The 55,488-nt window shown below is 72.6% G+C and carries 50 protein-coding genes and 2 tRNA genes (1 of these 52 only partly in view); 19 read left to right on the forward strand and 33 right to left on the reverse strand.

The genetic code is table 11. The annotated features are described in order from the left end of the window. Positions 1–123: 123 nt before the first annotated feature. Positions 124–822, reverse strand: a complete 699-nt coding sequence (locus tag ACT3SP_RS05230) for a demethylmenaquinone methyltransferase (RefSeq protein WP_444586200.1) — start codon at positions 820–822, stop codon at positions 124–126. Positions 823–953: 131 nt separating this feature from the next. Between ACT3SP_RS05230 and serC the strand changes: the two genes are divergently transcribed. Then, positions 954–2,117: a phosphoserine transaminase gene (gene serC, locus ACT3SP_RS05235; protein ID WP_444586201.1), complete on the forward strand. Its 1,164-nt coding sequence runs from the start codon at positions 954–956 to the stop codon at positions 2,115–2,117. A 76-nt stretch (positions 2,118–2,193) separates the two neighbouring features. Here the strand turns inward: serC and ACT3SP_RS05240 are convergent, their stop codons facing one another. The 12 genes from ACT3SP_RS05240 to ACT3SP_RS05295 all read right to left on the reverse strand — a co-directional run bounded on the left by ACT3SP_RS05240 (position 2,194) and on the right by ACT3SP_RS05295 (position 16,571). Continuing rightward, positions 2,194–2,739, reverse strand: coding sequence for a MarR family winged helix-turn-helix transcriptional regulator (locus ACT3SP_RS05240; protein ID WP_444586202.1), 546 nt, complete (start codon positions 2,737–2,739; stop codon positions 2,194–2,196). Then, positions 2,736–4,244, reverse strand: coding sequence for an NCS2 family permease (locus tag ACT3SP_RS05245; protein WP_444586203.1), 1,509 nt, complete (start codon positions 4,242–4,244; stop codon positions 2,736–2,738). Before ACT3SP_RS05245 ends, ACT3SP_RS05240 begins: the two co-directional genes overlap by 4 nt. 50 nt (positions 4,245–4,294) lie before the next feature. Continuing rightward, positions 4,295–5,092 (reverse strand): glucosamine-6-phosphate deaminase, encoded by a 798-nt coding sequence (nagB, locus tag ACT3SP_RS05250; protein ID WP_444586204.1) that lies wholly within the window; start codon positions 5,090–5,092, stop codon positions 4,295–4,297. A gap of 333 nt (positions 5,093–5,425) precedes the next feature. Beyond that, positions 5,426–6,799, reverse strand: a complete 1,374-nt coding sequence (locus ACT3SP_RS05255) for an NAD(P)/FAD-dependent oxidoreductase (RefSeq protein WP_444586205.1) — start codon at positions 6,797–6,799, stop codon at positions 5,426–5,428. Positions 6,800–6,887: 88 nt separating this feature from the next. Next, positions 6,888–7,841 carry a Ppx/GppA phosphatase family protein gene (locus ACT3SP_RS05260; RefSeq protein ID WP_444586206.1) on the reverse strand — a complete coding sequence of 318 codons (954 nt, stop codon included), beginning with the start codon at positions 7,839–7,841 and terminating at the stop codon, positions 6,888–6,890. Beyond that, positions 7,838–8,449, reverse strand: coding sequence for a DUF501 domain-containing protein (locus tag ACT3SP_RS05265; protein ID WP_444586207.1), 612 nt, complete (start codon positions 8,447–8,449; stop codon positions 7,838–7,840). Before ACT3SP_RS05265 ends, ACT3SP_RS05260 begins: the two co-directional genes overlap by 4 nt. Continuing rightward, positions 8,446–9,135 carry an FtsB family cell division protein gene (locus tag ACT3SP_RS05270; protein ID WP_444586208.1) on the reverse strand — a complete coding sequence of 230 codons (690 nt, stop codon included), beginning with the start codon at positions 9,133–9,135 and terminating at the stop codon, positions 8,446–8,448. The genes ACT3SP_RS05265 and ACT3SP_RS05270 overlap by 4 nt, the downstream gene beginning before the upstream one ends. 31 nt (positions 9,136–9,166) lie before the next feature. Further along, complete coding sequence (eno, locus tag ACT3SP_RS05275; protein ID WP_444586209.1) at positions 9,167–10,450, reverse strand: phosphopyruvate hydratase; 1,284 nt, start codon at positions 10,448–10,450, stop codon at positions 9,167–9,169. Positions 10,451–10,576: 126 nt separating this feature from the next. Further along, a complete protein-coding gene (locus tag ACT3SP_RS05280) occupies positions 10,577–11,359 on the reverse strand; it encodes a MazG nucleotide pyrophosphohydrolase domain-containing protein (RefSeq protein ID WP_444586210.1) in 783 nt (260 codons plus the stop codon). Positions 11,360–11,368: 9 nt separating this feature from the next. Next, entirely contained in the window at positions 11,369–14,998 is a 3,630-nt protein-coding gene (gene mfd / locus ACT3SP_RS05285) for a transcription-repair coupling factor (protein WP_444586211.1), read from the reverse strand. After that, positions 14,995–15,609, reverse strand: coding sequence for an aminoacyl-tRNA hydrolase (gene pth, locus ACT3SP_RS05290; protein WP_444586212.1), 615 nt, complete (start codon positions 15,607–15,609; stop codon positions 14,995–14,997). The genes mfd and pth overlap by 4 nt, the downstream gene beginning before the upstream one ends. 329 nt (positions 15,610–15,938) lie before the next feature. Continuing rightward, positions 15,939–16,571, reverse strand: coding sequence for a 50S ribosomal protein L25/general stress protein Ctc (locus ACT3SP_RS05295; protein ID WP_444586213.1), 633 nt, complete (start codon positions 16,569–16,571; stop codon positions 15,939–15,941). A 373-nt stretch (positions 16,572–16,944) separates the two neighbouring features. On the opposite strand from ACT3SP_RS05295, the gene ACT3SP_RS05300 reads away from it, so the two are divergent. Next, entirely contained in the window at positions 16,945–17,532 is a 588-nt protein-coding gene (locus tag ACT3SP_RS05300) for a hypothetical protein (protein ID WP_444586214.1), read from the forward strand. 199 nt (positions 17,533–17,731) lie between these two features. Here ACT3SP_RS05300 and ACT3SP_RS05305 read toward each other — a convergent pair whose 3' ends face one another. The 3 genes from ACT3SP_RS05305 to ACT3SP_RS05315 all read right to left on the reverse strand — a co-directional run bounded on the left by ACT3SP_RS05305 (position 17,732) and on the right by ACT3SP_RS05315 (position 20,351). Next, positions 17,732–18,712, reverse strand: a complete 981-nt coding sequence (locus ACT3SP_RS05305; RefSeq protein WP_444586215.1) for a ribose-phosphate diphosphokinase — start codon at positions 18,710–18,712, stop codon at positions 17,732–17,734. Further along, positions 18,709–20,217 carry a bifunctional UDP-N-acetylglucosamine diphosphorylase/glucosamine-1-phosphate N-acetyltransferase GlmU gene (glmU, locus tag ACT3SP_RS05310; RefSeq protein ID WP_444586216.1) on the reverse strand — a complete coding sequence of 503 codons (1,509 nt, stop codon included), beginning with the start codon at positions 20,215–20,217 and terminating at the stop codon, positions 18,709–18,711. Before glmU ends, ACT3SP_RS05305 begins: the two co-directional genes overlap by 4 nt. Positions 20,218–20,279: 62 nt before the next feature. After that, positions 20,280–20,351 (reverse strand) — tRNA-Gln (locus ACT3SP_RS05315). A gap of 205 nt (positions 20,352–20,556) precedes the next feature. Here ACT3SP_RS05315 and ACT3SP_RS05320 point away from each other — a divergent pair. From ACT3SP_RS05320 to ACT3SP_RS05330, 3 genes are all read left to right on the forward strand, one after another. Beyond that, positions 20,557–21,204 carry a TetR/AcrR family transcriptional regulator gene (locus ACT3SP_RS05320; protein ID WP_444586217.1) on the forward strand — a complete coding sequence of 216 codons (648 nt, stop codon included), beginning with the start codon at positions 20,557–20,559 and terminating at the stop codon, positions 21,202–21,204. 150 nt (positions 21,205–21,354) lie between these two features. Then, entirely contained in the window at positions 21,355–21,891 is a 537-nt protein-coding gene (locus ACT3SP_RS05325) for a MarR family winged helix-turn-helix transcriptional regulator (RefSeq protein WP_444586218.1), read from the forward strand. Between the two features lie 220 nt (positions 21,892–22,111). Beyond that, positions 22,112–23,986 carry an ABC-F family ATP-binding cassette domain-containing protein gene (locus tag ACT3SP_RS05330; RefSeq protein ID WP_444586219.1) on the forward strand — a complete coding sequence of 625 codons (1,875 nt, stop codon included), beginning with the start codon at positions 22,112–22,114 and terminating at the stop codon, positions 23,984–23,986. Between the two features lie 137 nt (positions 23,987–24,123). On the opposite strand, the gene ACT3SP_RS05335 is transcribed toward ACT3SP_RS05330, so the two are convergent. The 4 genes from ACT3SP_RS05335 to ACT3SP_RS05350 form a co-directional block, all read right to left on the reverse strand. Further along, the gene (locus tag ACT3SP_RS05335; protein ID WP_444586220.1) at positions 24,124–26,022 is read right to left on the reverse strand and encodes an HNH endonuclease signature motif containing protein; all 1,899 of its coding nucleotides are present in this window, start codon (positions 26,020–26,022) and stop codon (positions 24,124–24,126) included. Between the two features lie 403 nt (positions 26,023–26,425). Further along, on the reverse strand, positions 26,426–27,352 hold the full coding sequence (locus ACT3SP_RS05340; RefSeq protein ID WP_444586221.1) for a 4-(cytidine 5'-diphospho)-2-C-methyl-D-erythritol kinase: 927 nt from the start codon (positions 27,350–27,352) through the stop codon (positions 26,426–26,428). Then, positions 27,349–28,254 (reverse strand): 16S rRNA (adenine(1518)-N(6)/adenine(1519)-N(6))-dimethyltransferase RsmA, encoded by a 906-nt coding sequence (rsmA, locus tag ACT3SP_RS05345; RefSeq protein ID WP_444586222.1) that lies wholly within the window; start codon positions 28,252–28,254, stop codon positions 27,349–27,351. The genes ACT3SP_RS05340 and rsmA overlap by 4 nt, the downstream gene beginning before the upstream one ends. Then, positions 28,230–29,201 carry a TatD family hydrolase gene (locus ACT3SP_RS05350; RefSeq protein WP_444586223.1) on the reverse strand — a complete coding sequence of 324 codons (972 nt, stop codon included), beginning with the start codon at positions 29,199–29,201 and terminating at the stop codon, positions 28,230–28,232. Before ACT3SP_RS05350 ends, rsmA begins: the two co-directional genes overlap by 25 nt. Before the next feature lie 291 nt (positions 29,202–29,492). Between ACT3SP_RS05350 and rpmF the strand changes: the two genes are divergently transcribed. After that, positions 29,493–29,663, forward strand: a complete 171-nt coding sequence (gene rpmF, locus ACT3SP_RS05355; RefSeq protein WP_193118138.1) for a 50S ribosomal protein L32 — start codon at positions 29,493–29,495, stop codon at positions 29,661–29,663. A gap of 152 nt (positions 29,664–29,815) precedes the next feature. Here the strand turns inward: rpmF and rsmI are convergent, their stop codons facing one another. Continuing rightward, positions 29,816–30,655: a 16S rRNA (cytidine(1402)-2'-O)-methyltransferase gene (gene rsmI / locus ACT3SP_RS05360; protein ID WP_444586224.1), complete on the reverse strand. Its 840-nt coding sequence runs from the start codon at positions 30,653–30,655 to the stop codon at positions 29,816–29,818. A gap of 111 nt (positions 30,656–30,766) precedes the next feature. Here rsmI and ACT3SP_RS05365 point away from each other — a divergent pair, with 111 nt between their 5' ends. After that, entirely contained in the window at positions 30,767–32,368 is a 1,602-nt protein-coding gene (locus ACT3SP_RS05365; RefSeq protein WP_444586225.1) for a dolichyl-phosphate-mannose--protein mannosyltransferase, read from the forward strand. A gap of 66 nt (positions 32,369–32,434) precedes the next feature. Further along, on the forward strand, positions 32,435–34,558 hold the full coding sequence (gene malQ / locus ACT3SP_RS05370) for a 4-alpha-glucanotransferase (RefSeq protein ID WP_444586226.1): 2,124 nt from the start codon (positions 32,435–32,437) through the stop codon (positions 34,556–34,558). A 48-nt stretch (positions 34,559–34,606) separates the two neighbouring features. Here the strand turns inward: malQ and ACT3SP_RS05375 are convergent, their stop codons facing one another. The 8 genes from ACT3SP_RS05375 to ACT3SP_RS05410 all read right to left on the reverse strand — a co-directional run bounded on the left by ACT3SP_RS05375 (position 34,607) and on the right by ACT3SP_RS05410 (position 40,128). Continuing rightward, positions 34,607–35,080 carry an S-ribosylhomocysteine lyase gene (locus tag ACT3SP_RS05375; RefSeq protein ID WP_444586227.1) on the reverse strand — a complete coding sequence of 158 codons (474 nt, stop codon included), beginning with the start codon at positions 35,078–35,080 and terminating at the stop codon, positions 34,607–34,609. Between the two features lie 70 nt (positions 35,081–35,150). Beyond that, positions 35,151–35,696, reverse strand: coding sequence for a LysR substrate-binding domain-containing protein (locus tag ACT3SP_RS05380; RefSeq protein ID WP_444586228.1), 546 nt, complete (start codon positions 35,694–35,696; stop codon positions 35,151–35,153). Between the two features lie 9 nt (positions 35,697–35,705). Next, complete coding sequence (locus tag ACT3SP_RS05385; protein ID WP_444586229.1) at positions 35,706–36,578, reverse strand: alpha/beta fold hydrolase; 873 nt, start codon at positions 36,576–36,578, stop codon at positions 35,706–35,708. Beyond that, the gene (locus ACT3SP_RS05390; RefSeq protein WP_444586230.1) at positions 36,575–37,297 is read right to left on the reverse strand and encodes an alpha/beta fold hydrolase; all 723 of its coding nucleotides are present in this window, start codon (positions 37,295–37,297) and stop codon (positions 36,575–36,577) included. Before ACT3SP_RS05390 ends, ACT3SP_RS05385 begins: the two co-directional genes overlap by 4 nt. A 121-nt stretch (positions 37,298–37,418) precedes the next feature. Then, positions 37,419–37,491 (reverse strand) — tRNA-Ala (locus ACT3SP_RS05395). Positions 37,492–37,579: 88 nt separating this feature from the next. Beyond that, positions 37,580–38,488 carry an inositol monophosphatase family protein gene (locus ACT3SP_RS05400; RefSeq protein WP_444586231.1) on the reverse strand — a complete coding sequence of 303 codons (909 nt, stop codon included), beginning with the start codon at positions 38,486–38,488 and terminating at the stop codon, positions 37,580–37,582. A 104-nt stretch (positions 38,489–38,592) separates the two neighbouring features. After that, the gene (locus ACT3SP_RS05405; protein WP_444586232.1) at positions 38,593–39,465 is read right to left on the reverse strand and encodes a hypothetical protein; all 873 of its coding nucleotides are present in this window, start codon (positions 39,463–39,465) and stop codon (positions 38,593–38,595) included. Positions 39,466–39,501: 36 nt separating this feature from the next. Beyond that, positions 39,502–40,128: a GNAT family N-acetyltransferase gene (locus ACT3SP_RS05410; RefSeq protein ID WP_444586233.1), complete on the reverse strand. Its 627-nt coding sequence runs from the start codon at positions 40,126–40,128 to the stop codon at positions 39,502–39,504. Positions 40,129–40,324: 196 nt separating this feature from the next. Between ACT3SP_RS05410 and ACT3SP_RS05415 the strand changes: the two genes are divergently transcribed. The 5 genes from ACT3SP_RS05415 to ACT3SP_RS05435 all read left to right on the forward strand — a co-directional run bounded on the left by ACT3SP_RS05415 (position 40,325) and on the right by ACT3SP_RS05435 (position 43,778). Then, positions 40,325–41,101 (forward strand): 5-formyltetrahydrofolate cyclo-ligase, encoded by a 777-nt coding sequence (locus tag ACT3SP_RS05415; protein WP_444586234.1) that lies wholly within the window; start codon positions 40,325–40,327, stop codon positions 41,099–41,101. A 73-nt stretch (positions 41,102–41,174) separates the two neighbouring features. Beyond that, the gene (locus ACT3SP_RS05420) at positions 41,175–41,522 is read left to right on the forward strand and encodes an FmdB family zinc ribbon protein (protein ID WP_444586235.1); all 348 of its coding nucleotides are present in this window, start codon (positions 41,175–41,177) and stop codon (positions 41,520–41,522) included. A gap of 147 nt (positions 41,523–41,669) precedes the next feature. Beyond that, complete coding sequence (locus ACT3SP_RS05425; RefSeq protein ID WP_444586236.1) at positions 41,670–42,302, forward strand: SAF domain-containing protein; 633 nt, start codon at positions 41,670–41,672, stop codon at positions 42,300–42,302. Between the two features lie 61 nt (positions 42,303–42,363). Next, entirely contained in the window at positions 42,364–42,810 is a 447-nt protein-coding gene (gene mscL / locus ACT3SP_RS05430; protein WP_444586237.1) for a large conductance mechanosensitive channel protein MscL, read from the forward strand. A 98-nt stretch (positions 42,811–42,908) separates the two neighbouring features. Beyond that, the gene (locus ACT3SP_RS05435; RefSeq protein WP_444586448.1) at positions 42,909–43,778 is read left to right on the forward strand and encodes an A/G-specific adenine glycosylase; all 870 of its coding nucleotides are present in this window, start codon (positions 42,909–42,911) and stop codon (positions 43,776–43,778) included. A 4-nt stretch (positions 43,779–43,782) separates the two neighbouring features. Here ACT3SP_RS05435 and ACT3SP_RS05440 read toward each other — a convergent pair whose 3' ends face one another. The 4 genes from ACT3SP_RS05440 to ACT3SP_RS05455 all read right to left on the reverse strand — a co-directional run bounded on the left by ACT3SP_RS05440 (position 43,783) and on the right by ACT3SP_RS05455 (position 49,368). Next, positions 43,783–44,328, reverse strand: coding sequence for an amino-acid N-acetyltransferase (locus ACT3SP_RS05440; protein WP_444586238.1), 546 nt, complete (start codon positions 44,326–44,328; stop codon positions 43,783–43,785). Continuing rightward, positions 44,325–45,143, reverse strand: a complete 819-nt coding sequence (locus tag ACT3SP_RS05445) for a DedA family protein (protein ID WP_444586239.1) — start codon at positions 45,141–45,143, stop codon at positions 44,325–44,327. Before ACT3SP_RS05445 ends, ACT3SP_RS05440 begins: the two co-directional genes overlap by 4 nt. 171 nt (positions 45,144–45,314) lie before the next feature. Then, a complete protein-coding gene (locus tag ACT3SP_RS05450; RefSeq protein WP_444586240.1) occupies positions 45,315–47,897 on the reverse strand; it encodes an ATP-dependent Clp protease ATP-binding subunit in 2,583 nt (860 codons plus the stop codon). Positions 47,898–48,069: 172 nt separating this feature from the next. Beyond that, a complete protein-coding gene (locus ACT3SP_RS05455) occupies positions 48,070–49,368 on the reverse strand; it encodes an alpha-L-fucosidase (RefSeq protein ID WP_444586241.1) in 1,299 nt (432 codons plus the stop codon). Between the two features lie 188 nt (positions 49,369–49,556). Between ACT3SP_RS05455 and ACT3SP_RS05460 the strand changes: the two genes are divergently transcribed. The 6 genes from ACT3SP_RS05460 to ACT3SP_RS05485 form a co-directional block, all read left to right on the forward strand. Continuing rightward, positions 49,557–50,234 (forward strand): DUF624 domain-containing protein, encoded by a 678-nt coding sequence (locus ACT3SP_RS05460; RefSeq protein ID WP_444586242.1) that lies wholly within the window; start codon positions 49,557–49,559, stop codon positions 50,232–50,234. A 161-nt stretch (positions 50,235–50,395) separates the two neighbouring features. Next, a complete protein-coding gene (locus ACT3SP_RS05465) occupies positions 50,396–51,880 on the forward strand; it encodes a malate:quinone oxidoreductase (RefSeq protein ID WP_444586243.1) in 1,485 nt (494 codons plus the stop codon). A 102-nt stretch (positions 51,881–51,982) separates the two neighbouring features. Then, on the forward strand, positions 51,983–52,777 hold the full coding sequence (locus ACT3SP_RS05470) for a (Fe-S)-binding protein (RefSeq protein ID WP_444586244.1): 795 nt from the start codon (positions 51,983–51,985) through the stop codon (positions 52,775–52,777). Then, positions 52,774–54,402, forward strand: coding sequence for a lactate utilization protein B (locus ACT3SP_RS05475; protein ID WP_444586245.1), 1,629 nt, complete (start codon positions 52,774–52,776; stop codon positions 54,400–54,402). Before ACT3SP_RS05470 ends, ACT3SP_RS05475 begins: the two co-directional genes overlap by 4 nt. Continuing rightward, positions 54,399–55,136, forward strand: a complete 738-nt coding sequence (locus ACT3SP_RS05480) for a LutC/YkgG family protein (RefSeq protein WP_444586246.1) — start codon at positions 54,399–54,401, stop codon at positions 55,134–55,136. The genes ACT3SP_RS05475 and ACT3SP_RS05480 overlap by 4 nt, the downstream gene beginning before the upstream one ends. A 73-nt stretch (positions 55,137–55,209) precedes the next feature. After that, on the forward strand, positions 55,210–55,488 hold the beginning of the coding sequence (locus ACT3SP_RS05485; RefSeq protein ID WP_444586247.1) for an aldose 1-epimerase family protein. Its footprint extends 681 nt past the window's final position; 279 of the gene's 960 nt are visible here — the first part of the coding sequence; its start codon is at positions 55,210–55,212; its stop codon lies beyond the right edge, outside the window.

Here is a 55,488-nt window from a genome sequence, read left to right on the forward strand (position 1 = left end):
GCCACCCCATCCCCCGAGGTCAGACCGCGAACGCTTTCCCGCCACCAGCAGCCGCCGAGACGGCCCGATCGGGCGCGCCTCGAGGATCCCGCGTCTGCTGCGCGCGGCCGCGCGGACGCCGTCTCAGGCGGCGGGCACGATGCCGCGGTGCAGGGCGACGATCCCGCCGCTGAGATTGCGGAACTGGGCGTGCTCGAGGCCGGCCTCGAGGAACCATCCCCGCAGGGACTCCTGGTCCGGCCACTCGAGGATCGACTCCGCGAGGTACTCGTAGGCGTCCACGGTGGAGGCGACCCGGCGTGCCACCGCGGGCAGGGCGCGCAGGAGGTACCTCTCGTACACGGTGCGGAAGGGCGTCCAGGTGGGGGTCGAGAACTCGCAGACCACGACGCGCCCGCCGGGCCGGACCACGCGCACCATCTCGTCGAGGGCCTGACGCGGCTCGTGCACGTTGCGCAGGCCGAAGGAGATCACGGCCGCGTCGAAGGAGTCCTCGGCGAAGGGGAGGTGCTGCCCGTCGGCGCCGACGAAGGGCACGGGGGCGCCTCGCCGTCGGCCCTCGCTCATCATGCCGAGCGAGAAGTCGGCGGCGACCACCTGCGCGCCCGCCCGTGCGATCGCGGTGGTGGAGGTCCCTGTCCCTGCGGCGAGATCGAGGACCTGCGCGCCGTCCGTGATCCCGAGGGCCTCGACCATGAGGTCGCGCCACATGTTCACCTGGCCCATCGCGGCGACGTCGTTCATCAGGTCGTAGCGCTGGGCGATGCCGTCGAACATCGTCGCGACGTCGAAGGGCTGCTTCTCGAGATCGGCACGGCTCATGCCCTGATCCTGCCATGAGTGTCCCCTGCGTCGCGGACCGTCCTCGGCCCGCTCGCGCCTCCCTGGAACAATGGGCCGGGGCATCACGCGCCGTCGGTGCCCTCGGCCCACCCATCACGAGGAGTCTTCGTATGACTGCAGCCAGCTCCACCCGTTCCGATGCCCTCCGCGCCCTGTCGATCCCTCGGGATCTGCTGCCGGCGGACGGTCGCTTCGGCTCCGGCCCCTCTCGCATCCGCGGGGAGCAGATGGAGTCCCTGCAGTCCGTGGCTGCCACGGTGCTGGGGACCTCCCACCGTCAGGCGCCCGTGAAGGATCTCGTCGGTCGGGTGCGCGCGGGACTGACCGAGCTGTTCTCCCTGCCCGAGGGGTACGAGGTCGTCCTCGGCAACGGCGGATCGACGGCCTTCTGGGACGTCGCGGTGTTCGGGCTGATCGCGGAGCGCTCGCAGCACCTGGTGCTGGGCGAGTTCTCGCAGAAGTTCGCCGCGGAGTCCGCCGGCGCTCCTCACCTCGGCGAGCCCGAGGTGCTGCGCTCGGAGCCCGGCAGCTTCCCGCAGGCGGTGGCCTCCGCCGACGTCGACGTCTTCGCGTGGCCGCACAACGAGACCTCGACCGGCGTGATGGTGCCGGTGCAGCGTCCCGCGGGCGCGACCGCCGACCAGCTGGTGCTGGTCGACGCGACCTCGGTCGCGGGCGCGGCGGCGGTGGACATCTCGCAGACGGACGCCTACTACTTCGCGCCGCAGAAGGCCTTCGCCTCCGACGGCGGGCTCTGGCTGAGCGTCCTCTCCCCTGCTGCGATCGAGCGCGCGGAGCGCCTCGCCGCCGACGGCAGCCGGTGGATCCCCTCGTTCCTCTCCCTGACCAGCGCCCTGGACAACTCCCGCAAGAACCAGACGCTGAACACCCCGGCCGTGGCGACCCTGGTGCTGCTCGCGGAGCAGATCGACTGGATCCTGGGCCAGGGCGGTCTGGCCTGGGCCGACCAGCGCACCCGGGCCACCAGCGGGATGCTGCAGGCATGGGCCGCGCGTCGCGAGGAGATCACGCCGTTCGTCGGCGATCCCGCCGCCCGGTCGCAGGTGGTCACCACGCTCGACGTGGACGAGTCGATCGACGCCACGGCGATCACCTCGGTGCTGCGCGCGCACGGCATCGTCGACATCGAGCCCTACCGCAAGCTGGGCCGGAACCAGCTGCGCATCGCGACCTTCCCCGCCGTCGGGGAGGACGACACCGCGGCCCTGGTCTCCGTGCTCGACCACGTGCTGGACAGCACCGCCGGCGTCTGAGCGGCGCTGCGCGGACGGGAACGGCCGGACCTCCCCGCAGGGAGCTCCGGCCGTTCCCGTCATGCCGCTCCGGCGATCACTCGCGCGGAGGGATGAGGATGCCCCGCATCACCCGTGCCGCCTCGCGCAGCGCCTCGCGCTCCGCGGGTGCGGCCGCCTCGATCCTGGAGCGGAGCCAGGCGTCCCGGCGCTCACGGCCGGCGAGGACGACCTGTTCCCCCGCCGCGGTGAGCGTGACCCGCACCTGCCGCCCGTCCCCGGGGTGCGCGGTGCGGTGCACGAGACCCGCCCCCTCCAGTCGTCCGAGCGTCCGCGTCATCACCGGAGGGCTCACGTGCTCGAAATCGGCCAGCGCGCCGGGGGTCGACTCCCCCGCGCGCTGGAGGAAGGCGAGCACCGAGAACTGCGGGACGGAGACGTCCTCGGAGGCGGTCTGCGAGCGCAGGATCCGGGAGGAGACCAGCAGCACCCGCTGCAGCTCCGCGGCCAGTTCGCCGACCTCGACCTCCGTCGGTCCCGCGAGATCAGCCGGCCGTGCGGCGCCGGTGGACGGGTCGGCGGCGGAGGCTTCCGTGCCGTTCCCGTCCTCGGGCGTCGCGCCCTCCCGGGCTCGCGGGCTCACAGGAGCAGACCCTCGAGGGCGCCGCGCAGGAAGTACGCGATGAACAGGAGCGCGATGAGGTACATCAGCCAGTGCACGTCACGGGCCCTGCCGCGCACCACACGGATCAGCACGTACATCACGAAGCCCGCGCCCATGCCGACGGTGATCGAGTAGGCGAAGGGCATCAGGATGATGGTGAGGAAGGCGGGGACCGCGACCTCCACGTCGGTGAAGTCGATGTCGGTGATCTGGGTCATCATCAGGAAGCCGACCATGACCAGGGCCGGGGTGGCGGCCTCGTAGGGGACCATCGCGACCAGCGGCGAGAACAGCGTCGAGGCCAGGAACAGGATCCCGACCACGACGGAGGCGAGGCCGGTGCGCGCGCCCTCGGCCACCCCCGAGGCGGACTCGACGAAGCTGGTGTTGGAGGAGACGCCGCCGACGCCGCCCGCGATCGCGGCGACCGAGTCGACCACGAGGATCCGCTGGGAGTGCGGGATGTCGCCGTCCTCCTCGACCAGGCCGGCGCCGGAGGCGACGCCGACCATCGTGCCCATGGTGTCGAAGAAGTCCGCCAGCAGCAGGGAGAAGACGATGACGCTCGCGCCGATCACGCCCGCGGCGGTCATGCCGCCGAGCGGGTCGACGGTGAACAGCGTCGCGAAGTCGGGCAGCTGGATCGGGAACTCGGTGAGGGCGGGGACGTTCATCGCCCAGCCGCCGGGGTTGCCGGGACCGGCGTCGTCGGCCGGGGCGAAGGCCCCCAGGTGCAGGACGCGCTCCAGGAGCATCGCCAGCAGCGTCGCGGCGACGATGGCGATGAGGATCGCGCCGGGCACCTTGCGGATCCACAGCACGAGCATCAGCAGAAGTCCGGTGACGAACACGAAGGTGGGCCAGCCGGTGAGGGAGCCGTCGTTGCCCAGCTGGACCGGGGTGCCCGCGGCGGTGGTCACGAACTTGGCGTTGAACAGGCCCAGGAAGGCGATGAACAGGCCGATGCCGACGGCGATCGCCGTCTTGAGGAAGGGCGGGACCGCGTTGAAGACGGCCCGGCGGAATCCGGTGAGCACGAGGATGAGGATCACGACGCCCTCGAGCAGGACCATGCCCATCGCCCCGCCCCAGGTCATGCCGGGCAGCGGCACCACCGAGTAGGCCAGGTAGGCGTTCAGGCCCAGCCCGGCGGCGAGGGCGAGGGGGAACTTCGCCCAGGTGCCCATGACGATGCTCAGGAGCCCCGCGATCAGCGCGGTGCCGGCGGCGACGGCCGGCAGGTTCGGCTCGGTCCCGCCGCCCAGGTACATCCCGGTCGAGTCCGGGACGGTGCCGATGATCAGGGGGTTCAGCACCACGATGTAGCACATCGAGAAGAAGGTCACCAGGCCGCCGCGGATCTCACGGCCCACGGTGGAACCGCGTTCGGAGATCTTGAAGAAGCCGTCCAGGCCCGAGCGGGGTGCCCGGGGGGACGCGGCGGCCAGGGAGGACGAGGAGGAGGAGGGATCAGCCTGCTGCATGGGAGCGATCGTATCCGCCCCGTGCGGCGCGGTCGCGCCCCAGGGCGGGGTCAGCCCCGGACTGCGACCGGGCTCTCGCTCTCGAGGCACCGCGCATAGCGGTAGTAGTCCTTCAGCTCGAGCTGCGAGGCGGCGGCTTCGTCGACCACGACGGTGACGGCCGGATGCATCTGCAGCACGGTCGCGGGCCAGCGGGCGCTGATCGCTCCTTCCGCGAGCTGGGCGACCGCAGCGGCCTTGCTGCTCCCTGTCGCGGTGAGCACGATCCGGCGCGCTTCGAGGATGGTGCCGAGGCCCTGGCTGAGGGCGCGCACGGGGACGTCGGCCGCGGTGTCGAAGTAGCGGGCGTTGTCCTCGATGGTGGAGCGGGTCAGCCCCACCACCCGGGTGCGGGAGGCGAGCGAGCTGCCGGGCTCGTTGAAGGCGATGTGGCCGTTGGAGCCGATGCCGAGGATCTGCAGGTCCACTCCCCCGGCCTCGCGGATCCTGGCGTCGTAGGCGGCGGCCTCCGCGACCGGGTCCGCGGCGGTGCCGTCCGGGGAGACGACGTCGTCGTCGGCGATGTCGAGGTGGGAGGTGAGGTTCTCGCGGATGAAGCGGTGGTAGCTCTGCGCGTGCCCGGCGGGAAGGCCCACGTACTCGTCGAGCAGGAAGGCGCGGGCTCCGGCGAAGGACAGCCCCTCCTCGCGGTGGCGGCGGATCAGCTCGGCGTAGGCGGGCACCGGGGACGAGCCCGTGGCCAGGCCCAGGACCGCACCGGAGCCCTCGGCCGCCCGCAGGGTCCTCTCGAAGACGTCGGCGACGACCCTCGCCCCGGCCTCGACGTCCTCGACGATGTGGATCTCCATGGGCCCGCCTCTCCGTCTCGCGGCACTCGGCATGCCGCCTGACCGTTCCTGCTCGTTCTAGTGATGATCCGAGCATACTCGGTCACGGCGAGGGTGGGCACCCGCGGGCGGGTGAGAGCTCCCACTCGTGCGCACGACGGCCGGCACCGGACGACAGCGGAAGCCGACGACGCGAGCCGACGACGCGGGCCGACGGCGGGGGCAGGCGCCACGACTGGGTGCCGCGCAGGGACGCCGCAGCGCGAGACGCGACGACGCCGCCGCGCACAGCGTGCGCGGCGGCGTCGTCGGGGGCCGGAGCGGGAGGAACTCAGCATGTGCCTCCCGGACGGGTCACTTCTTCTTGCCGGTGTTCGCGGCGTACTCGAAGGCCGCTCGCGGGGTCTCGGTCTGGGGGATGCCGATGATGTCACGGCGGGAGATCAGGTTGGTCGCCCAGCCCGCGACCACGGAGGCCTTCCGGCCGAGAGTCGGCATCGCGTACACGTGGTACGCACGCGCCATCGCCCAGGCCGGCAGACCGCGGATGTCGAGCTCCTTGTCGGCCAGCTGGAGTCGGCCGACTCCCTTGTACATGCCCAGGGTCGCCATGACGCCGAGGTTCTTGTGGTAGTAGTCCACCAGCGGCCGACCCTGCACGGAACGGGCGATGTTGTCCGCCACGCGCTTGCCCTGACGCACCGCGTGCTGCGCGTTGGGCGGGCAGAACTTGCCCTCTCCCGAGGCGAGATCCGGCACCGCGGCGCAGTCGCCGGCGGCGAAGACGTCGTCGAGCGGGCCGTCGGCGCCGTTGACGCGCAGGTCCGCGAGGGCCTCGAGCTTGCCCATGAGCGGACCGCGCTCGGTGACGACGGGAAGGTCGGAGACCTCGTCGTCGGAGAGCACCGGGTTCGGCTTGACGCCGGCGTTCCACACCAGCAGGTCGGTCTCGAACTCGTCGCCGTCGCTGGTCTTGATCACGCCGTTCTCGGCGGAGTTCAGGAAGGTCTCGAGCTTGACCTCGATGCCGCGCTCGCGCAGCTGGTTGAGCACGTAGGCGCGCTGGTCCTCGGTGAGCTCGGGGAAGATGAAGGGCGCGCCGTCGACGAGCACGAAGCGGATGTCCGAGGCGTGCAGGTCGGGGTAGTAGCGAAGGGCGTCGCGGACCATGTCCTCGGCCTCGGCGACCGCCTCGCCGCCGGCGAAGCCGCCGCCGATGAAGGTGAAGGTGAGCAGGCGCTTGCGGACGGCCGGGTCCTTGGTGGTCGCGGCCTCGGCGAGATTCGCCAGGATGCGGTCGCGGACCGCGGTGGCCTCCTCGACCTGCTTGAAGCCGATCGCGTTCTCGGCCAGGCCCGGGATGGGCAGCAGACGGGGCACGGCGCCGAGCCCCACGACGAGGTAGTCGTAGCCGATCTCGAGCTTCTCGTCGTCCTCGAGGTCCACCACGACGGTGTTCTCGGCGCTGCGGATCGCGGAGACCGCGCCGGTGACGACCTTGGCGCCCGGGAGGACCTTGCGCAGGGGCGCGAGCACGTCGCGCGGGTGGATGCTGCCGGCGCCGACCTCGGGGAGGAAGGGCGCGTAGGTCATGTAGGGGCGCGGGTCGACGACCGTGATCGCGACCTCGGCGCCGAGGGTCTTGCGCAGCTCGGACGCGGTCGTCAGACCGACGGAACCGCCTCCGAGGATGAGAACGTGGGGCTTGCCGCCGAAAGTATTGGTCATGCCCCCAGACTATGACCGTCGGGGCCCTGAGACAAAAGCGGCCGCGGAGCGGTGAGACGCCCCGCCCCGGCGGCGGGCGCCGCGGCGCTCAGGGCACCCGGTCCAGCAGGTCCAGCGCGATGCCGTCGAGGATGTCGTGCTCGCTCGTGCGCGTGACGTCCAACGAGGCCGCGGCGGCGACGCGCTCGGCGATCCGTGACCAGATCAGCGCCCCGGCGCCGATCACGTCGATGCGCCCGGGATGGATGATCCGGTGGCGCGACCGCTGCTCCCGGGTCGCGGCCAGCAGCTGCGCGCAGACCTCCTGGACCTCGGTGACCGTGAGGGTCGCCCCCTGCGTGAGGTCGGGACGATAGTCCTCGAGGCCGAGAGCGACCGCCGTGACGGTCGTCACGGTCCCGGCGACACCGACGAGCGCCGTGGCCCTCTCCAGGGGCACGGCCGTCCCGGCGCGGTCGAGCAGCGCGTCGATGTCCACGGCGGCCGCGGCGATCTCCTCCGCCGTCGGCGGGTCGGAGGCCAGGTGGCGCTCGGTGAGCCGCACCGAGCCGATGTCCAGGCTGATGCGGTGGGTGGGGGTGTCGGTGCCGAGCACCAGCTCGGTCGAGCCGCCGCCGATGTCGACGACCAGCCGGGGTCCGTCGGGCAGGCCGGCCACGGTGCTCACGGCGCCGCGGAAGGAGAGCTCCGCCTCCTCCTGGCCGCTGATCACCTCGGGCCGGACGCCCAGGATCTTCTCGATGCCGTCGATGAAGAGGTCGCGGTTGGCGGCGTCACGGGTCGCGGAGGTGGCCACGAAGCGCACGTCCTGTGTCGCGACGCCGTGGTGCTCGATGAGCTCCTGGTAGCGCCGGGCGGCATCGAGGGTCCGCTCGACGGCGACGGGGTCGAAGCGGCCGGTGCGGTCCACTCCGAGACCGAGCCGCACCATCTCCAGCTGCCGCTCGAGGTCGACAGGGAGGCCCGAGGCCTCGTCGCGTCGGGCGATCAGGAGCCGGATGGAGTTGGTGCCGCAGTCGATCGCGGCGACGGGCGCGCTCATCGGTCCTCCCCCGCATCGGACTCGGCGCCGTCGGACTCGGCGCCGTCGGACCCGGCGCCGTCGGACTCTGCGCCGTCGGACTTCGCGCCGGTGTCGCAGCGGCAGACGAGCTCGGGCACCGCCCCGTCGATCCGCGCCAGCACCTGGTCGCCGACGGGGTTGATCCCGGGACCCTCGGCGAGGGACTGCCCGGCGAGCGCGTGGAGGCACTTGACGCGGGTGGGCATGCCGCCGGCGCTGACGTGCCGGACCTCCTCCGCGTCGCCGATCTCGGCGCGGCGGGCGAGGTAGCGCTCGTGCGCGCCGCGGTAGCCGGCGGCGAGCTGCGGGTCCTGCTCGAGGTCGGCGGTGAGCTCGGCCATCAGCCCGACGGCCTCGAGGCGCGAGAGCTCGAGCGTCAGCCAGGGCAGCGTGAGGTAGAGCGAGGTGGGGAACGGCGTGCCGTCCTCGAGTCGCGGCGCGGTGCGGACCACGGCGGGCCGCCCGCATCCGCAGCGGCGCGCGATCGAGATCACGCCGCGCATGTCCCGGCCGAGCTGCACGCGCATGACCTCCAGGTCGTGCGGTGAGGCCGGGGACTCGAAGGGCAGGGGGGCGAGGTCGGTCACTGGTCGGGATCCTGATCGGTGGTGTCGTCGGCGGGGTCGTGCTCGGAGACGTCGTCGTCGGTCGACCCCGTCTCGTCGGGGATGTCCTCGGGGGTCAGTCTGCTCGAGCCCTCCACGCTCTCCCAGAGGGTGGAGAACCACTCCCCCTCCTTCGCGGCCTCCTCGGCGCGCTGGGCCTCGGTGAGGGGGACGTCCTCGCCGGAGGTGTCGGTGAGGCGGTACTGGGTCTCCCCCGGCATGGCGAACAGCAGCCGCTCCCGGGCGCGGGCCGCGACATAGGCCGGGTCCTCCCAGCGGGCCACCTGGGTGCGCAGGTCCTCGACCTGCTGCTCCTGCTGGGAGACCTGGGCGCGCAGGTCGGCTAGCTGCTGGCGCTGGGCGACATAGGAGTTGACCGTCGGGACCAGGGCGGCCAGGGCGATCACCACCAGGGCGACCAGGGCGAGGGGGCGGCGCGTGATGGTGATGCCGGGGCCGTCGTCCTCGGGCGTGCGCGGGGTGCCGGAGGCCGGGCGGGAGGCGGCCGCCGGGCCCCGGGAACGGGTGCCCGCGGAGCCCGCCGCCGTCCCCGTCCGGGACGAGGCGGCTCCGCGGCGCGAGGTGGTCCTCGCGCCCGAGCGCCTGCTCCCGGACGCGCCGACCGGGCGCCTCGTCGATCGCGGGGCGCCCGGTCGTCTGCTGCTCATGGCTCGAGGTTACAACCTCTGCCCGGGGGTATCAGGCGGTGAAACGCGGGAACGCCGCGGCCCCGGCGTAGCGGGCCGCCTCGCCCAGCTCCTCCTCGATGCGCAGCAGCTGGTTGTACTTGGCCACGCGCTCGCCGCGGGCGGGGGCGCCCGACTTGATCTGACCGCAGTTGGTCGCCACGGAGAGGTCGGCGATGGTCGTGTCCTCGGTCTCGCCGGACCGGTGGGACATCATCGCCTTGAAGCCGGAGCGGTGCGCGAGGTCGACCGCGTCGAGGGTCTCGGAGAGCGTGCCGATCTGGTTGACCTTGACCAGCAGCGCGTTGCCGGCGCCCTCGGCGATGCCGCGGCCGAGGCGATCGGGGTTGGTGACGAAGAGGTCGTCGCCGACCAGCTGGGTCTTCGCGCCCAGGCGATCGGTGATCGCCTTCCAGCCGTCCCAGTCGTCCTCGTCCAGCGGGTCCTCGATGGAGACCAGCGGGTAGGCGTCCACCAGCTCGGCGTAGTAGTCGACCATCTCGGCAGAGGTGCGCGTGGCGCCCTCGAAGGAGTACCCGCCGTCCGCGAAGAACTCGGAGGCGGCGACGTCCAGCGCCAGCGCGACGTCCTTGCCGGCCTCGAAGCCGGCACGGCCGATGGCCTCGACGATCAGGTCGAGGGCCGCACGATTGGAGTCGAGGTTCGGGGCGAAGCCGCCCTCGTCGCCGAGACCCGTGGCCAGTCCCCGCTCCTTCAGCACGGACTTGAGCGCGTGGTAGACCTCGGCGCCGACGCGCATCGCCTCGGAGAAGGTCTCCGCGCCGATCGGCGCGATCATGAACTCCTGGATGTCGACGTTGGAGTCCGCGTGGGAGCCGCCGTTGAGGATGTTCATCATCGGGACCGGCAGGATGTGGGCGTTCGGGCCGCCGACGTACTGGTGCAGCGGCACGTCCGCGGAGTCCGCCGCGGCACGGGCCACCGCGAGGGAGACGCCGAGGATGGCGTTGGCACCCAGCGAGCCCTTGTTGGAGGTGCCGTCGAGCTCGAGCATCGCGGCATCGATCGACCGCTGCTCCTGGACGTCCATGCCGAGGATCTTCGGCTGGATGTCGGCGATGACGGCGCTGACGGCGTCGATGACGCCCTTGCCGAGGTAGCGGTCCTTGTCGCCGTCACGGCGCTCGACGGCCTCGAACGCACCGGTGGAGGCGCCCGATGGCACCCCGGCGCGGGCGACGGTGCCGTCGTCGAGGAGGACCTCGACCTCGACGGTGGGGTTGCCGCGGGAATCGAGGATCTCGCGTGCGTGGACGGCATCGATGGTCGCTGCCATGGGATGTTCCTTCCTTCGGTGATGAAGTTCCGATCGTCCGGTCGGCGCTGACCGTCCACCGCACAGTCTAGGCGGTGAGGCCCGGCGCGCCGGACCGTCGTCCGGGGCGGACCGCGGCGGCGCGCCTCAGCCCGCGCCGCGTGTGCGGGCGTTCAGCCCGCGCAGCGCCGATTCCGGGTCGACGTCCCGGCCCTCGGCGGCGATCACCAGGTCGAGCAGCGCACGGGCCAGGTCACCGCCCCACTCCTCAGCGTCCTCCGCCTCCGCGGCGGCGTCGGCGGCAGCGAGCAGCTGCTCGAGCCGCCCCTCGGAGCGGGCGCGATGCACGGCCTTCGCCGCGGTCTGCAGGGCCGGCAGCCCTTCGGGGATCCCCTCGAACCAGCCCTTCGACCGGGTGCCGGCCGAGGCTCGCTCGGCGGCCTTCACCGCATGCCACTGCGCGATGATCTGCTCCACGTCCGCCGGGTCCTCGAGCGCTTCCTCGCGGCGCTCGCCGAAGACGTGAGGGTTGCGCCGCTCCATCTTGGCGACGAAGGAGCGGGCGACGTCGTCGACGTCCCACGGCGGGTCCTCCTCCTGCCCCACGCGGGCGTGGAACAGGATCTGGAAGAGCAGGTCGCCGAGCTCGTCGGCGAGGGCGCCCGCGCCGTGCGCGGCGGGGTCGTCGATCACCTCGAGGACCTCATGGGTCTCCTCGAGCAGGTAGCGGGCGAGCGAGGCGTGTGTCTGCCGGTGCGTCCAGGCGTCGCCGTCCGGTGCGCGCAGCGCCTCCATCACCTCGACCGCGCGCAGCAGCGCGCCGCCCCGAGGAGTCGATGCGTGCGCTGCGGGACCCGTGGGTGCTGCGGGGTCCGTGGGCGCTGCGGGATCGGCGGGGTCCGGTGTCGGGGGGTTCGTCGCGTGGTCCACCCGACGAGGCTACTGCGCCGTCCCCTGCACGGTCCTCCCCTGCACGGTGGGCGCGGCGATCTGCTCCGCCGCGGCCGGGACCAGGGTGCGCAGCACCTCGCGGGCCCACTCCAGGAGCTCGTGGTCCCGCAGCTCGGTGCCCCCGAACCGCGAGGTCATCGGCCGCGGCACCAGCACCTGGCGGGTGGTGGGCTTGAGCACCGTGCCCGGGTGGAGGCGCTTCATGCGCAGGGCGACCGAGTCGGGCACCTCGAGATGCGCGAAGCGGATCATCTTGCCCTGGGCCTGCACCTCGTCGATCCCGGCCGCGCGGGCGTCGATCCGGAAGCGGGCCACGTCCAGCAGCACCTCGACCGGGGCCGGCAGCGCGCCGTAGCGGTCGACGAGCTCGGCCCGGACCTGCTCGATCTCGGAGACCTCGCGCACTGCGGAGAGCTTCGAATAGGCCTCCAGGCGCAGGCGCTCGGAGCCGATGTAGTCGTGCGGGACGTGGGCGTCCAGCGGCAGCTCGACCCGGATCTCCTTCTCGGGGGCCGTGCCCTCGCCGCGGAACGCCGCGACGGCCTCCCCCACCATCCGCACGTAGAGGTCGAAGCCGACCCCGGCGATGTGCCCGGACTGCTCGCCGCCCAGCAGGTTGCCGGCGCCGCGGATCTCGAGGTCCTTCATCGCCACCTGCATGCCCGCGCCGAGGTCGGTGTTCGTCGCGAGCGTGGTGAGACGGTCGTGGGCGGTCTCGGTGAGCGGCTTGGTCGCGTTGTAGAGGAAGTAGGCGTAGGCGCGCTCGCTCGAGCGCCCGACGCGGCCGCGCAGCTGGTGCAGCTGGGAGAGGCCGAACCTGTCCGCGTTCTGCACGACGAGCGTGTTGGCGTTGGCGATGTCCAGGCCCGTCTCGACGATGGTGGTGCACACCAGCACGTCGAACTCCCGTTCCCAGAAGTCGATGATGACGCGCTCGAGCTGGTGCTCGTTCATCTTGCCGTGGGCGACCTGGACGCGGGCGTCGGGCACCAGCTCGCGCAGGTGGGCGGCGACCCGGTCGATGTCCTCGACCCGGTTGTGGATGTAGAAGACCTGTCCCTCGCGCAGCAGCTCGCGACGGATGGCGGCGGTGACCTGCTTGTCCTCCTCGGCGCCGACGTAGGTGAGCACGGGATGGCGCTCCTCGGGCGGGGTGGCCAGGATCGACAGCTCGCGGATGCCGGTGACCGCCATCTCGAGGGTCCGCGGGATCGGGGTCGCGGACATGGAGAGCACGTCCACGTTCGTGCGCAGCGCCTTGAGGGTCTCCTTGTGCTCGACGCCGAAGCGCTGCTCCTCGTCGATGATCAGCAGGCCGAGATCCTTGAAGCGCACGGTGCCGGTGAGCAGGCGATGGGTGCCGATCACCACGTCCACGGTGCCGTCCCGCAGCCCTTCGACGGTGGCCTCGGAGTCGGCGGGGTTCTGGAAGCGGGACAGGCCCCGCACGGTGACGGGGAACCCGGTGTAGCGCTCCGAGAAGGTGTCCAGATGCTGCTGGGCGAGCAGGGTGGTGGGGGCGAGCACGGCGACCTGCTTGCCGTCCTGCACGGCCTTGAAGGCGGCGCGCACCGCGATCTCGGTCTTGCCGTAGCCGACGTCGCCGAGGATCAGCCGGTCCATGGGGACGGCCTTCTCCATGTCGGCCTTGACGTCGTCGATCGTGGACAGCTGGTCCGGGGTCTCGACGAACTCGAAGGAGTCCTCGAGCTCGCGCTGCCACGGAGTGTCCGGCCCGAAGGCGTGGCCCGGGGCGGACTGTCGCGCGGAGTACAGGCGCACCAGCTCGTCGGCGATCTCCCGGATGGCCTTGCGCGCCCTGGACTTGGTCTTCGCCCAGTCGGCGCCGCCCATGCGGTTGACGCTGGGCTCCTCGCCGCCGACGTACTTGGTGACCTGGTCGAGCTGGTCGCTGGGGACGTAGAGGCGGTCCCCGGGCTGGCCCTTCTTCGAGGCGGCGTACTCGATGACGAGGTACTCGCGGGTGGTGCGCTTGGCGCCGGCGCCGACGGTGCGGCTGGTCATCTCCACGAAGCGGCCGACCCCGTGGTGGGCGTGGACGACGTGGTCGCCGGGCCGCAGCTGCAGCGGGTCGACCACGTTGCGGCGGCGCGAGGGCATCCGCCGCTCCTCGCCGCGCCGTGCCCCGGACTTGCCGGTGAGGTCGCGCTCGGAGGCCAGGACGAGCTTCAGCTCGGGATCGACGAGGCCCTCGACGAAGGGACCGACGGTGACCACGGCCTCCCCGGGGGCGACGGGCGCCTCGAGCTCGGCGGCGAACACGGCGGGCAGTCCCTCGGCGCGGAGGTTCTCGGCGGCGTGGCGGGCACCGCCCGGGCCGACCATGGTCGAGACCACGGACCAGCCCTCGGCGCGGCGTCGCTCGAGGTCCTTCGCCGCGTCGCCGGGCTTGCCGGAGTAGCCGGGGTGGGTGGTCGCGTCGGTGGTGGTGAGGTCGACCCCGGAATCCAGGCCGAAGGCCGCCAGGGTGAACCAGGCGCGGCCTCCCTCGCGGGCGTGCGCCTTCGCCTCGGACAGCGGCACGAAGCTCGCGGCTCCGACGTCGATCGGCAGCCCGCCCCCGGCGGCCGCGCTGGACCAGGCCGCGGCGAGGAACTCGTCGGTGGTGGCGACCAGCTCGTCGGCGCGGGCGCGGGCCTTCTCCGGGTCCAGGACCAGGAAGCGGGCTCCGCCGGGCAGCACGTCGGCGACCTGCTCCATCCCGTCGACCAGCACGGGGCTGAGGGACTCCATGCCGTCGGCCGCGATGCCGTCGGCGATGCGCAGCAGCAGGTCGCGGGCGCCCGGCAGCTCCTCGGCGACGGCGCGGGCACGCTCGCGCACCGCGGGGGTCAGCAGGATCTCGCGGCAGGCCGGGGCGTCCAGACCCCTCGGTGCCGGATCGAGCGAGCGCTGGTCGGCGATCGAGAAGTAGCGCACGTCGTCGATCTCGTCGCCGAACAGGTCCACGCGCACCGGGTGCGGCTCGGTGGGCGGGAAGACGTCGAGGATGCCTCCGCGCACGGCGAACTCGCCGCGCTTCTCGACCATGTCCACCCGCGCGTAGGCGGCGTCGACCAGATCGCGCTCGAGGTCCTCGAGGGGGTAGGTCGCGCCCACGGCGGCCCGTACGGGACGCAGGTCCCCGAGACCGGTCGCGATCGGCTGCAGCAGGGAGCGCACGGGCATGAGCAGCACGTGCACCGGATCCTCGGTGTCGGGGTGCGCGATGCGGCGCAGGGTCGCCAGGCGCCGGGCGACGGTGTCCGCCCGCGGGGAGAGCCGCTCGTGGGGCAGGGTCTCCCAGGCCGGCAGCTCGGCCACGTGCTCCATGCCCACCAGGGCGGAGAGCGCGGCCCGCAGGTCCTCGGTGGCGCGGGTGGTCGAGGTGACCACGACCAGCGGGTGCTCGGCGTCCGCCTGGCGGGCGAGGTCCGCGACGAGGAAGGGGAACAGGCCGGTGGCGGCGACGATGCTGCCGCCGTCGCCGTTCTCGGCGCCCTCGCGGACCAGCTCGCGGGCCGCGGTGAGGTCGCGTCCGGCGGCGATCTGCTCGAGCAGCGGACGCAGCGGCGGGTGCGAGGTCGTCGGGGCGGGGGCGGTGCTCTGCGCGGTCATCGGATCTCTCGGGAGTGGAATCGCTGCTGGGCGGCGGTCAGGCCCTGGAGGATCAGCGTCTCCACGGCATCGGCCGCATCGGAGACGAGCATGTCCAGGTCCTTGCGCTCGGTCGCGGAGAAGGGGGCGAGCACGTGGTCGGCGGTGTCCCGCCCTCCGCTCGGGCGTCCCACGCCCACGCGCACGCGCAGGTAGTCCTTGGTGCCCAGGGCCTTGGAGATGTCCCGCAGCCCGTTGTGGCCTCCTTCGCCGCCGCCGAGCTTGAGGCGGATGCCGTCGAAGGGGATGTCGACCTCGTCGTGGACCACGACCACCCGCTCCGGGGGGATGTCGTAGTAGGCGGCCAGGGCCTTGACCGGGCCGCCGGAGACGTTCATGTAGGTGGTGGTCTTGGCGAGGATCACGCGCTCGCCGACCCCGGGGGCCCCGAGCCGACCCTCGAGCACGACGGCCTGGGCGCGGCGCGCGGCGGCGAAGCGCCCGCCCCCGGCATCGGCGATGTGGTCGAGCACCATCTGTCCGACGTTGTGGCGGGTCGCGGCGTACTTGGGTCCGGGATTGCCGAGCCCCACCACCAGATGGGGCCCCGGGCGACGTCCGCTCGCGGTCATGGATGCTCCTCGCTCCTGCCTCACGGCTCCTCCGGTGCGGTGCACCGGGGCGGCCTGGTCCTGGTCGGCGTTCCTCGCCGTCCCGGCGCCCGCTGCGCGGTCCCGGGCTCTCCGATCCCCGACGCGCCCCGGGGCCGCGCTCCGGGACCGCGGGCCGGGAGCTCCGGCTAGGCGCTCGGTCTCGGGGCTCGGTCCCGCGGAGACGGCGGGCGCTCGACCCCGGATACCGTACCGGGGCGCCGCGCAGTGCGCGACGCCCCGGGACGGCAGATGTGAGCAACGGAGCGGTGCCGACCCGGACGGTGGCCGGCCGGCGACGCCCCGGGAGGTCACTCCTCCTCGTCGGACTCCTCGGAGGACTCGCCCTCGGCGTCCTCGCCCTCCTCGGACACGCCCTCGGCGTCCTCGTCCTCGGGCTCCTCCTCGACGCGCGGGGTCTGCACCGCGACGACGAGGATCTCGGCGTCGGTGACCAGCTCGGCGTCGCCCGGCAGCGAGATGTCGCCGGCGAAGATCTGGTGGCCGTCCTCGGCGCCCTCGACCGACAGCTCGATCTGCTCGGGCACGTTCAGGGCGTCGACCGAGAGGGTCAGCGCCTGCAGGTCGACCACGGCGATGGTCGGGGCGACCGTCTCACCGGTGATGACCACGGGGATGTCGACCTCGACCTTCTCGCCCTTGCGGACGATGATCAGGTCGAGGTGGCTCAGGCTCCGCTTGAGCGGGTGGCGCTGGATCTCCTTGATCAGCGCGAGGTGCGAGGAGCCGTCGGCGAGCTCGAGCTGGATCAGGGCGTTGGGGTTGCGCGCGACCAGGGCGGTCTCGTGGCCGGGCAGCGAGAGGTGCAGCGGCGCCTCGCCGTGTCCGTACAGGACGGCGGGGACTCGGTTCTCGACGCGCAGGCGGCGGGCCGCGCCCTTGCCGAATTCCTCGCGCAGTTCGACGTTCAGCTTCTCAGCCATGGGGGTGCTCCTCGTGGATGCGGTGGCTCGGCGATGAGCGACGCCACGGGGCACAGGGAGATCACGCTCCCGGAGATCCGCACCGCGTCGATCACGGAGGGGCTGGCGCCCTCTCCCTCGCCGAAGTGACCCGGTGACAGTAGCACGCGGACCCCCGCGGGAACGGGTCGGCGTGACCGGCACCGCACGGTCCGCGCGCCGCCGGCCTGCCGCTGCACTCCCCACCGGGACCAACGTCCCTGCAGGTCAGAGGATCAGATCAGTGACCTAGGTCCCCGCGGCGGGCGCCGATCGCTCCGTAATCTGTCCATGTCACAACAACCCGAGCAGGATCCGACACCGTCCCTCCGGGGACCTTCCGAAAGGCACCACCGTGACTGCCTCCTCCGCCACGTCCGCCACGTCCGCCTCCGCGGCGTCCGTCCCCGCCCCCGCCCCCGGCAGCGCCTCCGACGCCCTCGGCACCCCGACGACGGGCTGGGGCCACACCGTCCTCGGCATCGTCCGCCTGATGGTCGGCTTCACCTTCCTGTGGGCCTTCCTCGACAAGACCTTCGGACTCGGCTTCTCCACCCCCACGGAGAATTCCTGGCTGAACGGCGGCTCCCCCACCAGCGGCTTCCTGGGCGGCTCGATCGAGGGCGGCAATCCCTTCGCCGGCGCCTGGGAGTTCTTCCTCTCGATCAACCCGCTGACCGACCTGCTGTTCATGCTCGGCCTGCTGGGGGTGGGCGTCGCCCTCATGCTCGGCATCGGCACCCGGATCGCGACCGCCTCCGCAGCGGCGATGTACACCCTGATGTACCTGGCGGCCTTCCCGATGTCCTCCAACCCGCTCTACGACACCCACCTGCTCCTCGCCGTGGCCGTGATCGCCATGGCCGGCCTCTCCGCCGGTGACCACGTCGGGCTCGGCACCTGGTGGACCCGGGTGGTCAGGGGCAACCGCTTCCTGATCTGAGACCTCCTCCGCGACGAGGACCTCCCCGGAGTCCCCGATCGCGCCGGGACCCCGCCGTCCCCATCCCCCCCTCCACGCTCCGCGCACTGCGGCCCCGCCTCCTCGAGGAGGCGGGGCCGCAGTGCTGCGTCGGGAGCCGTCGCGGGCGGCGACGTCACCGTGCGGGACCGCGCGAGCGGCGATCCGGGGTGCGGTCGGCTCAGACCTCGCCGTCGAAGAGGCTGGTGACCGATCCGTCGTCGAAGACCGCGCGGATCGCCCGTGCCAGCAGCGGGGCGATCGAGAGCTGGGTGAGGCGGTCGAACTGCTTCTCGGGAGGCACCGGCAGGGTGTTGGTGCACACGACCTCGCGCACCGAGCTGGCCTTCAGCCGCTCGGTCGCGGGGTCGGAGAGGATCGGATGCGTGGTCGCGATGACCACCGAGTCCGCACCATTGGCGGTGAGGGCGTCGGAGGCCTGCACGATGGTGCCGGCGGTGTCGATCATGTCGTCCACGAGGATGCAGGTCTTGCCCTCGACGTCGCCGATCACACGCTTCGCCACGGCCTGATTGGGCCGGGTGGTGTCGCGCGTCTTGTGGATGAACGCGAGGTTCACGCCGCCGAGCTTCTTGGCCCACTGCTCCGCCACGCGGATGCGGCCGGCGTCCGGCGAGACCACGGCGATGTCCTCCTCGCCGTACTTCCTCTGCACGTAGTCGGCGAGGATCGGCAGCGCCATCAGGTGGTCGAGCGGCTGGTTGAAGTAGCCCTGGACCTGCGGGGCGTGCAGGTCGACCGAGATCATGCGATCCACGCCCGCGGTCTCGTAGAGGTCCGCCATGAGGCGGGCCGAGATCGGCTCGCGTCCGCGGTGCTTCTTGTCCTGGCGCGCATAGGGGAAGCTCGGCGAGATCGCGGTGATCCGCTTGGCCGACGCCCGCTTGAGGGCGTCGATCATGATGAGGTGCTCCATCACCCAGGTGTTGATCGGCGCCGGGTGGGACTGCAGCACGAAGACGTCGGTGCCGCGCACGGACTCGCCGTAGCGCACGTAGATCTCCCCGTTGGCGAAGTCCCAGGCGTCCATCGGCAGGACCTCGACGCCGAGCTCGGCGGCGACCTCCTGCGCGAGGACCGGGTGGGCCCGACCGGAAGCGAGGACCAGCCGCTTCTCCCCGGTGGTGACGATTCCGCTCATCGCTGCTCGTGCTCCTTGTGATCGTCGGCGGCAGTTCCTGCAGGCGCTCCGGCAGCGGACCCTTCCTCGGCGCCGAGCGCGGCGCGTGCAGCCGCCTCGGCCGCAGTCCCCGCACGGCGTCGCAGGGTCCATCCTTCCACGTTCCGCTGCGAGACCGCGCTCACTCCCAGCGCACCGGGCGGGACGTCCTTGCGCACCGTCGTGCCGGCGCCGGTCGCGGCCCCGTCGCCGATGCTCACGGGAGCCACGAGCACGTTGTCGGAGCCGACGCGGACGTGCCGGCCGACGGTGGTGCGATGCTTCTGGACCCCGTCGTAGTTCGCGACGATGGTGCCGGCGCCGATGTTGGTGCCCTCCCCGATCTCGGCGTCACCCACGTAGCTCAGGTGCGGGACCTTCGCGCCTGCGCCGATGGCGGCGTTCTTGGTCTCCACGAAACCGCCGATCTTGCCGCCGGATCCGAGGTCGGTCCCGGCCCGCAGGTAGGAGAAGGGCCCGACGCTCGCGCCCGGGCCGACGACGGCGAGCAGCGCGTGGGAGCGGACCACCTCGGCACCCGCGCCGACCTCGGTGTCGCGCAGCGTGGTGTCCGGGCCGATCACCGCCTCCTCGCCGATGTCGGTCGCGCCGTGGAGCTGCACCCCGGGCAGGATCACCGCGTCCTGGGCGATCGAGACGTCGGCGTCGATCCAGGTGGTGGAGGGATCGATGATGGTGACCCCGGCGCGCATGTGGCGCTCGAGGGTGCGACGGTTCATCTCGGCGCCGAGCTGCGCGAGCTGGACGCGGTCGTTGACGCCCTCGACCATCATCACGTCCTCGGTGACCACCGCCCGCACGGAGCGGCCGTCGGCGCGGGCGATCGAGAGGACGTCGGTGAGGTACATCTCGCCCTGGGCGTTGTCGGTGGTGATCCGGCCCAGGGCATCGCGCAGCACCGCGAGGTCGAAGGCGTAGATCCCCGAGTTGATCTCGTCGATCGCGCGCTGCGTGTCGTCGGCGTCCTTGTGCTCGACGATCCCCAGCACCTCGGAGCCGTCCTCGCTGCGCAGGATGCGGCCGTAGCCGGTGGGGTCGGGGACCCGCGCGCTGAGGACGGTGACCGCGGCGCCCGCGCCCTCGTGCGCGGAGACCAGCTCGCGCAGCGTCGCCGGATCGAGCAGCGGCACGTCGCCGTAGGTGACCAGCACGGTGCCCTCGGCGGCGGAGACCTGCTCGAGACCGCACTGGACGGCCCGTCCGGTGCCGGGGATCTCGTCCTGGTCGGCCACCGTGACCTCGGAGGCGTGCTCGGCGAGGTGCTCCGCCACCCGGTCCCGCTCGTGGCGGAGCACCACGACGAGCTCGGCGGGGCCGGTGCCCTCGGCGGCGGTGAGCGCGTGCACGAGGAGGGATCTGCCCCCGATCTCGTGGAGCACCTTCGGCGTCCTGGACTTCATGCGCGTCCCGGCACCGGCGGCCAGGACGATCACGGCGGCGGGGGCGGTGGTCTCTTCGATTCCCACGTCTGCGGCTCCTCGGGATCGACGGGTGGGGTCAGCGGCATCGCCCGCACGGGCGACGGGCGTTCCGCCATCAGGACTCGAACCTGAAACTTCAGAACCAAAATCTGAGGTGTTGCCGATTACACCATGGCGGATCGCGTCCGCCGGGCCTGGTGCCGCGTCGAGCCCTCCGGGCGCCGACAGGGCGGGCGGCGCCGCGGGCGCGGCCCGATCCTATCGCTCGCGCGGGGGTGCGAGGTCCCTGCCCGCGGGCGCACGCCGCGGGCCCGTCGCGCACCGGCCGGGAGACCGTCGGCCGTCCTGCGGACCGCCGCGTCACCGGTGTGGGAGACTCCCGCCATGGCGGAGAAGGGTGCCCCCCGGGGTCGATCGACCCGGATGTCGGGCAAGGAGCGGCGCGAGCAGCTGGTCGCGGTGAGCCGACGCCTGTTCGCCGAGAAGGGCTTCGACATGACGACCGTCGAGGAGATCGCCTCCCGCGCCAAGGTCTCCAAGCCCATCGTGTACGAGCACTTCGGCGGCAAGGAGGGGCTGTACGCCGTGGTCGTGGATCGCGAGGTCTCCACCCTGCTCTCCGACCTCGAGAGCTCGCTCCAGGATCAGCGAGCCCATCCCCGGGTGCTGATGGAGCAGGCCGCGCTCTCCTTCCTGTCCTACATCGACGAGAACGAGGACGGCTTCCGGATCCTGGTGCGGGACTCCCCCGTCAGCCATGCCGTGGGCACCTTCTCCTCACTGCTGACCGACGTCGCGGGCCGCGTCGAGGAGATCCTCGCCGCACAGCTGTCCATGCACGGCTACCCCTCGCGGGACGCCGCGCTGTACGCGCAGATGCTCGTCGGGATGGTGGCGTACACGGGGCAGTGGTGGCTCGAGACCCGCCGCCCCTCCAAGGAGGTCGTGGCCGCCCGGATGATGAACCTCTCGTGGTTCGGGCTCAGCGCGCTGCAGAAGAAGCCCGCGCTGCGAGGGGTCGGCCGCGACTGAGCACGGCGCGACGGCCAGCGACCGGGCGCGACGGCGAGCGCCCCGGCGACGGCGAGCGACCGGGCGCGGGGGCGAGTGCTGGACGCGACGCAGAGCACCGTGCGCGGCGGAGATCGACGGCACCGGCGGGCGGGCCCCTAGACTCGCCCCATGCCCACCACGCCCGAGGACGCCGCCGCATCGCGTCACGACGAGGTCGACCGGATCGTCGAGGGCTGGCAGAGCGCGCGGGGGGACCTCGACGTCGCACCGCTGGCCGTCTTCTCCCGCATCTCGCGTCTGTCGCGCTATCTCGAGGTCGCCCGCCGGAGCGCATTCGCCGACGCCGGCCTCGAGGGCTGGGAGTTCGACATGCTCTCCGCACTGCGCCGCAGCGAGGAGGACGCCCTCTCGCCCGGCGCGCTCATGCACGAGACCCTGGTCACCAGCGGCACGATGACCACCCGCATCGACAAGCTGGTCGCCCGCGGGCTGGTGAGCAAGAACCGCAGTCCGCACGACGGGCGCGCGGTCGAGGTGAGGCTCCGTCCCGACGGCGTGGCTCGCGTGGACGCGGCGATGGAGCGCCTGCTGGCAGCGGAGCGCGAGCTGCTCGAGCCTCTCGCCCCTGCCGGGCGCTCGGATCTCGCGGACGCCCTGCGCACGCTGCTGCTGACCTTCGAGACGGACGACCCGCCCGAGGGATGAGAGCGCCAGGTCCGCCCTGGGGCGGTTCCGCGCCGCCTCCCCGGCGCACCGATGCCGCGGAGCCAGCACAGGAACCGCAGCACCGGCACCCCGGGACCGTCACCTCGGGATCAGCACCCAGGGACCGTCACCGGCGGCGCGCCCGGCACCGGGACCGACAGCGACACCGACCCCCTTCTTTCCAGCCCCGACCTGCACTCCCTGAGGATCACTTCACCGCATGGCACATCTGCTAGGAACCCAGTCCCTCCACGTCGCGCTGCCCGACAGGGTGCTGCTCGACGACGTCACGATCGGCATCGACGCGGGCGACCGCATCGGCGTGGTGGGACGCAACGGCGACGGCAAGTCCACGCTGCTGCGCCTGCTGGCCCGTCGGCAGGAGCCCGACGAGGGCCGCGTCACCGTGCGCGGCGGGGTGCGGATGGGGGTGCTGACCCAGCAGGACGAGGCCACCAGCGGCACCAGCGTGCGGGAACGGGTCCTCGGCAACCTCGCCGAGTACGAGTGGGCCTCGGATCCTCGGATCCGCGACGTCCTGACGGGCCTGCTCGAGGGGATCGATCTCGAGGCGCCGCTCGCGGACCTCTCCGGCGGCCAGCTGCGCCGCGTCCACCTGGCGGAGCTGCTGGTGGGCGACTGGGACGTGCTGCTGCTCGACGAGCCCACGAACCACCTCGACGTCGAGGGCATCGCCTGGCTCGCCGAGCATCTGCGCCGCCGCTGGAGCCCGAGGGACGGCGGGCTCGTGGTCATCACCCACGACCGCTGGTTCCTGGACGCGGTGTGCACCCGGATGTGGGAGGTCCACGACGGGATCGTGGAGCCCTTCGAGGGCGGGTACGCGGCGTACGTGCTGCAGCGGGTCGAGCGGGACCGCCAGGCGGCGGCGATCGAGTCCAAGCGCCAGAACCTGATGCGCAAGGAGCTGGCCTGGCTGCGCCGCGGCGCCCCCGCCCGCACCTCGAAGCCGAAGTTCCGCATCGACGCCGCGAACGAGCTGATCGCCGGGGAGCCCCCGGTGCGCGACACGGTGGAGCTGACGCAGCTTGCCACCTCCCGACTGGGACGCGATGTGCTCGACGTGCTCGACGTCGATGCCGGCTACGGGGACCACACCGTGCTGCGCGACGTCACCGTCCACATCGGGCCGGTGGACCGCATCGGCGTGCTGGGCCCCAACGGCGCCGGCAAGTCGACGCTGCTGGCGCTGATCACCGGGGAGCTCACCCCTCTGTCCGGACGCGTCAAGCGGGGCAAGACGGTCACCGTGCGTCAGGTGTCACAGCGGCTGGAGGGCCTTCAGGAGCATCTGCGCTCCCGGGTCAGCGACGTGGTGGGGCGGTATCGCAGCTCCTATCGCGCCGGGAAGGACGAGGTCTCCCCCGGGCAGCTGCTGGAGCGCCTGGGGTTCACGACCGCGCATCAGAAGGTGCTCGTCGGGGCGCTGTCCGGCGGTCAGCAGCGTCGACTGGACCTGCTGCTGACGCTGCTGGAGGAGCCGAACGTGCTGGTCCTCGACGAGCCGACCAATGACATGGACACCGACATGCTGGCGGCGATGGAGGATCTGCTGGACACCTGGCCCGGGCCGCTGATCGTGGTCTCCCACGACCGGTATCTGCTGGAGCGGGTCACCGACACCCAGTACGCGGTGCTCGACGGCACGGTGCGCCACGTGCCGGGCGGGGTGGATCAGTACCTGAGGCTGCGGGCGGAGGGCCACGGTGCGGGGGCGATGCCGACGGGGGCGGACACCCGGGCGCCGCTCGCGGATCGCACCGACGGCGGCGACGACGAGAGTGGCGGCAGCGGCAGCGGCGGGTCTGCCCGCGCCGGTGGGCCGTCGTCGGCTCCGGCGACGCCGGCGCTCGTCGGCGCGGAGGCGCATGCCGCGCAGAAGGAGGTCGCCGCCATCGAACGCAGGATGCAGAAGCTCGACAAGATGGCCGCCTCGCTGCACGAGAGACTCGCCGACCACGACCAGTCGGACTACGTGGGGCTGCAGGACATCACCGCGCAGCTGCGCGAGGTCGAGACCGAGGTCGAGCAGGCGGAGGAACGCTGGCTGGAGCTGTCCGAGCAGCTCGGATGACCCCGGCCGGCGCGTCATCTCGCGCTCGGGCGCTGGATCCCGCTCTCGCGCTCGGGCGCTGGATCCCGCTCTCGCGCTCCGGCACGGGATCACACTCTCGGGCTCCGGCACGGGATCCGTGCTGCGGTGCCGGGATCTCACGCGGCGGCGTCGGACCCGTCGTCCGTGAGGAGCGCCTCGGGCCCGATTTGGATGAGATCCACGCGCCGGCGGCGCAGACACCGGGCTTCCTGTCGCGAGAGACGGGCGGCCGGGTGGAGGTCGAGGTGGTCGACGTCGCTGGGGAGGATGCGTGCGAAGGCACGGTGCAGCGAGGTGTTCGCGCCGTCCGACGCCTCCTCCTCCCTGCGCAGTCGCGCCAGGTCCCGCCGATGTTCGAGGACGCGCTCGCGCTCACGCTGCTGCGCGCGCAGCCGAGCCCGCCTCTCCTCGCGCTCTCGCAGTTCGTGCGCCTCCTGTGTCGCTGCGCGTTCCCGCTCCTGCTCGTGCTCCCGCCATCGCTGTCGGTACGCCGTGCCGACGGGGTCGAAGTTGATGCCTCTGCGACGGGCCTTCTGGCCGTAGCGAGTGGTCCACTCGACGGTTCTGCGGGTGCCGTCCTCGTCGGTGAGGACCCGGACGGTCTCCCCGGCCTCCTCCTTCTGGTTGTCCGCGGCGCACAGCCCGTTGCCGTTCTCGAGCGAGGTGGCACCTCCCTGCGATGAAGGCACGATGTGATCGTTCTGGCGGATGCTCGCATCGCAGTACGGGGCGCGGCAGGTCTGATGGCCGAACCGGAGGAACCGGGCCAGCGCCGGCGGGAACACCCGGGCGCGGGACTCGACCGCGACGAGCTGGCCGTCCTCGAGGTCGGCGTAGAGCTGACGCAGGGCCAGCTTCACCTCGGGATCCTCGCCCGCGGCCTCCACGGCCTCCCGCATCTCCTCACGGATGTGCATGTAGGGCACCGGTCCGAAGCCCTCGATCGTGGCGGCGTCGGCATGCTCGGGGGCGAGGAGCGAGCGGTCCGTGATGATCACCCCGATCTCGAGCGTGCTCGGATCCACTCCGTCCCCGCGGCCGATGAGCGCGTCGGCGAAGAGGTCCGCCATGATCTGCTGATGACCGCGGCGATCACCCTGGGCACGGGCCTTCTCCGCGGCGAGGGAGAGCCCTTTGCGGATCCGGGCGCCGTCGAGGCCGGTCAGACGAGCGGTGACAGTGCTCATGCCGTGCTCGGCGCGACGGACGGTGACGCCGCGCTCGCGCTTCGCGTTCTGGTGGCGTGCGGCAGCGCCGTGGGGGTCGAGGCCGTGCAGCACCTTCTCCGCCTCTCCTCCCCACTCCTCGGGGCCGCAGTCCGCGAGATAGGGCAGGTGGGTGGTGAGGATCTGGTCGACGTGGCGGCGCTGGGCGGGCGATGCCGGTCCCATCGTGCGACCCACGCGGTGCGCGGAGGCGGCGACGACCTCTCCCCGGGCGAGGGCCGCGAGCATGCCGGGCATCGAGCGCACCAGCCGTCGGCCGGAGGACATCGACTGACCGGCGCAGGACGTCGACTGCTTCAGCGCCCTCGAGGCCTCCGCACGCGCGATCCTCCTCGCTCGCGCCGGAGTCTCCTCACGCTGCAGGCAGTCCTCGGCGACGGCGTCCTCGAGGCGGACCAGGGCGCGGGCCTGGACCGCGGCGGTCGCGCCGGACAGCGCCTGCAGGCGGTTCAGCAGCGCGATGGTCTCGCTCGCGGAGAGGCCGTCGAGCGCGGCCGACCCCTCGGCGCCGAGCTCGGCGAGGGCGGACAGCGCAGCGGTGACGTCGGTGTCACCGATCAGGAGCTCCTCCTCGTCGACGTGGACCGGGAGCGAGGAGCGGCCGCGCGCGGGGCCCGGAGCCGACGGGGCGGTCGACGAGCCCGACGAGCTCTCGGAGCCCGACGAGCCGGGGGAACCCGGTGAGCGCGACGAGCGCGCTGAACCCGACGAGCGCGACGACATGGCCCCCGGCGCGGAGGGATCCGCTTCCGGGGTCTGTGCGCGCTGGTCGCTCGAATCGTGGGACATGGCAATATTTTCGCACACAGATTTGACACCGGAAAGGGGTCCGCCGACCCTACTCGCAAGTAGTTTCGAATTGTGGATAACCGGGATGCGTGGAGGAACGGTCACCGCGGTGGCGTCACGACGCACCGCGACCCCGGACTCACCGCCGACCTCTCAGCACTTCTCGCATGGACTGCATGTTCACCCCGTGACGCCTCGTCCGGCGCGGCCTCCCCGGGCCGCCGGGGAGAGAATTCGGGGGGGCACCGCTGATCGTACGACGAACGCCGAACAATGACGGGAAGTCCTGCGAGGACGGAATGCGCGGAAATGCCATGGGCGCCCGGTCCGGGGCGCGGAATCGGGAGCGGAATCGGGAGCGGAAGCGGAAGCGGAAGCGGGAGCGGAATCGGGAGCGAGCAGTTCACTCCTCGACGAGAACGCTCGCTCCCGGGGCGGACCCTCGCACCACCAGGCAGGAGTCCACGAGCGAGTCCCGCATCAGCCCGGCGGCGATCGAGCGGGCCTGCGCCTCGTCCTCGACGAGCACCGCGACCGTCGGCCCGGAGCCGCTGACCAGAGCCGCCGGGGCGCCGAGCCGCTCGGCGGTCTCGACCACCGGCTCGAGGCCCGGATGCAGCGCGAAGGCCGCGACCTGGAGGTCGTTCTCCAGGGTCTCGGCGAGCAGCTCGATGTTCCCGCCGCTGAGGGCCTGCAGCTGGCGTTCGTCGACCTCGGGCTGCTCGGCCGGCCGCCGACCGGTCGTACGGACGATCTCGTCGAAGGTGCGGAACACCTGCGGCGTCGACAGATGCCCGCCGGGGATCGCGAGCAGCCAGGTCCACTCCCCGTGGGTCAGGACCGTGGTGAGGTCACCGCCGTTGCCGCGCCCCAGCGCGGTGTGCCCGAGCATCGCGAAGGGGACGTCGGCCCCGAGACGCGCCCCGAGCCGACGGAGCCCCTCCCCGCCCAGGCCGAGGCCCCACAGCCTGTCCAGCGCGACGAGCGCGGCGGCGGCATCGGCCGATCCGCCGCCCATGCCGCCCGCGATGGGCACCTGCTTGTCGATGTGGAGGGCGGCGCCCTCGGTCAGCGAGAACTCCTCGCGCATCAGCTCCGCCGCGCGCAGCGCGAGATTGCTGCCGTCCAGCGGCAGCTCCCCCGGGACGGAGGAGGTCATCTCGAGGCTGAGCGTGTCCGCGCGAGAGGCGGTGACCGTCTCGTAGAGGTCCACCGCCTGGAACACGGTCGCCAGTGCGTGGTACCCGTGGGCGTCGACGGCTCCGACACCCAGGGACAGGTTGATCTTGCCGGGCGCCCGCACGACCACCCGGCTCGGGGCCGGAGTCATCGGGCGACCTCCGTCTCGGCCCGGGCGATCGCCCGGAACTGCTCGATCTCGAGCGTCTCCCCGCGCGCCGACGGGTCGATGCCGGCGGCCCGGAGGATCTGCTCCGCGCGCGGCGCGGAGCCGGCCCACACGGCGAGCGCGGCGCGCAGCGTCTTGCGGCGCTGGGCGAAGGCTGCGTCGACGACGGCGAAGACCTTCTCGCGTTCCGCGGTCGTGCCGAGGGGCTGTTCGTGACGGATCAGCTCGACGAGCGCGGAGTCGACGTTGGGGACCGGCCAGAAGATCTGCCGGGAGATCCGACCGGCGTGCACCGCGCGCCCGTACCAGGCCGTCTTCACGCTGGGACCGCCGTAAGTGCGGGAACCGGGCCCGGCCGTGAGCCGATCCACGACCTCGGACTGCACCATCACCAGAGCCGTGCGCAGCGAGTCGAAGCGCTCGAGCGCGGTGAGCAGGATGGGAGTGGCGACGTTGTACGGGAGGTTCGCGACCAGCGCCGTCGGGGCCCCCGCCCGCGGCAGCGTCGGCAGCTCGGTGACCTGCAGCGCGTCGGCATGCTCGAGGCGGAACCGCTCCTCCTCGACGCCGCGGGCGCGCAGGGTCGCCGGCAGCAGCTCGGCGAGCCCGCGATCCAGCTCGATCGCGACCACGTCCGCCCCGGCCTCGAGCAGGCCCAGGGTGAGCGAGCCGAGGCCCGGCCCGACCTCGAGCACGGCCTGGCCCGCCCCCGCCCCGGCGCGCCCGACGATGGTGCGGACGGTGTTGGGATCCATGACGAAGTTCTGACCGCGCTGCTTGGAGGGCCGGATCCCTGCCGCCTCCGCGAGCTCGCGGACGTCCCGGGCGGTCAGCAGCATGCCCGCCTCCGCGGCGGCGTTCACGCGGCCCCGCCCACGGGCCATCCGTACACGTCCTGCGTGGTGGTCCGGATCGTGCGGCAGGCCTGCTCGAGCGTGGTGCCCGTGACCTCGGCGATGGTCGCCATGGTCAGAGGGATCAGGTACGAGGAGTTGGGTCGGCCGCGGTAGGGCACCGGGGTGAGGAACGGCGCGTCGGTCTCGACCATCACCTGCCCGAGGCCCACCTCGCCGAGCGCCTCGCGCAGGGGCTGGGCGTTCTTGAAGGTCACGGTGCCGGCGAAGGAGAGGAACCAGCCGCGGTCCGCACAGGCGCGGGCGAACTCCGCATCGCCCGAGAAGCAGTGCAGGACCGTGCGCTCGGGGGCGCCGTCGGCGTCGAGCACCTCGAGCACGTCGCGGTGGGCGTCGCGGTCGTGGATCTGCAGCGGGAGGTCCAGCTCCTTGGCGAGCGCGATGTGGGCGCGGAAGGAGTCGAACTGGGCCGCGCGGGCCCGCTCGTCCTTCCGCGAGGTGCGGAACCAGTCCAGCCCCGTCTCCCCCACCACGATCATGCCGGGACCGCGCAGCAGCTCGGACACCTCGGAGATCGCGGCGTCGAGCCCCACCAGCTCGCGCCCTTCGTGGTCGCGTCCGCGGGCGTGCAGGGCCGCCTCGTTGGGGTGCACGGCGACGCCGCCGCGCAGGGAGGCGGGTCGCTCCGCGGAGGCCAGCAGCGCGGCCGTCCAGCGCACGGCCTCGAGGTCGGAGCCGATGGTGATCTGGGCGTCGACGCCGACCGCGGCGGCGCGGGCGACGTGGTCGTGGACGCTCAGCTGCTCGTCGCCGTCGGCGAAGTCGAGGTGGCAGTGGTTGTCGATCACCGGGACGGGCAGCGGCTCGGGCGCCGGTGGCCAGGAGCGGTCGCGCTTCGTCCCGCGCGGGTCGATGTCCCCGCGGTCGCGCACCGGGGGCGGCGAGGCGGCGGACGGGGTCTCGTGCGGTGACGGCATGCGACCATCGTAGGAGGGCCGCGGAGAGAGCCGGGCCACCTTCCGGCTCGTCGGGACCCGGCGACCGGTCCGACGAGGTCCTCACCCGCACCGCGGCGCGATCGCGGTGTGATAGCTCACGGGCCCCGGGCGAGCGTCGCGTCGCCGGATGTGGCAGGATAAGGGGTCGTTGCGCGTCCTTTCGTGCACCCGAGCGCCCCGATCGCGATGATTCCATCGCACCGGGTTCGGGTCGCTGCTCGGGACGGATGCCAACGCTCGTTCATCCTCCGGACCGTCAAGGAGCGTCCCATGGCAGTGCCCAAGTTCAAGATGTCCCGTGCGCGCACGCACTCCCGCCGCTCGCAGTGGAAGGCGAACAACCCCGACCTCGTCCAGGTGACGGTCCGCGGGCGCACCGCCGCCGTGCCGCGCCGTCTGGCCAAGGCCTACCAGCGCGGTCTGCTGCAGATCGAGGACTGATAGAGTCCGCGGGCCCGCGCGCGCCCCGATCTTCCCACAGGACCCCCGGCACACGGTGCCGGGGGTCCTGTGCTGTCCCGGTGCAGCCTCGCCCCGGTGCAGGTCACGGTGCACGTCGCAGCATGTCTTCCTCAGCGCGCCTCCCGTGCCTCTCAGCGCTTCTCCAGCGCGAGGTCGTAGAGCTCGCTCGCGCCGACCCCGGCATGGCCGCGGGCGACCTCCTTCGCCGCGGACTTGAGCCGCTCCCCCGCCTCCACCCGATCGAGGACCTGCCCGACGAGGTCCTCGGCGCGCACGGCGACCGGTTCCGCGCCCGCGACCACGAGCACCACCTCGCCGAGCACCTCGCCCTCCTGCGCCCAGACGGCGAGCTCCGCGAGAGTGCCGCGCACGATCTCCTCATGGGTCTTGGTGAGCTCGCGGGCCACGGCGCCGCGGCGGTCGGGCCCGAAGACCTCCGCCATCGAGGCCAGGGTCGCGGCCGTGCGCCGCGGGGACTCGAAGAACACCATCGTGCGCTGCTCCCCGACGAGTGGCTCGAGCGCGGTGGCGCGACGGCCCTCCCGACGCGGGGGGAAGCCCTCGAAGGTGAAGCGGTCCGGCGCGATGCCCGACGCGGCCAGGGCCGTCAGGACGGCCGACGGGCCCGGGATCACGCTCACCCGGTATCCCGCGTCGGTCGCCGCCCGCACCGCCCGGAAGCCGGGATCCGAGACCACCGGCATCCCGGCGTCGGTGACGATGAGGACCCGCTGCCCCGCCCCGAGCGCCTCCAGCAGCGTCCCGGTCCGCTCGGCCTCGTTGTGCTCGTGATAGGAGAGCACCCGGCCCGTGGTCTCGACCTCGAGCTCGCGCAGCAGCCGGGCCAGGCGGCGCGTGTCCTCGGCCGCGATGAGATCCGCCGCGCCCAGCGCGCGCATCAGGCGCACCGAGGCGTCCAGCGGGTCGCCGATCGGGGTGGCGGCGAGGGTGAGGACTCCGGGCTCGAGCATCCGGCCATGCTAGCCACCGGGACGGGGATCAGGAGCAGAGGCCGCGAGCGAGCCGCGAACAGCCCCGAGCGCACCGCGAGCGCACCAGGTGCGATGTCCTAGCATGTGCGGGTGCCCACGGAGGAGGAAGCGACCCACCGAGCCCGCGTCGACGACGAGCCGGGCGCGCTGCGCGACTCCTACCGCAGACGGCTGGGGCTGGTCGATCTCCCCGTCTCCCGGCTGGCCTGGGCCGGCGCCATGGGACTGTTCGGTCTCGCGCTGGTGCTGCGCCTGTGGGGGCTGGGCTCCATCGGGGAGCTGATCTTCGACGAGACCTACTACGTCAAGGACGGCTACACCCTCACCCAGGAGGGCGTGGAGATGTCCTGGCCCGAGGACCCGGACGCCGCCTTCGAGGCGGGGGACGTCGACTCCTACGAGCCCGAGGGCTCCTACGTGGTCCATCCTCCGCTGGGCAAATGGCTGATCGGCGGCGGGATGATGCTGCTGGGGGCGGACACCCCGTGGGGCTGGCGGATCTCCTCCGCGCTGCTCGGTGCGGTGGCCGTGCTGCTGCTGGCGCGGATCGGCCGGCGTCTGTTCCGCTCGACCACGGCCGGTCTCATCGCGGGCCTGCTGCTCGCGATCGACGGGGTGCCCCTCGTGCACTCCCGCACCAGCCTGCTCGACCCCTTCCTGATGTTCTTCGCGCTGGCCGCCTTCGGTGCGCTGCTCGTCGACCGCGACCGGTTCCGCGAGCGCCTCGCCGTGGCATCGGCCGCGCTGCACACGGGCTCCGAGGCCGCCCCGCGGCTCGGGGTCCCCGGCGGTCCGCGTCCCTGGCGCCTGCTCGCCGGGGTGCTGCTGGGCATGGCCTGCTCGGTGAAGTGGTCGGGGCTCTACTTCCTGGCGGTCTTCGGGATCATGACGGTGCTGTGGGACTGGTGGGCGCGGCGCACCGTCGCCCAGCGCGACTGGCTCGTCGGCGGTCTGCTCCGGGACGCGGTCCCGGCGTTCTTCGCGATGGTCGGCACGGCCCTGGTCACCTACGTGGTCTCCTTCGCGGGATGGTTCGCCTCCGGCGTGGGGTACAACCGCCGCCTCGCCGCCGAGAAGGGGGTGGACACCGGCATCGGGGTGATCGACTCCCTGCACTCGCTGTGGCTCTACCACGTGCAGGCCTACAGCTTCCACGTCGGACTCGACTCCGAGCATCCCTACCAGGCGAACCCCGCGGGCTGGCTGCTGCAGCTGCGGCCCACGAACTTCTACTACCGCTCCTACGACTACGGCGAGCAGGGCTGCGAGGTCGCGGCGTGCGGGGCGCACATCCTCTCCGTCGGCAATCCGCTGATCTGGTGGCTGGGGACCTTCGCGCTGCTGGTGACCCTGGTGCTCGCGGTGCTGTACCGGGACGGGCGGGCGTGGGGGGCGCTGGCCGGCATCATCGGCGGCTATCTGCCGTGGCTGATGTACATGGATCGCACGGTCTTCACGTTCTACACCGTCGCCTTCGCGCCCTGGCTGTTCCTGTGCCTGGCCTACGTGATGGCGCTGGTGATCGGTCCCGCCGGGGCGGAGCGGGAGCGCCGCCTGGCCGGGGCGCTCTTCGTCGGCTCCCTGCTGGTGCTGATCGTTCTGGTCTCGGCGTTCTTCTGGCCCGTGTGGACCGGTCAGGTGCTCGACGTCGAGCAGTGGCGGTACCGCATGTGGCTGCCGTCCTGGACCTGAATCCCCCGGCCTCGGATCCGCTCCGCAGCGGTCGGCGGGCACGGCGGGGGCCGCTACGATTGCCGCATGGCCCCAGATTCCTCAGCGCTGCGAGATCTCGCCCGCGACCTCGGTGTCAGCACCCGCTACTGGGGCTGGGACGGCACTGTCAAGGACGTCGCCGACGACACCCTCCACGCGATCCTCGCCGCGCTCGGCAGTCCGGTCGTGGACGCCGCGGACGTCGCGGCGGTGCGCGCCGAGCAGGAGCGCGCCCCGTGGTCGCGCACCCTGCCTCCGGTGACCGTGCTGCGCCAGGACGCCGCCTCCACGGTGCCGGTGCACGTGGACCACGGCACCGCGGTGCGAGCCCATCTGCTGCTCGAGGACGGCGGTCGCCGGGACCTCGAGCAGGCCGAGGACCACACCCCGCCCTACGAGCTCGACGGCACCCTGCGCGGGCGCGCCCGCTTCCAGTTGCCCTCGGGGCTGCCGCTGGGCTGGCACCGCGTGGTCGCCGAGACCGCCGCCGGGACCGCCGAGGCGGATCTGGTGGTCACGCCGACACGGCTGACCGTCCACGAGGAGTACTCCGCGAGGCAGGCCTTCGGCCTGCAGGCGCAGCTGTACTCGGTGCGCTCGCGGCGCTCCTGGGGCATCGGCGACCTCGCGGACCTGCGCGACCTCGCCGCGATCTCCGGTGCGCGTCACGGCGCGGACTTCCTGCTGGTCAATCCGCTGCACGCCTCCTACCCGACGCCGCCGGTGGAACCCTCCCCCTATCTGCCGGTCACCCGCCGCTTCACCAGCGCGCTGTACCTGCGCATCGAGGACGTCCCGGAGCACCGCGGGCTCACCGACATCGCCCGCCAGCGCATCGAGCTGCTGCGCCGCGAGGTCTCGGGATGGAACGGGCGCACCGATCACCTCGAGCGCGACGAGGTGCTCGCCGCCAAGCTCGAAGCCCTCGAGGAGCTGGTCGCGGTGCCCCTCACCGCGGGCCGTCAGGCGCTGCTGGACGCCTATCGGGCGCGCGAGGGCCAGGGACTCGAGGACTTCGCGCTGTGGTGCGCGATCGCGGAGCGGGTGCGGGGAACGGCCGAGGAGGAGTGCCTGCGCGACCTCGACGAGCGTGCGCTCGCCCGAGCACGGGGCGAGCTCGCGGACCGCATCGAGTTCCACGTCCGGGTGCAGTGGTGGCTCGACGAGCAGCTGGGGGCGGCACAGACCGCGGCCCGCGAGTCCGGGATGCGACTGGGGATCATGCACGACCTCGCCGTCGGCGTCGAGCAGATCGGGGCGGACGCCTGGGCCCTGCGCGAGGTGCTGGCCACCGGGGCGGCCGTCGGCGCCCCCGCCGACCAGTACAACCAGCAGGGACAGAACTGGCACCAGCCGCCCTGGCATCCCCAGCGCCTGCGGGAGGATTCGTACCGGCCGTGGCGCGACATGCTGCGCACGCTCATGCGCCATGCCGGCGCGCTGCGCATCGACCACGTTCTGGGCCTGTTCCGTCTCTGGTGGATCCCGGAGGGGCACGAGGCGGCCGACGGCGCGTACGTCGCCTACGACCACGAGGCGATGATCGGGATCCTGGCCCTGGAGGCGCATCGCTCGGGCACCCTCGTGGTCGGTGAGGACCTCGGCACCTTCGAGCCGTGGGTGCGCGAGCACCTGGTCGACCGCGGGATCCTGGGGACCTCGATCCTGTGGTTCGAGGACGACGAGGAGGGCAGGCCGCTGCGGGCGGAGGACTACCGCACCCTGTGCATGGCCTCGGTGAACACGCACGATCTGCCGCCGACGGCGGGCTATCTGCAGGGCGACCACGTCACGCTGCGCCACGAGCTCGGACTCCTGGAGCGCGGGATCGAGGAGGAGCACGCGGCGGACGCCGCCGGACGCGAGCAGGTGCTCGACGTGCTGCGCGCCGAGGGGCTGCTGGCACCGGGCGCGGACATCGAGCAGACGGTGATCGCGCTGCACCGGCACCTCGCGCGCACCCCGTCGATGCTGCTGGGCGTCTCGCTCGTGGACTGCGTGGGCGAGAGGAGGATCCAGAACCAGCCGGGCACCGACGAGGAGTACCCGAACTGGCGGGTACCCCTCGCGGACGAGGCCGGCGCGCCCGTCTCGATCGACGACATCGCGACCGACGAGCGCACCGCCCGCCTGCTGGCCGCGGTGCGCGAGGGGCTCGGCCGGGCCTGAGCGGAGCCCTCGCGCAGCGGGTCCGCGGCCACCGCGCCGGCGGCCCGGTCAGACGGCGGTGACCTGTCCCCACTCCTCGCGCGCCGCGAGGAACTCGCGGGCGGCCGACTGGGCGCCCTCGAGGGTGTGATGGGCTCCCCAGCCGCACTGGACCTCGTTGGCGGCGGGCACCTCGTCGGCCGCGAGCAGGTCCCGCAGCGTCGCCTCGAGGACCGGGGCGAAGCCCTCGGGGGTGTGGTCGCCGACCAGCAGCACGTAGAAGCCGGTGCGGCAGCCCATCGGCGAGACGTCCAGGACGTCTCCCGAGTGGTTGCGCATGTGCTCGGCCATCATGTGCTCGAGCGAGTGCACGGTCTCGGACTCCAGGTGGGCGATGTTGGGCTGGGTGAAGCGGACGTCGAGCTTGGTGAGGACGTCTCCGCCGGGCAGCTCCTTGCGGTCGGCGATCCGCAGGTAGGGCGCGGCGACGGAGCGGTGGTCGAGGTTGAAGCTCTCGACGTTCATGCGGGGCTGCTCGGTCATGGGGTCTCCTTCATCAGTGGTCGATGGCGGTCGATGGGGGGCGAGAGGGGGCGTGCGGGCCACGGGGTCGTCAGCGGCTGGAGCGGGCGGTGCGGCCGCGCACGACGCCGACGAACTCCTGGCGCAGCGGATCGTCCGCCGTACGGGGCCAGGCGAGGGCGATGCGGGTGGGAGCGGCGTCGCGCAGCGGCCGGGAGACGGCGTCCTTGCGGTGGTGGAGCCGGGCCAGGGACAGGGGCACCCGGGTGAAGCCGACACCGGTCGCGGCGACGGCGATCCGCTCGGCGGCGTCGTCCGCATGGGCGGAGGGGATCTCGGTCTCCTCCGCGAGATCCTCCTCCCCGACCTCGTCGAGCAGGCTCAGCACGTTCTCGGTGCCGACCATGATCGCGGCCCGCTCCTCCCACAGGGGCACGACGTGCAGATCGTCCGCGGGCAGCGGGAGGCGCACGAAGCACATGTCGACCTCGCCCTCCGTGAGCGCTTCGCGCTGCCGGGAGAGCGGGACGGGGGTCAGGGCGAGCCAGGCCGCGCGGCGGCCGGACTTCCAGCGGCGCAGGAAGCGATCGGGCTCGACGCCGGGCACGAAGCCGACGCGCAGGGTGGGGCGGTCCATCCCCCCAGCCTACGACCCCTCGGCGACCTCGACGGTTCCCTGCTCGACCTCGCGCTGGGCCCGGGCGAGGATCCGCAGCAGATCGGCGTTGAAGCGGTGCGAGGCGTTGAGGTTCACCATGTGGGTGCCGTAGGGCAGCAGCTCGAGACGGCCGCGCGGTGCGGCGCGGGCGAAGACGCGCTCGTCCCAGCGCATCTGGTCGCGGCGGCCGTGGAGGAAGGTGACCGGGACCGGGAGGCCCCGCAGGTCCGCGGCGAGGTCGAGGGAGGCGAGCGCGGCGAAGGCGGGGGCGACCACCTCGATGTCGGCCCGGCCGCCGCGGTGATACGCGCGGGCGCCGTCGACCCCGAGCAGCGCGGTGAACAGGGGCGCGCCTCCGCTGGCCATCCCGGGCACCAGGTCCGCGGAGACGACCAGGCGGGCGTAGAGGCGGGCCAGCAGCGGGGTGGGCTGCAGAGCGGCGCCGCAGGCGGTCAGCGAGCCGAGCGCTCCGCCGGCCGGGCCCTGCACGCCGCCGTGCGACGCCGTGGCCTCCCCGCCCTGCCGCACCGCTGCCCCGTCACCGCGCTGCACAGCGGCCCTGCCGACGAGCTGCGCGGCCGCATGGATCGCGAGCATCCCGCCGAGCGAGCTGCCCACGAGGTGCACGGGCAGCCCGGTCGCGTCCGCGGCCCCGCGCACCTGCTCCTCGATCGCGGCGATCGCGGCCTCGAGGGCGAAGGGCTCTCCGCGACGTCGTCCGTGCCCGGGGAGGTCCGGGGTGCGCACGGCGTGCCCGGCGGCGCGCAGGGCCGGCAGCTGCAGGTCCCACTGGCTGTGGGAGGTGCGGGTGCCGTGGACGAGCACCACCGGCCAGGGCTCGGCCAGGAGCGCGCCCGTCATGCGGACGCCCGGGCAGGTGCCACGGCCCGGGCCCGATCCCGCAGCAGCTTCGCGAAGCGCCGGGGGCGCGAGAGGTTCGCGATGTGACCGGCGTCCGCGAGGATCACCAGCTCGCCGTGCCGGGCCGCCTCGAGGAACTGCGCCTCGTGCCGTCGGAAGGGGTCGTGCTCGCCGTTGACGAGGGTGAGCGGCACGTCGATCCCGGACACGTCCGCGAGCAGATCGAGCCCGCCGATGAGGCGCACCACGGCACGGACCACCCCGTGGGCGCGGCCGCCGCCGTAGTAGCGCTTCGCGGCCTTGCGGGAGTGACGGCGGGCGAAGGCGCGGGCCACCCGGGCGTCCGAGTCGCCCGGCAGCCAGTCCTTCATCGTGATCCACAGGCCGTACAGCCGCGCTGTCGCCGGGCCCGGCACGATCGTGCAGTCCGCGGCGACCACCCCGGCCAGACGACCGGGATGCGTGCCCGCCCAGTGCAGGGTCAGGTACCCGCCGAGCGAGAGCCCGACCAGCAGGGGCGGCTCCTCGCAGGAGGAGACCGCCTCGTCGATCGTGGCCAGCGCGCCCTCCAGGGTGAAGCTCTCGCCGCGACGGCGGCCGTGGCCGGGCAGGTCCGGGGCGATCACCTCGAAGCCCCACTCGCGCAGGCGCCGCCGCTGCCCCTTCCACATGGTGCGGGAGGAGCGGATGGCGTGGATCAGCACGATACTGCTCGTCATCGGCTTCCTCCCCTGGCTCCCGAGCGGTTCCCGCAGCGAGCGTACCGGGTCGGGCGCACCGGGAGCCGGCCCGGGCATGCAGGAACCCCCTGATCGGTGTTCCGACCAGGGGGTCCGTGGGTGGAGCTAGGGGGATTCGAACCCCCGACCTTCTCATTGCGAACGAGACGCGCTACCAACTGCGCCATAGCCCCATGCCGCTGAGCGACCTCGACAGATTAGCACCGACGCCGCGGTGCTGTCGCATCGACGACAGCGTCTTGACGAAGGTCACAGCCGAGATCACTGCTGGGAGTCACGGAGCTCCTGGAGCTCCTCGTGCAGCTCGTCGAGAACGGCGAGGCGCTCCTGACCGGTGCAGGCGACGTAGGCGGGCTGCAGGTGGTCGGGGCGCTGCTCCCCCGCCTCCCCGGGCCAGGTGCGCACGCTGCCGCCGGCACGGCGCAGGATGTGGAAGCCGGCCGCGATGTCCCAGGAGTTGATCGTCCCCAGGGAGGTCGCGTCCGCCCAGCCGGCGGCGACGTAGGCGAGCTCGAGCGCGGCCGAGCCGAGGTGGCGCACGCAGGAGACGCCGTCCTCGAGACGGCGCTGGGCGCCGGCGGCGAAGTCCGGGAACCGGGTGCCCAGGCGCTGCCCGGGGAAGCCCGAGAGCACGAGGGCGTCCGCGGCGTCATGGGTCGCGCGCGGCCGCAGCACCCGGCCGTTGAGGGTCGCCTCGCCGTCCGCAGCGGCGAACACCTGACCGAGGATCGGGGCGTCGATCACGCCGGCGACCAGCTCGTCGTCGACGGCCACGCCGATGGAGATGCAGAACAGCGGCAGCCCGGCCGCGAAGTTGCTGGTGCCGTCGATGGGGTCGACGTAGAAGCTGACCTGCCCTCCGGCGGCGGCCCCCGCGGCGTCGCCCGCGCTCGCGGCCGGGACCTCGGCGGGACGCTCACCGCCCTCCTCGCCGACGATCCGGGCGCCCGGCAGCAGCCGGCGCAGCTCGGCGACGATGATCTCCTCGCTCGCCCGGTCGTGTTCGGTGACGATGTCGTGACTGGAGGTCTTGTACTCACGGTCCAGGCCGTCGCGGTCCAGGCCGCGCAGGTACTCGGCGGCCAGATGAGAGGCGGCGAGCGCGATCTCCAGCAGGAGCGAGGGCGAGGGGACGGAGGCGGACGGGGTGCGGGGCGCGGTGGTGTTCATCCCTGCCAGGCTAGTCCGCCCTGGTCGCTTCCGGGGCGGGCGGGGGCCGGTGCCATGAGTGCCGGCCCCGTGGGCGCCGGTCCGGAGCGCGATGGGCCCGTCCCTCAGGCCCGGCGGCGGGCGAGGATCTCGTCGAGCTGCAGGTCCTGCGCCGGGGCGAGGCCCTCGTCGACGGCCTCGATCTCCTCGACGCGCTCGCTCTCGAGCGGCACGGACGTGGCGAGCATGCTCTGGCGGTGCGCCGCGTGGCGGCTGGCGAGGTCGTCGACCTCGCCGCGCAGGGCGTAGGTGGGCCGGGGCACGGGGCGCGGGGTCCACTCGCCGGGCCGGGACACCTGCTCCGCCGCGCGCTGCGAGGCGGTCTCCAGGGCGATGCGCGGCGCCGGCTCCGGGAGGGCGGTGCGAGCGGCCGCCTCCGCCCCTGCCGACGCGCGCTCGGCGTCGGCCTCGCGGCGCAGCGCGGTCTCGGCCCGGGCCCGCTCCTGGCGAGCACGGGTGGCGCGGGCACGGCGATCGAGCTCCGCGCGGCGCAGCCCCACCAGATAGACGCTCAGCCCGACGACGGCGACCGCAGGGATCCACCAGGTCACGGCGCCGAGCGCTGCGAGGACGACCAGGGCGGCGGTGCCGAGCAGCAGGCCGCCGAGCACCACGCCCATCAGCCGGCGGGACCGCGCCCGCTCCTGCACGGGATCGATGCGGGTGCCGGGCGCGGCGTCGAAGCGCGGACGGCGGGTGGGATCGGCGGGGCGCAGGATCAGGCGGTCCTGGGACATGGGCGGGTTCCCCTCGGTGGGCGTGCGGCGGGCGTGGACGGCCGCGGAGAGGTCCCGCGCCTGGGAGGTCATCTCGGTATGGTCCGCGGCTCGGGCGCGACCCATCACCTCACGACGGCTCGCCGTGCGCGGCAGGGCGTACACCAGCCACAGCAGCAGCAGGATGCCGAAGAGGACGGCTCCGAGATTGATCGACTCCACACCGACACCCTAATGACATCGATGTGATTCCCCTGGTCACGTCCTGGGCGTGTCGGGAGGAAACTCTCGGCGGAGGCGTCTCAGCACACCGCGCCCGTCGTCGTCCGTCGCGACCTCCTCCGCGGTGAGCGCGAAGACGAGATGGTCCCGCCAGGCGCCGTCGACGTGGATCGCGGCACGGCGCATGCCCTCGGGGCGCAGATGGAGCTTCTGCACCACGCGCAGGCTCGCGGCGTTCTCCGGTCGCACGGTCACCTCGACCCGATGCATGCCGAGCTCGGCGAAGAGATGGTCGATCAGGAGCGCGGCCGCGCGCGGCACCACGCCGCGTCCCGCCGCCTGCCGGTCGATCCAGTAGCCCAGCACCGCCGAGCGGAGGGCGCCGTACTGGATGGGCCCGGCGGTGATCTGACCGACCAGGCGGCCGCGCACGGTGATGACGAGCGGCAGCGCGGTGCCCAGCCGTGCCTGCTCCTCGTTCCCGCGGCGCAGGCTGCGGAAGTCCGGGACCCCTCGGAACTGCTCGGGATCGCTCGCGTCCCAGGGCCGCAGCCAGCCGGCGTTGCGCTCACGCAGCTGCTCGAAGGCGGCACGGTCCCGCCGACGCAGCGGCCGCAGCGTCAGCTCTCCGTCGTGCAGCGCGAGCGGCCATACGTGAACCATCGCGTCATCGTAGACGGATCCGGCCGCCCTGCCGCGACGACAGGGCCCCGCCCTCCGCCCTCGCCTTCGACCTCCGCCCCCGCCCTCCCCACGCGGCGGCGGGCCCGAGCCGCCTCGGCCGGGAGCCGAGCACCGCACGGGATCCGAGCGCCGCGGCCGGCGATCGCCCGGGCACGGGCTGTGGGAGCCTGGGGGCATGGACCAGGAGACGACGGCGTCGCGCAAGAAGGAGCTGCGGCGACGGCTGCGCACCCGTCGTGCGGAGCTCCACGGCGGCACCGGCGCGGCTCGACGGGAGCGTGAGGCCGCGCAGATCCTCGAGCACGCCGCCCCGCTGGTGCGAGCCGTGGAACAGGCGATCTCCGCATCGGCGGCCCGTGGCGCCGGGCTCGCCCGTCCCCCCGAGGCCTCCCTGTCCCCAGGGGCCGACCGCCCGACCGGGCGCGAGCGGGCCCCTGGGGGCGACGGCTCGCAGCCTGCCGCCGGGACGGCGAGGACCGTCCCGATGCCGCTGGTCGCTGCGTACCACCCGACGCCCACCGAGGCCGATGTGCTGCCCCTGGCCCGCCGCCTCTCCCGGGCCGGCGCCCGCCTGGTCTTCCCCGCCGCCGCAGGGCGCGAGCTCGAGTGGATCACCTGGGACGGGAGCTCCGCCTTCCACGACTCCCCGGGCCGGGGCTTCGGCGAGGAGCCCGACGGCGAGCGCCTGGGCCCGCACGCCCTCGCCGAGGCCGTGCTCGTGCTCGCCCCCGCTCTCGCGGTGGACCGCTCGGGCACCCGCCTCGGGCACGGGGCCGGCTACTACGACAGGGCTCTCACCTCGGTGCCGGCCGGGACGCCCGTGGTGGCCGTGGTCCACCCCGAGGAGCTGCTCGAGGCGGGAGCCCTGCCGCGCGCGGCGCACGATGTGCCGATCCCCACGGTGCTCACGGCCGACGGACTCGTCTCGCTGGTCACGTCCGGGCGCTCCTGAGCCCCGGGCGTCGTAGAATCGGCGTCGGTCGCCCTGGAGCGACCCCCTGCTTCGACCCTCCGGAGGATCTCGCGTGCCCACGTACGTCTATGCCTGCAAGAACTGCGGGCACCGTTTCGAGCAGTACCAGAGCTTCAGCGAGGACTCGCTGGTGAGCTGCCCCGAGTGCGCACAGGACGCACTGCGGAAGGTCTTCGACTCCGTGGGGATCGTCTTCAAGGGCTCGGGCTTCTACTCCACCGACTCGGCGACCTCGGGTGCCTCGACGGCGTCCGCGGGTGCCTCGGCCGAGGGCTCCGCCGCGAGCACCTCCTCGGACGGCGCCTCGCCGACGAGCGCCTCCTCGGACAGCTCGAGCTCGTCGAACGCCTCGAGCTCGTCGGCCGGCTCGAGCGCGCAGCCGGTCCCCGCCGCGTCCTGAGGTCCGGAGGTCCTGAGGCCCGGAGGTCCTGAGGTCCGGCGTTCCTGAGGTCCTGAGCCCGGCGAGGACCGTTCCTCCCCAGGCCCGCTCGTCCACACCCCGCACGTCCCGCGCCCGCGGCGCGAGCGGCACGCCTAGCGTCGGTCCATGCTCACCCGACTCCGCAGCCAGCTGCCCTCCTGGCGCCGTGCCCTGCGCCGGCGCCGCCGCCTCCTCGCCCTCCTCGCCCTCGCCCTCGCGACGGCCGCGATGCTCCCCTCGCTGCTGCCGCCGTCGGTCCGCGGCGTCGAGGTCGTCGTCGTGCGCGAGCCGATCCCTGCCGGGACCGAGCTCGCTCCCGAGCATCTGCGCTCCGTGCGCGTCGCCGCGGAGCTCGTCCCCGACGACGCCGCGGTCGCCCCGGAGGATCTGCTCGGACGCACCACCGCGCTCCCGCTGACCGCCGGCACCCCGCTGCTGCCCGGGATGCTCGAGGGGACCGCCGACATGGCCGTCCCGGACGGCGCCGTGCTGATGGTGGTGCCCGTCCCCGACGTGCTCGCCCCGCAGCTGCGCCCCGGGAGGGACCTCGAGCTTCTCGCCCCGGACCCGATGACGGGCGGTTCCGGCCGTGTCGCCGCCCAGCTCATCGCCCTGGCCGACGATCCGGAGGCCTCCGGCGCGCTCGGCACCGCCGCCCCGGGGACGGTGCCGGCACTGGTCGCCGTGGACCGCTCCCGCGCGGGAGAAGTCGCTCACGCCCTCGGCGCGGCCTCGCTGGTGGTGGCCGTCATCGGCTAAAGTCCGTGCGGAGTCGCTCCCGCGGCTCCTCCCTCATCCCCGACCCGAGAAGGAACACCCCATGAAGGGCTTCAAGGAATTCGTCATGCAGGGCAACGTCATCGACCTGGCGGTGGGTGTCGTCATCGGTGGCGCCTTCACCGCGCTGATCGGTGCGTTCGTCGACAACCTCATCCAGCCGGTGATCAACGTCTTCGGCGGCGACAACGTCGACGGTCTCGCCTTCACCATCACGAACGAGTCGACCAAGGTCGACATCGGCGCAGTCCTCTCCGCGGTCATCGCCTTCCTGATCACCGCAGCCGTGGTCTACTTCGTCTTCGTCCTGCCGATCTCCGCCGCGCGGAAGATGGACCGCAAGCGCCGCGGTCTGCCCGAGGAGGAGGAGATCGCCGTCTCGGAGGACATCGTCCTGCTCACCGAGATCCGCGATGCGCTCACCGCGCACCGCGGCGGCACCGCCGAGTCCGGCGGCACTGCCCCCGGTGGGACCACCCCGCAGGTCTGATCAGCATGAACGGTGCCGAGGCACCGCCTCCTCACGGCGCGGGCCGGGACCGGACGGTCCCGGCCCGCGCCGTCGCTGCCCCCGAGCCCGCGCCGGCGATGGAGGACGCGGGGATCGACGCCGTGATCACGTGGTTCGGGGATCAGGGCCGGGACCTGCCCTGGCGGCACACCGGAGCCACGGCCTGGTCGATCCTGGTCTCCGAGGTGATGCTCCAGCAGACCCCCGTGGTCAGGGTGCTCCCCCGCTGGAAGGACTGGATGGAGCACTGGCCCACCCCGGCCGATCTCGCCGACGCCCCCACCGCCGAGGTGCTGCGCCGCTGGGACCGGCTGGGATATCCGCGCCGTGCACTGCGACTGCAGGAGTGCGCCCGTGCGATCGTGCGGGAGCACGGCGGCCGCGTGCCACGGGGCGAGGTCGCCCTGCGCGCGCTGCCCGGGATCGGCGAGTACACCGCCGCCGCGGTCACGGCGTTCGCGCACCACGAGCGGGCGGTGGTGGTGGACACGAACATCCGCCGGGTGCTCGCGCGCAGCCTGCGCGGCGACGCCCTGCCGGATCGTTCCTACAGCGCCGCCGAGCGGGACCTCGCCGCCCGCAGCCTGCCGGCGCAGCGCCCGCGCTCGGTGGCCTGGAACCAGGCGGTGATGGAGCTCGGCGCCCTGGTGTGCACCGCCCGCTCGCCCCGCTGCGAGGAGTGCCCCTTGGCCGACGGCGGGTGCGCCTGGGTCGCCGCCGGTCGCCCCGCCGCCGCGGAGGGGGCCCGGCGACGCCAGGCGTTCGAGGGCACGGACCGACAGATGCGCGGGCAGATCATGGCCCTGCTGCGAGAGGACGGCGCGGCCTCGGACGCGGCGATGCTCACCCTGGACCCCGAGGACGCGGAGCGGGTGCGACGCTGCGCGACGACACTGGTCGAGGACGGACTGGCCGTGCGCGAGGGGGCGGGGCTGCGCCTTCCCTGAGCGCTCAGTCCCCGCGGCCGAGGCCCTCCGCGCTCCCGAGGGCCTCCGCGCTCCCGAGAGTCTTGATCATGCGCGTGTTCCCGAGGGTGTTGGGCTTGACCCGGGCGAGGTCGAGGAACTCCGCGATCCCCTCGTCGGGAGAGCGCAGCAGCTGGTTGTAGACGTCGGGGTCGACGACGTCGCTCATCACCTCGAAGCCGTGACGGGAGAAGAACTCGACCTCGAAGGTCAGGCAGAAGACCCGCTGCAGGCCCAGCTGCGCGGCGCGCTCGAGAAGGGCGACCAGCATGCGGTGGCCCAGACCCGTGCCGCGCTGGCTGTCGTGGACCGCGAGGGTGCGCACCTCGGCGAGGTCCTCCCACATCACGTGGAGCGCTCCGCAGCCGAGCACCTCCCCCTCCTCGTCGATCGCGACCAGGAACTCCTGGACCGCCTCGTAGTAGGAGACGAGGTCCTTGCCCAGCAGGATCCCGGTGTGCGTCATCGGCTCGACGAGGCGGTTGATGCCGCGCACGTCGGCCGGGAGGGCGGGGCGGATGGTGAGGGTCATGCGGGTCGGTCCTCTCCCTGTGCTGGGCTGATGTCCTGCGGTTCGGCACCGGCGGTGGCCCGTCGGGGCGCGGGGTCGTCGCCGTCCGCCGGGGCCGTGCCGCTCTCGGAGGCCCTGTGCGCCGGGTCGGCGTCGGAGCTCACCGCGGCGCCGTGCTCGGCCGCGGCGAGCCGTGCCGCGCGCCGATCGAGACGACGGTGGCCGGCGGCGATCAGCCGCTCGAGCACGAGGGCCAGGACCACCGCGGCGATCAGGGCGACGGTGATCGCGAGCAGATGATGGTCCTCGAACCACGCTCCGGCGACCGCCCCGATCGCGCAGGAGTAGACCGCCCAGACGAAGGTGGACAGCAGCGAGCGGGGCCAGAAGCGCCGGTGGGGGTAGTGCACAGCCCCGGCCACCAGGTTCACGGCGGTGCGGCCGAAGGGGATGTAGCGGGCGGTCATCAGGAAGACCAGGGCCCGGTTCTGCAGTCCGTGGTCGGCGGCCTCCACGGCCCTGCGGCCCCGGCCCTCGCGCAGGAACCGGAAGCGCTCCCAGCCGATCTTGCTGCCGATCAGGTAGCCGATGTTGTCGCCGGTCCAGGCGCCGAGCCAGGCCGCGAGCCCGAGCAGGATCAGCGAGGGCCGGCCGGAGCTGGACCAGAGGGAGGAGAGGGTGACGATCGTCGACTCGCTGGGCACCGACGGGAAGAAGCCGTCGAGGGCCGCGAACAGGTAGACCACGAGATGGACCCACCAGGCGTCGGCGACGCCCAGGATCCAGTCCTCCACCTGTCCGGTCAGTGACAGCAGCCAGTCGATGAGCTCGCCCATGCGTCCTCTCCGTCGACGGCCTCCGGGCCCTGACCGCTGCGGTCAGGCCCTCGGTACGGGGATCCCGGATCCGGTGCCACCGGTCCCGAGGTGATGCCCGCGCCGGGCCGGACGCCCGTGCGGAGCAGCGGTGCCGGCCGCGTCCCCGCGGGGCGCGGCCGGCACCGGCGGTCAGGAGGCGCTGGCCTCCGCGCTGTCCGTGTCCGGGGCGCCCGCGCCGTCGGCGTGGGTGGCGTCCTCGGCGCGGGCCTGGGTCATCGACTCGACATCGATCACCTCGGAGATCGCCTCGAGCTCACCGCCCTCGCTGCGACGGGCGAAGGTCAGCTCGCCGAGCAGGCCCTCGCCCTCGGCGTCGACGACGATCTCGTCGCCGACCTGGACCTGACCGAACAGGATCCGCTCCGAGAGAGTGTCCTCGATGTCGCGCTGGATGGTGCGGCGCAGCGGGCGGGCACCGAGCACGGGGTCGTAGCCCTTCTCGGCCACCAGGTCCTTCGCCCCGGGAGTGAGGACGAGCGTCATGTCCTTGTCGCGCAGACGGGTCTCGAGCTTGGCGATCTCCAGGTCGACGATCTGGACGATCTCCTGCATCGAGAGCTGCGGGAAGACCACCACGTCGTCGACGCGGTTGAGGAACTCGGGCTTGAAGTGCTGCTTGAGCTCCTCGTGGACCTTCGACTTCATCCGCTCGTAGTCGGTGTTCAGGTCGCCGCCCGCGGTGAAGCCCATGGACACGCCCTTGGCGATGTCCCGGGTGCCAAGGTTGGTGGTCATGATGATGATGGTGTTCTTGAAGTCGACCATCCGGCCCTGCGAGTCGGTGAGACGACCGTCCTCGAGGATCTGCAGCAGCGAGTTGAAGATGTCCACGTGGGCCTTCTCCACCTCGTCGAACAGCACGACGCTGAACGGCTTGCGGCGCACCTTCTCGGTGAGCTGCCCGCCCTCGTCGTAGCCGACGTAGCCGGGGGGCGAGCCGAACAGGCGCGAGGCCGTGTGCTTCTCCCCGAACTCGGACATGTCCAGCTGGATGAGCGACTCCTCGTCGCCGAACAGGAACTCCGCGAGCGCCTTGGCCAGCTCGGTCTTGCCGACGCCGGTGGGGCCGGCGAAGATGAACGAACCGCCCGGACGCTTGGGATCCTTCAGCCCGGCACGGGTGCGACGGATCGCCCGCGAGACGGCCTTGATCGCCTCGTTCTGCCCGATGACGCGCTTGTGCAGCTCGTCCTCCATGTGGATGAGCCGCGAGGACTCCTCCTCGGTGAGCTTGACGATCGGGATGCCGGTCGAGGCGGCCAGCACCTCGGCGATGACCTCCTCGGAGACCGTGGTCACGACGTCCGACTCGCCGTGGCGCCAGGCCTTCTCCTTCTCGTCGCGCTCGGTCTTGAGCGTCTGCTCCTCGTCGCGCAGCGAGGCGGCGAGCTCGAAGTCCTGCCCGTCGATCGCCTCCTCCTTCTTCTTGCGCGCCGACTCGATCTTCGCGTCGAACTCCTTGAGCTCGGGTGGCGCGGTGAGACGACGGATCCGCAGCCGGGCGCCGGCCTCGTCGATCAGGTCGATCGCCTTGTCCGGCAGGAAGCGGTCGTTGACGTAGCGGTCGGCGAGGTTCGCGGCGGCGACCAGGGCGCTGTCGGTGATGGTCACCTTGTGGTGCGCCTCGTAGCGGTCCCGCAGGCCCTTGAGGATCTCCACGGTGTGGGCGACCGAGGGCTCGTCGACCTGGATCGGCTGGAAGCGGCGCTCGAGCGCGGCGTCCTTCTCGATGTGCTTGCGGTACTCCTCGAGCGTGGTCGCGCCGATGGTCTGCAGCTCGCCGCGGGCCAGCATCGGCTTGAGGATGCTCGCGGCGTCGATCGCGCCCTCGGCGGCACCCGCACCCACGAGGGTGTGGATCTCGTCGATGAACAGGATGATGTCGCCGCGGGTGCGGATCTCCTTGAGCACCTTCTTCAGGCGCTCCTCGAAGTCACCGCGGTAGCGGGAGCCGGCCACCAGGGAGCCCAGGTCCAGCGTGTACAGCTGCTTGTCCTTGAGGGTCTCCGGGACGTCGCCGGCGACCACGGACTGGGCCAGACCCTCGACGACGGCGCTCTTGCCGACACCGGGCTCGCCGATCAGCACCGGGTTGTTCTTGGTGCGGCGGCTGAGCACCTGCATCACGCGCTCGGCCTCCATGTCCCGACCGATGACCGGGTCGAGCTTGCCCTCGCGGGCGGCCTGGGTGAGGTTGCGGCCGAACTGGTCCAGCACGAGCGAGCCCGAGGGCTGGCCCTCGGCGGGGCCGCCGGCGTTGGCCGGCTCCTTGCCCTGGTAGCCCGAGAGGCGCTCGATGACCTCCTGGCGCACGGCCGACGGCTCGGCCTTGAGGCGGGAGAGCACCTTGACGGCCGTCCCCTCGCCCTCACGCAGCAGTCCGAGCAGGATGTGCTCGGTGCCGATGTAGTTGTGCCCCAGCTGCAGGGCCTCGCGCAGGCTCAGCTCGAGCACCTTCTTCGCGCGGGGCGTGAAGGGGATGTGGCCCGACGGCGTCTGGTTGCCCTCGCCGATGATGTCGCGGACCTGCTCGCGCACGGCGTCGAGCGAGACGCCGAGGGCTTCGAGGGCCTTGGCCCCGACCCCCTCGTTCTCGTGGATCAGGCCGAGCAGGATGTGCTCGGTGCCGATGTAGTTGTGGTTCAGCAGCCGAGCCTCGTCCTGCGCCAGGACGACGACGCGGCGGGCGCGATCGGTGAAGCGTTCGAACATGGTCCTCCCCCGTCCGGTGGTGGTGATGGATCGAGACTACGCGGATCGGCGGAGGATTCCCCGCCTGTTCGCCGCGGGCGTGACCGCTGTTCGCCGTGGGCGTGACGGGACGCTCCGGGCCGAGGTCCTGCGCGGGCCCTGCGCTCGGGAGCCCGCGCCCGGCACCCGGCGCTCAGGACTCGGGCGCCACCGTGGGCGCGCGGTCGGCGCCGGCCAGGTCCGGGACCGGCGCGCCGGTCGCGTCGTGCACCCGGACCGCCTCGAGACGTGCGCCCTCGCCCGCGATCTCGATCCTCAGACCCGCCGTGCGGACCGCGGCGGGCAGGCGATGGAGGCGGCGGATGCCGATCGTGCCGCCGAGGGCCAGTTCGGTCCCGTCCTGGGCCAGGATGCGATGGGAGTGAGCGCGCTGGCCCTCCTCGAGGCGCTCGACGAGCTCGACGTGGTCGAACTCGAGCTCCTCGCCGAGATCGACGTGCACCGCGCCGTCCTCGACGTGGAGGACGCCCTCGTGCGGGGAACCGAAGCGGTCCCGCAGCGCCTGGGCGACCTCGCGGACCCGTGCGGCGTCGGCCTCGTCGATCCGTCCGCGACGGTCGGGCGGGATGTTCAGCAGCAGGTTCGCGCCCAGCCCGATCGAGCGGTCGTGGATCGCGAGCAGGTGCGGGAGCGTCTTGGACTCCTCGCCGGGCTGCCAGAACCATCCCTGGCGCAGCGAGACGTCGCACTCGGGCGGGAGGTACCGGGGCTCGCCGGGCTCGATCACGTCGTCGTAGTTGTTCAGATCGGTCGAGTCGGTGACGTACCGGACCGGATCGCTCGCCAGCCCGTCCTCGTTGCCGACCCAGCGGATCGTGGCCGGCCCCATGTTGAACACCATCGCCCCGGGCTGGAGCTCGTCGATGAGTGCGCCGATGCGCTCCCAGTCGTACTCCCGGCCCGCGGAGCCCGCGCCGTCGAACCACAGCTCGTGCAGCTGCCCGTAGTCGGTGCACAGCTCGCGCAGCTGAGCGAGGTAGAACTCGTCGTAGTCCGCCGGGTCCTCGTACTGCGGGGCGTTGCGGTCCCACGGGGAGAGGTAGAGACCGAGCTTCATGCCGCGGCGGCGGCAGGCCTCGGCGAGCTCGCCGACGAGATCGCCCTGTCCGTCCCTCCACGGCGACGACGCGACCGAGTAGTCGGTGGTGGCGGTGGGCCAGAGGCAGAAGCCGTCATGGTGCTTGGCGGTGAGCACGACGTACCTCGCGCCGAGGTCCTCGGCGACGTCGACCCACTGCTCGACGTCCAGGTCCGAGGGGTCGAAGATCTGCGGCGGAAGAGTGCCGTCGCTCCATTCCCTCCCCGCGAAGGTGTTGACTCCGACGTGGAAGAAGACCCCGAGCCCATCCTTCTGCCAGGCGAGCTGGGCGGGCGTGGGGACGAGGGGGCGGTCCCACGGCGAGGACGGTTCCGGGTGCGACTCTGACCTCATACGCGCATTCCATCAAAGATCGGGCCTCTGGGCCAGAGGTACCGACACCGGGCAGAACAGCGCCGGACAGAACTGGGCACCCTCGTGCGTGACGTCGATGTGCCCGCCGAGACATCGGGCCTCTGCGGGCCGCGGTCGCAGAAGGCAGGAGGTCGCACCCACCGCCCCGCCCGGATAGCCTTCACCCCATGAGCCGAACCGGAGGACCGACGGGCGCTGCACAGGTGCCCGGGTGGGTGATGCGGGCCAATGAGATGATCGAGCGGGTCCTGCTGGTCCTCCGGGTCAACCTCCTGTGGATGCTGCTGAGCCTGTTGGGCCTGGTCGTGGCCGGGGTCGCCCCCGCCTCCGTCGCCGCGGCGGACGCCCTCATCGCCTCCCGCCACGGGGCGAAGGTGCGCGTGCTGCCGCTGATGTGGTCGGCCTACCGCCGCCAGTTCATCGGAGCGAATCTCCGCCTGCTGCCACTGCTGGTCGTGCAGCTCGGCTCCGCCGCGATGATCTGGATCGTCATCGGAGGCGGCACCCCGGGGCAGGTCGCCGCCTTCGTGCTCAGCGGGCTCGCCGTGGCGAGCCTCGCATGGTCCTCGCTGAGCGCCGCGGCGATCGTGGCGGTGCCGCGACTGCGCCGCCAGGACCTCCTGGTCACCTGGCGTCTCGCCCTGCTGTTGCCGGGGGCGCTGCCGGGACGATCGATCCTGCTGATCCTGGCGCTGTCGGTCTGGCTCGTGCTCTGCGCGGCGCTGTGGCCGCTGGCCCTGCTGGTCGGCGCGGGTGCCGCGATCGACCTCGCCACGAGCCTGCTGGGCCGTCGCACGGAGCTGCTGCTCGAGGACCTCGCGAGGTCCGGCACCGCCTCGGCGTGAGCCGACGGGGACCGCCCCGGCGAACCCGGCGGCGCTCGCCGCCCGGTCGACTCGCCACCCGCCCAAGAGGGATACCCTGGACGGCACGGCCGCCCCGTGCCGCGCGATGACTGCGCGGCCCCCACCAGGGCGGAGCCCCGCGCAAGCTCGAACGGAGAGACATGGCTGACCTGGATGTGACCCGTGCGGATGCGGTGCTGATCGGTGGTGGTGTCGCCAGCGCGACCCTTGCCGCGATGCTCACCGAGCTCGAACCGAGCTGGGAGATCGTGGTCCTCGAGCGGCTCGACTCCCTGGGGGCGGAGTCCAGCGACGCCTGGAACAACGCCGGGACCGGACACAGCGCCCTGTGCGAGTTGAACTACACCCCGCAGGACGTGGACGGCTCGGTCAGCCCTGCCAAGGCGATCTCGATCAACGAGCAGTTCCAGATCTCGCGCCAGTTCTGGGCGCACCTGGTGGAGAACGATCGCATCGGCGATCCCTCCGAGTTCATCCACACGGTGCCGCACATGAGCTTCGTGCACGGGATGGAGAACGTCGACTACCTGCGTCGGCGCCATCAGGCGCTCGTCGCGAACCCGCTGTTCGACCGGATGGAGTTCACGACGGAGCACGCGCGTCTGGGCGAGTGGGCCCCGCTGGTCTCCGAGGGCCGCCCGATCACCGAGACCGTCGCCGCGACCCGCTCCCCCGACGGCACCGACGTCGACTTCGGCGCCCTGACCCGGCAGATGCTCTCCTTCGCCGAGCGCACCGGCACCACGGTCGCCACCGGCTCCGACGTGGTGGACCTGCGCCGCATGGGATCGGACTGGGGCGTCATGGTCCGTTCCACGCGGGACGACTCCCTGAGGGTGGTCCGCGCGCCGTTCGTCTTCGTCGGCGCCGGCGGCTATGCGCTGCCGCTGCTGCAGAAGTCGGGGATCGAGGAGATCCGCGGCTTCGGCGGCTTCCCGATCTCGGGCCAGTGGCTGCGCTGCACCGATCCGGAGATCATCGCCCGCCACGACGCGAAGGTGTACGGCAAGGCCGCGGTCGGCGCCCCGCCGATGAGCGTGCCGCACCTGGACACCCGCTTCGTGGGCGGGCAGCGATCGCTCATGTTCGGCCCCTACGCGGGCTGGTCGCCGAAGTTCCTCAAGACCGGGCGCTGCACGGATCTCTTCGAGTCGATCAAGCCCTCGAACCTCACGCAGATGATGGCGGTGGCCCCGCCGAACCTCGACCTCATGGTGTACCTCGTCTCTCAGCTCGCCGCGACTCGACACCAGCGCTTCGAGGCGCTGCTGGAGTACATGCCCGCCGCCCGCGAGTCCGACTGGGAGGAGGTCACCGCCGGTCAGCGCGTCCAGGTCATCGCCCCGGACGCGAAGAAGCACGGAGTGCTGCAGTTCGGCACCCAGCTGATCACGGCGGCCGACGGATCGATCGGCGGCATGCTCGGGGCGTCCCCCGGCGCCTCCACCGCGACCAGCATCATGCTGGGCATGCTCGAGCGCATGTTCCCGCAGCGCATCGAGGAATGGCGGCCGAAGCTCACCCAGATGGTCCCCAGCTGGGGCCGTTCGCTGTCCGACGACGTCGAGGAGGCGCACCGGACCCTCGAGCGCACCGCCGACGCCCTGGGGCTGGCCCACTCCTGACGTCGCCGCGGCCGCGCCGGTCCCGCTGCGGGGACGGCGGGTCCGCCGCGATCCGCCGACGCACGATGAGGAAGAGCACTCGATGAGGAGGAAGGACAGCCGATGCGCATCTCGCTGATGACCACCTGTCTGGTGGACGTGATGGCTCCCGACGTGGCGCGCGCGACCGTCATGCTGCTGGAGCGGCTCGGGCACGAGGTCGTGTTCGACAAGCGCCAGACCTGCTGCGGGCAGATGCACACCAACTCCGGCTACTACACGGAGGCCGCTCCGGTGGTGCGCTCCTTCGTGGACACCTTCGAGCCGGCGCTCGATCGGGTCGACGCGATCGTCATGCCCTCGGGATCCTGCGCCGGATGCGTGCGGGACCAGCACGAGCTGGTCGCCCGCCACGAGAACGACCGGGTGCTCGAGGAACGGGCCGCCGCCGTGGCGGCGAAGACCTACGAGCTCTCCGAGCTGCTGGTGGACGTGCTGAAGGTGACCGACGTTGGCGCCTACTTCCCGCACTCGGTGACCTACCATCCCACCTGCCATTCGATGCGCTTCCTCAAGGTGGGGCCCCGCCCGCTGAAGCTGCTGCGGGCGGTCGAGGGCATCGAGGTGAAGAACCTGCCCGAATCCGACACCTGCTGCGGCTTCGGCGGCACCTTCTCGGTGAAGAACGACGCCACCAGCGATGCGATGGTCGCCGACAAGGCGGCGAACGTGGTGCGCAGCGGCGCCGAGTTCGTGGTCGCCGGTGACGCGTCGTGCCTGATGAACATCGGCGGGAAGCTGCGCCGCACCCACGATGCCGGCGCCGGGCCGCGTGCGGTCCATCTCGCCCAGATCCTCGCCTCGACCCGCGAGGAGCCCTTCGTCCCGGCGGAGACCATCCTGGGGAGGGCGTCATGAGCACGGTCCACCTCGGCATCCCCACGGTCCGCCCGCAGCACGCCTCCCCGGGCTCGGCCCTGCGCGGCGAGCGCGGGTTCCCGGAGGCCGCGCGCGAGGAGCTGGCCGACGAGACCCTGCGCGCGAACCTGCGCCACGCCACCACCGGGATCCAGGCCAAGCGTGCCGGTGCGGTGCGCGAGGTGCGCGACTGGCAGAAGCTCCGCACCGCCGGCAGCGCTCTGAAGTGGCAGGTCACCGATCATCTTCCCGAGCTGCTCGAACAGCTCGAGGCCTCGGTCACCGCGGCCGGCGGCGTGGTGCACTGGGCACGGGACGCGGAGGAGGCCGGAGACATCGTCACCCGGCTCGCCCGCGAGCGCGGTGCCGAGGAGGTGCTGAAGGTCAAGTCGATGGCCACCCAGGAGATCGGTCTGAACGAGGTGCTCGAGCACGCGGGGATCCGCGCCATCGAGTCGGATCTCGCCGAGCTCATCGTGCAGCTCGCCGGCGACACGCCCAGCCACATCCTGGTTCCCGCGATCCACCGCAACCGCGCCGAGATCCGGGAGATCTTCCTGGCCGCGATGCCGGATCTGGATCCGTCGATCACGGACGAGCCGGCAGAGCTCGCCGAGGCCGCGCGACGCTTCCTGCGCGAGAAGTTCCTGGACATGCCCGGATCGGTCGCGATCTCGGGGGCGAACTTCGCGGTCGCCGACACGGGCACCATGGTCGTCGTCGAGTCCGAGGGCAACGGACGGATGTGCCTGACGCTGCCCCGGACCCTCATCTCGGTGGTCGGCATCGAGAAGATCGTGCCGAGCTTCCAGGACCTCGAGGTGTTCCTGCAGCTGCTGCCCCGTTCCTCGACCGGGGAGCGGATGAACCCGTACACCACCCTGTTCACCGGCGTCCATGAGGGAGACGGCCCCGAGGAGTTCCATCTGGTGCTGCTGGACAACGGTCGCTCCGCGGTGCTCGAGGACCCCGAGGGCCGCAGCGCCCTGCACTGCATCCGCTGCTCGGCCTGCCTGAACGTGTGCCCGGTCTACGCCCGCACCGGCGGGCACGCCTACGGCTCGACCTATCCCGGGCCGATCGGCGCGATCCTCTCCCCCCAGATGACGGGCATGACCGGTTCCGACGATCCCAGCTCGACCCTGCCCTACGCCTCGAGCCTGTGCGGCGCCTGCTACGACGTGTGCCCGGTGAAGATCGACATCCCCAAGATCCTCGTGCACCTGCGCGCCGAGGACGTCGATCGCCGCCGTGAGACGCGGGGCGACTTCCACGGCACCTGGGACGTGGCCCTCCAGGGGGCGGGCAGGCTCATGTCCTCCCCGCGCGCCTACGATCTCGCGGTGCGCTCGGCCGGACCGCTGTCCTCGGTGCTGACGGGTGAGAACATCGGGAAGCTGCCCGGCATGATCCCGCTGATCCCCGGCTGGACGGACCATCGCGACCTGCCCAAGCCCGGCACCTCCTTCCGCTCCTGGTGGGACCAGCGCGAGAAGGATCGGGCACGCGCGACGGCGGAGGACGCCGACGCCGCACCGTCGGGGCCGGACGACGGGGCCGCACCGCGCGGGGGCACCGACGGGGACGAGCACCCCGGCGGCACCGACGGCGAGGAACGGGCATGAACGACTGGCAGGACGACCGCCCCACCCGCACCCCCGGGATGAGCGCGAAGGACGAGATCCTCGCCCGGGTGCGCACAGCTCTCGCTGCCCCGCGCCGCGATGCGGTCACCGAGGCGGCCGACGTGCCCCGTGACTACCAGCGGGCCGACGACAAGCAGGAGCTGCGGACCGCTCCGGAGAAGGTGCGGGACGTGCTGGTGCAGCGCCTCGAGGACTACACCGCCGTCGTCCACCGCACCACGGCGTCCGCAGCGCCGACGGTGATCGCCGAGGCGCTCGCGGGCGCGCGCACCGTCGTGGTGCCCGCCTCCCTCCCCTCGCCGTGGACCGAGCAGGTGCGGTCCGAGGTGGTCCTCGACGACGGCACCGCGACGGCCCACGAGCTCGACACGATCGATGCCGTGCTCACCGGATGTCACACCGCGATCGCCCTCACCGGCACGATCGTGCTGCGAGGCGACGACCTCGGCGGCCGACGGGCGATCTCCCTGATCCCCGACCACCACGTGGTCGTGGTCGAGTCCGACCAGGTGGTGCTCGGCGTCCCCAAGGGCATCGCGCGCATGGCGGAGGATCCGCGCGCCGCCTGGACGATGATCTCCGGTCCGAGCGCGACCAGCGACATCGAGCTGGATCGCGTCGAGGGAGTGCACGGACCGCGACGGCTCGAGGTCGTGATCGTCGAACCCGACCCCGAGCCCGACCCCGAGCCCGAGCCCGAGCCCGAGCCTTGACCCGGCCCCGTCCCTTCACCCGACCCGTCCCCCACCCCGTCGCCGTCGCCGAGACGCAGCAGGAGACCACCTCATGAACCGCATCCCCTCCCAGCAGGACCCGACGGAGCAGGCCGCAGCCCGTGACCGCGGCGAGCTCCTCGAGCTCGTCGCCGGCGAGTACCGAGCGGAGGTCTCCACCGTCGGCGCGACGCTGGAATCGCTCACCGTGGGCGGTCGCGACCTGCTGGTGCGCAATCCCGAGACCGGGCCGATCCTGTTCTACCGCGGCGCGATCGTCGCCCCGTGGCCCAATCGCATCGGGGACGGCACCTACTCCTGGGACGGGCAGGAGATCCGCACGGCGCTGACC

It is taken from the genome of Brachybacterium sp. AOP43-C2-M15 (assembly GCF_052446295.1).
Lineage (GTDB): Bacteria > Actinomycetota > Actinomycetes > Actinomycetales > Dermabacteraceae > Brachybacterium.

Coding starts and splice junctions, on each gene's coding strand:
- ACT3SP_RS05230 (WP_444586200.1), bottom strand. CDS start 822: ATGAGCCGTGCCGATCTCGAGAAGCAGCCCTTCGACGTCGCGACGATG.
- serC (WP_444586201.1), top strand. CDS start 954: ATGACTGCAGCCAGCTCCACCCGTTCCGATGCCCTCCGCGCCCTGTCG.
- ACT3SP_RS05245 (WP_444586203.1), bottom strand. CDS start 4,244: ATGCAGCAGGCTGATCCCTCCTCCTCCTCGTCCTCCCTGGCCGCCGCG.
- nagB (WP_444586204.1), bottom strand. CDS start 5,092: ATGGAGATCCACATCGTCGAGGACGTCGAGGCCGGGGCGAGGGTCGTC.
- ACT3SP_RS05255 (WP_444586205.1), bottom strand. CDS start 6,799: ATGACCAATACTTTCGGCGGCAAGCCCCACGTTCTCATCCTCGGAGGC.
- ACT3SP_RS05260 (WP_444586206.1), bottom strand. CDS start 7,841: ATGAGCGCGCCCGTCGCCGCGATCGACTGCGGCACCAACTCCATCCGG.
- ACT3SP_RS05270 (WP_444586208.1), bottom strand. CDS start 9,135: ATGAGCAGCAGACGACCGGGCGCCCCGCGATCGACGAGGCGCCCGGTC.
- eno (WP_444586209.1), bottom strand. CDS start 10,450: ATGGCAGCGACCATCGATGCCGTCCACGCACGCGAGATCCTCGATTCC.
- mfd (WP_444586211.1), bottom strand. CDS start 14,998: ATGACCGCGCAGAGCACCGCCCCCGCCCCGACGACCTCGCACCCGCCG.
- pth (WP_444586212.1), bottom strand. CDS start 15,609: ATGACCGCGAGCGGACGTCGCCCGGGGCCCCATCTGGTGGTGGGGCTC.
- ACT3SP_RS05295 (WP_444586213.1), bottom strand. CDS start 16,571: ATGGCTGAGAAGCTGAACGTCGAACTGCGCGAGGAATTCGGCAAGGGC.
- ACT3SP_RS05305 (WP_444586215.1), bottom strand. CDS start 18,712: ATGAGCGGAATCGTCACCACCGGGGAGAAGCGGCTGGTCCTCGCTTCC.
- ACT3SP_RS05320 (WP_444586217.1), top strand. CDS start 20,557: ATGGCGGAGAAGGGTGCCCCCCGGGGTCGATCGACCCGGATGTCGGGC.
- ACT3SP_RS05325 (WP_444586218.1), top strand. CDS start 21,355: ATGCCCACCACGCCCGAGGACGCCGCCGCATCGCGTCACGACGAGGTC.
- ACT3SP_RS05330 (WP_444586219.1), top strand. CDS start 22,112: ATGGCACATCTGCTAGGAACCCAGTCCCTCCACGTCGCGCTGCCCGAC.
- ACT3SP_RS05335 (WP_444586220.1), bottom strand. CDS start 26,022: ATGTCCCACGATTCGAGCGACCAGCGCGCACAGACCCCGGAAGCGGAT.
- ACT3SP_RS05340 (WP_444586221.1), bottom strand. CDS start 27,352: ATGACTCCGGCCCCGAGCCGGGTGGTCGTGCGGGCGCCCGGCAAGATC.
- rsmA (WP_444586222.1), bottom strand. CDS start 28,254: ATGGCCCGTGGGCGGGGCCGCGTGAACGCCGCCGCGGAGGCGGGCATG.
- ACT3SP_RS05350 (WP_444586223.1), bottom strand. CDS start 29,201: ATGCCGTCACCGCACGAGACCCCGTCCGCCGCCTCGCCGCCCCCGGTG.
- rpmF (WP_193118138.1), top strand. CDS start 29,493: ATGGCAGTGCCCAAGTTCAAGATGTCCCGTGCGCGCACGCACTCCCGC.
- rsmI (WP_444586224.1), bottom strand. CDS start 30,655: ATGCTCGAGCCCGGAGTCCTCACCCTCGCCGCCACCCCGATCGGCGAC.
- malQ (WP_444586226.1), top strand. CDS start 32,435: ATGGCCCCAGATTCCTCAGCGCTGCGAGATCTCGCCCGCGACCTCGGT.
- ACT3SP_RS05375 (WP_444586227.1), bottom strand. CDS start 35,080: ATGACCGAGCAGCCCCGCATGAACGTCGAGAGCTTCAACCTCGACCAC.
- ACT3SP_RS05380 (WP_444586228.1), bottom strand. CDS start 35,696: ATGGACCGCCCCACCCTGCGCGTCGGCTTCGTGCCCGGCGTCGAGCCC.
- ACT3SP_RS05385 (WP_444586229.1), bottom strand. CDS start 36,578: ATGACGGGCGCGCTCCTGGCCGAGCCCTGGCCGGTGGTGCTCGTCCAC.
- ACT3SP_RS05390 (WP_444586230.1), bottom strand. CDS start 37,297: ATGACGAGCAGTATCGTGCTGATCCACGCCATCCGCTCCTCCCGCACC.
- ACT3SP_RS05400 (WP_444586231.1), bottom strand. CDS start 38,488: ATGAACACCACCGCGCCCCGCACCCCGTCCGCCTCCGTCCCCTCGCCC.
- ACT3SP_RS05410 (WP_444586233.1), bottom strand. CDS start 40,128: ATGGTTCACGTATGGCCGCTCGCGCTGCACGACGGAGAGCTGACGCTG.
- ACT3SP_RS05415 (WP_444586234.1), top strand. CDS start 40,325: ATGGACCAGGAGACGACGGCGTCGCGCAAGAAGGAGCTGCGGCGACGG.
- ACT3SP_RS05425 (WP_444586236.1), top strand. CDS start 41,670: ATGCTCACCCGACTCCGCAGCCAGCTGCCCTCCTGGCGCCGTGCCCTG.
- mscL (WP_444586237.1), top strand. CDS start 42,364: ATGAAGGGCTTCAAGGAATTCGTCATGCAGGGCAACGTCATCGACCTG.
- ACT3SP_RS05435 (WP_444586448.1), top strand. CDS start 42,909: ATGGAGGACGCGGGGATCGACGCCGTGATCACGTGGTTCGGGGATCAG.
- ACT3SP_RS05440 (WP_444586238.1), bottom strand. CDS start 44,328: ATGACCCTCACCATCCGCCCCGCCCTCCCGGCCGACGTGCGCGGCATC.
- ACT3SP_RS05445 (WP_444586239.1), bottom strand. CDS start 45,143: ATGGGCGAGCTCATCGACTGGCTGCTGTCACTGACCGGACAGGTGGAG.
- ACT3SP_RS05450 (WP_444586240.1), bottom strand. CDS start 47,897: ATGTTCGAACGCTTCACCGATCGCGCCCGCCGCGTCGTCGTCCTGGCG.
- ACT3SP_RS05455 (WP_444586241.1), bottom strand. CDS start 49,368: ATGAGGTCAGAGTCGCACCCGGAACCGTCCTCGCCGTGGGACCGCCCC.
- ACT3SP_RS05460 (WP_444586242.1), top strand. CDS start 49,557: ATGAGCCGAACCGGAGGACCGACGGGCGCTGCACAGGTGCCCGGGTGG.
- ACT3SP_RS05465 (WP_444586243.1), top strand. CDS start 50,396: ATGGCTGACCTGGATGTGACCCGTGCGGATGCGGTGCTGATCGGTGGT.
- ACT3SP_RS05470 (WP_444586244.1), top strand. CDS start 51,983: ATGCGCATCTCGCTGATGACCACCTGTCTGGTGGACGTGATGGCTCCC.
- ACT3SP_RS05475 (WP_444586245.1), top strand. CDS start 52,774: ATGAGCACGGTCCACCTCGGCATCCCCACGGTCCGCCCGCAGCACGCC.
- ACT3SP_RS05480 (WP_444586246.1), top strand. CDS start 54,399: ATGAACGACTGGCAGGACGACCGCCCCACCCGCACCCCCGGGATGAGC.